At 44.3% G+C, this 57,671-nt stretch carries 49 protein-coding genes and 1 pseudogene (1 of these 50 running past the window's edge); 19 read left to right on the plus strand and 31 right to left on the minus strand.

Translation table 11 applies throughout. The features are described 5' to 3' along the window. Together AAFP11_RS17130 and AAFP11_RS17135 are read left to right on the plus strand one after the other, a co-directional pair. A partial coding sequence (locus tag AAFP11_RS17130; RefSeq protein WP_341738160.1) for a hypothetical protein occupies window positions 1-493 on the plus strand: 493 nt, incomplete at its 5' end. Window positions 494-510: 17 nt separating this feature from the next. Then, window positions 511-1,017: a M10 family metallopeptidase C-terminal domain-containing protein gene (locus tag AAFP11_RS17135; RefSeq protein ID WP_341738161.1), complete on the plus strand. Its 507-nt coding sequence runs from the start codon at window positions 511-513 to the stop codon at window positions 1,015-1,017. A gap of 668 nt (window positions 1,018-1,685) precedes the next feature. Here the strand turns inward: AAFP11_RS17135 and AAFP11_RS17140 are convergent. From AAFP11_RS17140 to AAFP11_RS17150, 3 genes are all read right to left on the minus strand, one after another. Beyond that, complete coding sequence (locus tag AAFP11_RS17140) at window positions 1,686-4,931, minus strand: DUF4347 domain-containing protein (RefSeq protein ID WP_341738162.1); 3,246 nt, start codon at window positions 4,929-4,931, stop codon at window positions 1,686-1,688. A gap of 279 nt (window positions 4,932-5,210) precedes the next feature. Then, a complete protein-coding gene (locus AAFP11_RS17145) occupies window positions 5,211-8,441 on the minus strand; it encodes a DUF4347 domain-containing protein (protein WP_341738163.1) in 3,231 nt (1,076 codons plus the stop codon). A 905-nt stretch (window positions 8,442-9,346) separates the two neighbouring features. Then, on the minus strand, window positions 9,347-10,840 hold the full coding sequence (locus AAFP11_RS17150; RefSeq protein WP_341738164.1) for a hypothetical protein: 1,494 nt from the start codon (window positions 10,838-10,840) through the stop codon (window positions 9,347-9,349). 191 nt (window positions 10,841-11,031) lie between these two features. On the opposite strand from AAFP11_RS17150, the gene AAFP11_RS17155 reads away from it, so the two are divergent. From AAFP11_RS17155 to AAFP11_RS17175, 5 genes are all read left to right on the plus strand, one after another. Next, the gene (locus AAFP11_RS17155) at window positions 11,032-12,693 is read left to right on the plus strand and encodes a glycosyltransferase family 39 protein (RefSeq protein ID WP_341738165.1); all 1,662 of its coding nucleotides are present in this window, start codon (window positions 11,032-11,034) and stop codon (window positions 12,691-12,693) included. A 270-nt stretch (window positions 12,694-12,963) separates the two neighbouring features. Next, window positions 12,964-13,221 (plus strand): hypothetical protein, encoded by a 258-nt coding sequence (locus AAFP11_RS17160; protein ID WP_340518827.1) that lies wholly within the window; start codon window positions 12,964-12,966, stop codon window positions 13,219-13,221. Beyond that, window positions 13,214-14,416, plus strand: coding sequence for a murein transglycosylase A (locus tag AAFP11_RS17165; protein ID WP_341738166.1), 1,203 nt, complete (start codon window positions 13,214-13,216; stop codon window positions 14,414-14,416). Before AAFP11_RS17160 ends, AAFP11_RS17165 begins: the two co-directional genes overlap by 8 nt. 23 nt (window positions 14,417-14,439) lie before the next feature. Further along, window positions 14,440-14,982 carry a hypothetical protein gene (locus tag AAFP11_RS17170; protein WP_341738167.1) on the plus strand — a complete coding sequence of 181 codons (543 nt, stop codon included), beginning with the start codon at window positions 14,440-14,442 and terminating at the stop codon, window positions 14,980-14,982. Between the two features lie 55 nt (window positions 14,983-15,037). Beyond that, window positions 15,038-15,916 (plus strand): ROK family protein, encoded by an 879-nt coding sequence (locus AAFP11_RS17175; RefSeq protein ID WP_341738168.1) that lies wholly within the window; start codon window positions 15,038-15,040, stop codon window positions 15,914-15,916. A gap of 43 nt (window positions 15,917-15,959) precedes the next feature. Here the strand turns inward: AAFP11_RS17175 and AAFP11_RS17180 are convergent, their stop codons facing one another. Both AAFP11_RS17180 and AAFP11_RS17185 read right to left on the minus strand, forming a co-directional pair. Next, window positions 15,960-16,382, minus strand: a complete 423-nt coding sequence (locus AAFP11_RS17180) for a hypothetical protein (RefSeq protein WP_341738169.1) — start codon at window positions 16,380-16,382, stop codon at window positions 15,960-15,962. Window positions 16,383-16,686: 304 nt separating this feature from the next. Next, on the minus strand, window positions 16,687-18,348 hold the full coding sequence (locus AAFP11_RS17185) for a CTP synthase (protein WP_341738170.1): 1,662 nt from the start codon (window positions 18,346-18,348) through the stop codon (window positions 16,687-16,689). Between the two features lie 273 nt (window positions 18,349-18,621). Between AAFP11_RS17185 and AAFP11_RS17190 the strand changes: the two genes are divergently transcribed. Continuing rightward, window positions 18,622-21,129, plus strand: coding sequence for a VIT domain-containing protein (locus tag AAFP11_RS17190; protein WP_341738171.1), 2,508 nt, complete (start codon window positions 18,622-18,624; stop codon window positions 21,127-21,129). A 74-nt stretch (window positions 21,130-21,203) separates the two neighbouring features. Here AAFP11_RS17190 and AAFP11_RS17195 read toward each other — a convergent pair whose 3' ends face one another. The 12 genes from AAFP11_RS17195 to AAFP11_RS17250 form a co-directional block, all read right to left on the minus strand. After that, window positions 21,204-22,358: a transposase gene (locus AAFP11_RS17195; protein ID WP_341738172.1), complete on the minus strand. Its 1,155-nt coding sequence runs from the start codon at window positions 22,356-22,358 to the stop codon at window positions 21,204-21,206. 216 nt (window positions 22,359-22,574) lie between these two features. Next, on the minus strand, window positions 22,575-23,114 hold the full coding sequence (locus tag AAFP11_RS17200; protein WP_341738173.1) for a DUF2231 domain-containing protein: 540 nt from the start codon (window positions 23,112-23,114) through the stop codon (window positions 22,575-22,577). Window positions 23,115-23,165: 51 nt separating this feature from the next. Continuing rightward, window positions 23,166-23,450 (minus strand): hypothetical protein, encoded by a 285-nt coding sequence (locus AAFP11_RS17205; protein ID WP_341738174.1) that lies wholly within the window; start codon window positions 23,448-23,450, stop codon window positions 23,166-23,168. A gap of 308 nt (window positions 23,451-23,758) precedes the next feature. Continuing rightward, window positions 23,759-24,868 carry an ATP-binding protein gene (locus AAFP11_RS17210; protein WP_341738175.1) on the minus strand — a complete coding sequence of 370 codons (1,110 nt, stop codon included), beginning with the start codon at window positions 24,866-24,868 and terminating at the stop codon, window positions 23,759-23,761. A 4-nt stretch (window positions 24,869-24,872) separates the two neighbouring features. Continuing rightward, the gene (locus AAFP11_RS17215; protein ID WP_341738176.1) at window positions 24,873-25,148 is read right to left on the minus strand and encodes an ATP-binding protein; all 276 of its coding nucleotides are present in this window, start codon (window positions 25,146-25,148) and stop codon (window positions 24,873-24,875) included. 4 nt (window positions 25,149-25,152) lie between these two features. Further along, window positions 25,153-25,320 carry a PAS domain S-box protein gene (locus AAFP11_RS17220; protein WP_341738177.1) on the minus strand — a complete coding sequence of 56 codons (168 nt, stop codon included), beginning with the start codon at window positions 25,318-25,320 and terminating at the stop codon, window positions 25,153-25,155. Further along, window positions 25,308-25,571 (minus strand): CBS domain-containing protein, encoded by a 264-nt coding sequence (locus tag AAFP11_RS17225; protein ID WP_341738178.1) that lies wholly within the window; start codon window positions 25,569-25,571, stop codon window positions 25,308-25,310. Before AAFP11_RS17225 ends, AAFP11_RS17220 begins: the two co-directional genes overlap by 13 nt. Window positions 25,572-25,744: 173 nt before the next feature. Beyond that, window positions 25,745-28,525 (minus strand): adenylate/guanylate cyclase domain-containing protein, encoded by a 2,781-nt coding sequence (locus tag AAFP11_RS17230; protein WP_341738179.1) that lies wholly within the window; start codon window positions 28,523-28,525, stop codon window positions 25,745-25,747. Between the two features lie 48 nt (window positions 28,526-28,573). Beyond that, window positions 28,574-30,154 (minus strand): PAS domain-containing sensor histidine kinase, encoded by a 1,581-nt coding sequence (locus tag AAFP11_RS17235; protein WP_341738180.1) that lies wholly within the window; start codon window positions 30,152-30,154, stop codon window positions 28,574-28,576. After that, on the minus strand, window positions 30,151-30,687 hold the full coding sequence (locus tag AAFP11_RS17240) for a Rab family GTPase (protein ID WP_341730988.1): 537 nt from the start codon (window positions 30,685-30,687) through the stop codon (window positions 30,151-30,153). Before AAFP11_RS17240 ends, AAFP11_RS17235 begins: the two co-directional genes overlap by 4 nt. 2 nt (window positions 30,688-30,689) lie before the next feature. After that, a complete protein-coding gene (locus AAFP11_RS17245) occupies window positions 30,690-33,362 on the minus strand; it encodes an OmpA family protein (RefSeq protein ID WP_341738181.1) in 2,673 nt (890 codons plus the stop codon). 10 nt (window positions 33,363-33,372) lie between these two features. Then, a complete protein-coding gene (locus AAFP11_RS17250) occupies window positions 33,373-33,981 on the minus strand; it encodes a hypothetical protein (RefSeq protein ID WP_341738182.1) in 609 nt (202 codons plus the stop codon). Between the two features lie 1,528 nt (window positions 33,982-35,509). On the opposite strand from AAFP11_RS17250, the gene alaS reads away from it, so the two are divergent. Then, window positions 35,510-38,218, plus strand: coding sequence for an alanine--tRNA ligase (alaS, locus tag AAFP11_RS17255; protein ID WP_341738183.1), 2,709 nt, complete (start codon window positions 35,510-35,512; stop codon window positions 38,216-38,218). Between the two features lies 1 nt (window position 38,219). Here alaS and AAFP11_RS17260 read toward each other — a convergent pair whose 3' ends face one another. The 4 genes from AAFP11_RS17260 to AAFP11_RS17275 form a co-directional block, all read right to left on the minus strand. Next, a complete protein-coding gene (locus tag AAFP11_RS17260; RefSeq protein WP_341738184.1) occupies window positions 38,220-39,182 on the minus strand; it encodes a DUF6282 family protein in 963 nt (320 codons plus the stop codon). Window positions 39,183-39,243: 61 nt separating this feature from the next. Next, a complete protein-coding gene (locus AAFP11_RS17265) occupies window positions 39,244-40,149 on the minus strand; it encodes an alpha/beta hydrolase (RefSeq protein ID WP_341738185.1) in 906 nt (301 codons plus the stop codon). Window positions 40,150-40,163: 14 nt separating this feature from the next. Next, the gene (locus tag AAFP11_RS17270; RefSeq protein WP_341738186.1) at window positions 40,164-40,610 is read right to left on the minus strand and encodes a SufE family protein; all 447 of its coding nucleotides are present in this window, start codon (window positions 40,608-40,610) and stop codon (window positions 40,164-40,166) included. A gap of 218 nt (window positions 40,611-40,828) precedes the next feature. Next, window positions 40,829-41,185, minus strand: a complete 357-nt coding sequence (locus tag AAFP11_RS17275; protein ID WP_341738187.1) for a hypothetical protein — start codon at window positions 41,183-41,185, stop codon at window positions 40,829-40,831. A 438-nt stretch (window positions 41,186-41,623) separates the two neighbouring features. Between AAFP11_RS17275 and AAFP11_RS17280 the strand changes: the two genes are divergently transcribed. The 3 genes from AAFP11_RS17280 to AAFP11_RS17290 all read left to right on the plus strand — a co-directional run bounded on the left by AAFP11_RS17280 (window position 41,624) and on the right by AAFP11_RS17290 (window position 44,075). Then, on the plus strand, window positions 41,624-42,352 hold the full coding sequence (locus tag AAFP11_RS17280) for a response regulator (RefSeq protein ID WP_341738188.1): 729 nt from the start codon (window positions 41,624-41,626) through the stop codon (window positions 42,350-42,352). Between the two features lie 5 nt (window positions 42,353-42,357). Continuing rightward, entirely contained in the window at window positions 42,358-42,957 is a 600-nt protein-coding gene (locus AAFP11_RS17285) for an adenylate/guanylate cyclase domain-containing protein (protein WP_341738189.1), read from the plus strand. A gap of 182 nt (window positions 42,958-43,139) precedes the next feature. Further along, entirely contained in the window at window positions 43,140-44,075 is a 936-nt protein-coding gene (locus AAFP11_RS17290) for a fused MFS/spermidine synthase (protein WP_341738190.1), read from the plus strand. Between the two features lie 95 nt (window positions 44,076-44,170). Here AAFP11_RS17290 and AAFP11_RS17295 read toward each other — a convergent pair whose 3' ends face one another. Together AAFP11_RS17295 and AAFP11_RS17300 are read right to left on the minus strand one after the other, a co-directional pair. Further along, window positions 44,171-44,518, minus strand: a complete 348-nt coding sequence (locus AAFP11_RS17295; RefSeq protein WP_341738191.1) for a rhodanese-like domain-containing protein — start codon at window positions 44,516-44,518, stop codon at window positions 44,171-44,173. Window positions 44,519-44,726: 208 nt separating this feature from the next. Beyond that, complete coding sequence (locus AAFP11_RS17300; protein ID WP_341738192.1) at window positions 44,727-45,356, minus strand: hypothetical protein; 630 nt, start codon at window positions 45,354-45,356, stop codon at window positions 44,727-44,729. Between the two features lie 299 nt (window positions 45,357-45,655). Between AAFP11_RS17300 and rpsD the strand changes: the two genes are divergently transcribed. The 3 genes from rpsD (at window position 45,656) to guaA (ending at window position 49,444) form a co-directional block, all read left to right on the plus strand. Continuing rightward, on the plus strand, window positions 45,656-46,264 hold the full coding sequence (rpsD, locus tag AAFP11_RS17305) for a 30S ribosomal protein S4 (RefSeq protein WP_341738193.1): 609 nt from the start codon (window positions 45,656-45,658) through the stop codon (window positions 46,262-46,264). A 262-nt stretch (window positions 46,265-46,526) separates the two neighbouring features. Beyond that, entirely contained in the window at window positions 46,527-47,666 is a 1,140-nt protein-coding gene (gene cbiD / locus AAFP11_RS17310; RefSeq protein WP_341738194.1) for a cobalt-precorrin-5B (C(1))-methyltransferase CbiD, read from the plus strand. Window positions 47,667-47,830: 164 nt separating this feature from the next. After that, entirely contained in the window at window positions 47,831-49,444 is a 1,614-nt protein-coding gene (guaA, locus tag AAFP11_RS17315; RefSeq protein ID WP_341738195.1) for a glutamine-hydrolyzing GMP synthase, read from the plus strand. Window positions 49,445-49,909: 465 nt separating this feature from the next. Here the strand turns inward: guaA and AAFP11_RS17320 are convergent, their stop codons facing one another. Then, window positions 49,910-50,527, minus strand: a complete 618-nt coding sequence (locus AAFP11_RS17320) for a hypothetical protein (protein ID WP_341738196.1) — start codon at window positions 50,525-50,527, stop codon at window positions 49,910-49,912. 78 nt (window positions 50,528-50,605) lie between these two features. Beyond that, complete coding sequence (locus tag AAFP11_RS17325; protein ID WP_341738197.1) at window positions 50,606-51,220, minus strand: hypothetical protein; 615 nt, start codon at window positions 51,218-51,220, stop codon at window positions 50,606-50,608. 27 nt (window positions 51,221-51,247) lie between these two features. Here AAFP11_RS17325 and AAFP11_RS17330 point away from each other — a divergent pair, with 27 nt between their 5' ends. Further along, window positions 51,248-51,385 carry a hypothetical protein gene (locus AAFP11_RS17330; RefSeq protein ID WP_341738198.1) on the plus strand — a complete coding sequence of 46 codons (138 nt, stop codon included), beginning with the start codon at window positions 51,248-51,250 and terminating at the stop codon, window positions 51,383-51,385. On the opposite strand, the gene AAFP11_RS17335 is transcribed toward AAFP11_RS17330, so the two are convergent. Together AAFP11_RS17335 and AAFP11_RS17340 are read right to left on the minus strand one after the other, a co-directional pair. Next, a complete protein-coding gene (locus AAFP11_RS17335; protein ID WP_341738199.1) occupies window positions 51,376-52,059 on the minus strand; it encodes a hypothetical protein in 684 nt (227 codons plus the stop codon). The two genes, AAFP11_RS17330 and AAFP11_RS17335, sit on opposite strands and share 10 nt — an antisense overlap. Window positions 52,060-52,294: 235 nt before the next feature. Then, on the minus strand, window positions 52,295-53,215 hold the full coding sequence (locus AAFP11_RS17340) for a cation diffusion facilitator family transporter (protein WP_341738200.1): 921 nt from the start codon (window positions 53,213-53,215) through the stop codon (window positions 52,295-52,297). Window positions 53,216-53,452: 237 nt separating this feature from the next. Between AAFP11_RS17340 and AAFP11_RS17345 the strand changes: the two genes are divergently transcribed. After that, entirely contained in the window at window positions 53,453-53,800 is a 348-nt protein-coding gene (locus AAFP11_RS17345) for a hypothetical protein (RefSeq protein ID WP_341738201.1), read from the plus strand. A gap of 117 nt (window positions 53,801-53,917) precedes the next feature. On the opposite strand, the pseudogene AAFP11_RS17350 reads toward AAFP11_RS17345, so the two are convergent. The 3 genes and pseudogenes from AAFP11_RS17350 to AAFP11_RS17360 all read right to left on the minus strand — a co-directional run. Then, window positions 53,918-54,019, minus strand: a pseudogene (locus tag AAFP11_RS17350) (DUF5615 family PIN-like protein); the annotation flags it as partial. Between the two features lie 3 nt (window positions 54,020-54,022). Beyond that, complete coding sequence (locus AAFP11_RS17355) at window positions 54,023-54,370, minus strand: DUF433 domain-containing protein (protein WP_341738202.1); 348 nt, start codon at window positions 54,368-54,370, stop codon at window positions 54,023-54,025. Between the two features lie 56 nt (window positions 54,371-54,426). Continuing rightward, on the minus strand, window positions 54,427-54,753 hold the full coding sequence (locus tag AAFP11_RS17360) for a DUF433 domain-containing protein (protein ID WP_341738203.1): 327 nt from the start codon (window positions 54,751-54,753) through the stop codon (window positions 54,427-54,429). 419 nt (window positions 54,754-55,172) lie between these two features. On the opposite strand from AAFP11_RS17360, the gene AAFP11_RS17365 reads away from it, so the two are divergent. Further along, window positions 55,173-56,054 carry a serine protease gene (locus tag AAFP11_RS17365; protein ID WP_341738204.1) on the plus strand — a complete coding sequence of 294 codons (882 nt, stop codon included), beginning with the start codon at window positions 55,173-55,175 and terminating at the stop codon, window positions 56,052-56,054. 359 nt (window positions 56,055-56,413) lie between these two features. Here AAFP11_RS17365 and AAFP11_RS17370 read toward each other — a convergent pair whose 3' ends face one another. Further along, on the minus strand, window positions 56,414-57,028 hold the full coding sequence (locus AAFP11_RS17370) for a COP23 domain-containing protein (RefSeq protein WP_341738205.1): 615 nt from the start codon (window positions 57,026-57,028) through the stop codon (window positions 56,414-56,416). Window positions 57,029-57,434: 406 nt separating this feature from the next. Between AAFP11_RS17370 and AAFP11_RS17375 the strand changes: the two genes are divergently transcribed. Beyond that, window positions 57,435-57,671: the 5' portion of a DUF433 domain-containing protein gene (locus AAFP11_RS17375; RefSeq protein WP_341738206.1), read on the plus strand. It continues 105 nt past the right edge of the window; only the first 237 of its 342 coding nucleotides appear in the window; its start codon is at window positions 57,435-57,437; its stop codon lies beyond the right edge, outside the window.

Consider the following 57,671-nt stretch of genomic DNA (forward strand, 5'->3'; position numbering starts at 1 on the left):
CTATCTACGGAACACCTTTATTAATGGAGTGAATACCTTTAGAGAGGAATGGCTCAGTGGTGGGAAGCAGATTGACACTGCCTTTAGAAATGGGACAACCTATCTACGGAACACCTTTATTAATGGAGTGAATACCTTTAGAGAGGAATGGCTCAGTGGTGGGAAGCAGATTGACACTGCCTTTAGAAATGGGACAACCTATCTACGGAACACCTTTATTAATGGAGTGAATACCTTTAGAGAGGAATGGCTCAGTGGTGGGAAGCAGATTGACACTGCCTTTAGAAATGGGACAACCTATCTACGGAACACCTTTATTAATGGGAAAAATGTTTTGCGTGAAACATGGGAAGCCAATCGTTATATAGAGGATGCTTGGGATTCTGCCGGTAAGTATCTGGGCCAAAATATTTGGGACTCCGCAGGAAATTTCATTAGTGGGGTGGGCAATAAGGTAAGTGGCTGGGTTAATGATGTCAAATCACGGCTTTAAATGATCTGAATTAAGGGATGACAAGCCGCTCAAAAAATCTGGTTCTAACTACCATTGCCCAACTTTTCCGGTTCAGCGTCACCATCAGGAGGTTCCACTTCAGTTACGCCATTCCACTCATGGGGCAAAACGCGATCGCCAAATTGAGCAACAACCAACTGCCTATCCTAATGCTAGACCAGTGCGATCGCAAGTTCACTGTAGGTTGGGTTGACGACCTTGGTAATGACACATTAATTGGCGGTCAAGGCAATGATTCTCTTATCGGTGGTGCTGGTAACGATTTGTTTGTTCTGGGTCTTGCTACCGGAGTAGACGCGATCGCTGATTTTCAGGTAGGTCAAGATCGGCTGGGATTATCCGGTGGTTTGAGATTTGAACAGTTAGCGATCGCTCAAGGTACTGGCATCTCTGCACGAGATACCTTCGTCCGCATCGCTGCTAATCAAGAATTACTGACCATTCTGTCTGATGTGCCAGCTAGTTCTATTACGGATGCTGCATTTGCCATTATGGGAACTTAAATAGCAGTGACTCCGTTACATCCCATCAACGCGAGTCAACTAATATCTCAGGGCTTAGGCAACAGTAATTCCAGACAGTGCAAAGCAAAAGTTTTTTATATGCCCGAAGTGATGAGCTTCGGGATACTCTGTCGCGGTTAACTGGGCAATTTTTTTATCTAAAATCGTCAGTCAAGTCCAAGGAAATAACTCGATCGCCCTGGATCTGTCGATCGCCCTGGATCTGTCGATCGTCCTCTAAGTCAAGTGGGTGCGATCCTGCAACGAGTGCTTCGCTAACGTAGTTGTCTGCACACTACATATAGTGTGTCTGCGTAAGTCCTGTGGTAATTGGTAATTGGTAATTGGTAATTGGTAATTGGTAATTGGTAATGGGGTACTTGTGCTGCCCTTCGACTACGCGAGCGGGTCGAAGTATGGGGTACTTGTGAGTTCGCAAAGTCGAAGTATAGGGCATTACTAATTACCAACTACCAATTACCTATTACCTATTGCCTATTATATCAATTCCGGTTGTATCGGAATGATTTAACCGCGAAGGCGCCAAGGACGCGAAGGAAGAGAAGAGAGAGTTTAATACAGGACGATGAAGAGAGGATTTTATATTACCAATTCTCGATCGTACCTCCGATCAGATCTCGATATAGTTTGTTTGGCAACTAGAATAACTACAGACTAATGAAATCACTAGCGGTAATAGTCTTAGCCGGTACACCATTCAAATTTGCCAGCAATTGACCAGTGGCACTCACACTAATCAACACTTGATTATTGCTAGAAATAATGCTGAGTTGACTCAAACTCAAACCAGGATTCAATCCAATTAAATCCTCACCCTTGCGGAAATCAGTAATCAACTCGCTTCCCCCATTCGGACTTAACACAAACACATCATTTCCCGAACCACCAGTCAAAGTATCGTCCCCAGCATCACCACTCAGGAAATCAGCACCACTACCGCCACTGAGAATATCGTTACCTTTGCCGCCATAAAGCGTATCATTGCCGGCACAACCATCTACAAGATCGCTATCATTACCACCAAAAATTAAATCATTACCATCGCCACCACAAAGACTGTCGTTTTCTTTACCACCGTAAAGCGTATCATTGCCAGCTTGACCAAAAATCAGGTCTGCACCTTCATTCTCAAACACAATATCATTGCCATTTCCAGCATTAATTGTGTCATTTCCTAAGTTCCCTAAAATATAGTCATCGCCATTTTCACCAAACAATATATCGTCATCTTTGCCACCAAAAATAGTATCATTGCCTATACTACCAGCCATCGTATCTTTACCAAAATCTCCCCTCAAAAAATCGTTGCCATCCCCACCCAAAACAGTGTCATTATCCTTCCCCGCATAGATAGTATCGTTACCATCGCCACCTTGAATCAAATCGGCACCATCATTGCCAAAAATTGAATCGTTATCGGCACCACCATCAATGTTGTCATTGCCGCCCATACCGTAGAGGGTGTCATTCCCAGACAGCCCATTAATCAAGTCGTTGAGGGAGGCACCCATAATGAAATCCGCAGTGCTACCGCCGCCCTGAGTTTGTTGAACGGGGTTAGGAATAATGCTGGCAGAGTTGAATTCAGGGGCGCTGACGCGATCGCACAAGCAATCATCAGTACCAGGAATGGGAGTTGGTGTGGGTGTGGGTGTGGGTGTGGGTGTGGGAGTTGGTGTGGGTGTGGGTGTGGGTGTGGGTGTGGGTGTGGGTGTGGGAGTTGGTGTGGGTGTGGGAGTCGGTGTGGGAGTCGGTGTGGGAGTCGGTGTGGGAGTCGGTGTGGGAGTGGGAGTGGGAGTCGGTGTGGGAGTAATACTAAATTCAAAAGCACCAATATCAACGATCGCACTTCCGTTACCATCACCATCCACAGGGCGAGTCACACCCCGCTGATCCGTAGCCGGTGCCCCCGCACCAGTACCAGTATCAATGGCGGGACTTCCTACTAGCAATGGCAGTACAAAAGCACCGTTGATATTTTGTAAAGGACCAAGTTTCGGATCGGCGATCGTCACATTGGCAGTCGCATTATTATCATTAGGATCTCCCGTCGTCAGTTTAGCAGGAAATTGCAGATTATTTCCCCCATCAATTAGTTCCCTTCCAGTTTGCTGCTTAACCTTAAAAGGATTACCAGCCGTATTGCTATCAAAAATTGTATTTTTGACAGTAATTGGCTGATTTCCAAAGGTGGCAATACCTCCCGAATATTCCCCAGCACTATTTTTGGCAAAAGTGGAATTAACGATATTAGTTGCAAAAGAATCTGTGTTACCCACAACTATTCCTCCGCCCTGATTGGCAGCAGTGTTCCCGGAGAAGGTACTATTAACAATACTGACATTTCCATCTTCGCCAAACCACAAGCCGCCACCATTATCATCGGCTGTGTTGTTAGCAAAGGTGCAGTTGGTAACAGTCAACTCGGCATTTCCATGACGAACACCGCCTCCAGACCCGCCAGAACCTGATGAATATTTGACTGCTTTGTTGTTAATAAAAGTGCTATTTTCTAAAACTACTTTATCTTGTAAATAGCCAAAGAGAAAGGCTGCACCTCCTTCTCCAGTCCCGATATTGCCATCAAAAACGCTGTTACGGATCGCAATAGTGCCAGCAACGGGGCCGGGGCTTGCATTGGGGCCAGAACCATTCGCACCATCGACATAAACTGCGCCACCAACACCTTTTTCTGTGCGGTTGCCGGTGAATTTAGAGTTTTCGATGGTCAAACTGCCCAACAGGTTATTGACAGCCCCACCGTAGCTACCTTTGTTGTTGGTAAATTCGCTACCTTTGATGGTGAGGGAACCGCCGCTTTTAGTGGCGATCGCCCCGCCGCCGCGTTCAGTGTCGTCGGCTAAAGAACCATCATTGCCACTAAACTTACTATTAATGACTGTTGTTGTACTGCGGAAACCTGTATAAATACCGCCACCGAAACCGGCAACGTTATTATTGACTTGGCAATTTTCTAAAGTTAAAGTGCTGTTACCGCCAGTTTGAATGCCACCGCCACTGCTAGTTGTTTCATCATTTGGATCGGTTCCTGGAACTTTGCCGTTGGCAATAATCAGGTTTTTGAGAGTAACATTGGTCGAACCTTCTGTGAAGATTACCCGCGAAGCGTTGTTACCACTAATGGTTAAATTGCTAGCACTAATTGCGTCAATTGTCAAGTTTTTGTTGATGACAAGTTGACCATTGGTGAGAGTAATTGTTTGATTGGCTAGACTGGATGCAAATTGAATGGTGTCGCCGGCGGCTGCGGAGGCGATCGCACTTCTCAAGGAGCCAGGCCCGCTATCATTAGTGTTGGTAACGGTAATAGTTGCTAAAGTCCCTTGATAATCTGCCATTACTTCTGGATTTAGGGCTAGGGGTGCTTGAATATCCCCTTTGTTAAATTCCAAATTCCAGTTACCACCGCGGCCTGTTTTATCGGTGGATGCTGCAATATCAGCACCGGTTAACTCCGAAAGGCGATCGACAAAATCACTCCCCGCACCCGCAGCAACATCGCAACCGTAAAGCATGATATCAGCTTTGTCGCTGAGGGCATTGCGCCACTCTTGCAACTGACTTTGATATTCTGATAAATTATCTGAGTTCAAAGTGGTAGAACCTAAGTGCAAGCTACCAGAATTGCCGTGAGAAAAGATGTGAACTTGGTCTACTGTTTCTCCAGCAGCAGCGATTTTTTGTAATTCGGCACTAATTTGTTCGACTCCATTGCCATTTTTATCTAATATAATTTTTTCTGCGCCACCCAGGATACCGTTGTCCAGAGTTTGATAGTCTTCTAAATCTGATTCAATGAAAACAATAGATTTAGAAGGAGGATTTTGGAGAACCAATTGGGGATTTATGCTGGTGGAAAAGTTGGAACCCATTTCGTATACCTATGATATTTTTTCCGGTTGGCTGGTAGATACAACAATGAGATTTTTTTTAATGAACCACAGAGAACACAGAGAACGCAGAGTTAGAGAGGAGTAGATGTTCCTATTTTCATGATTTATACAAAGTTTAGGACTGACGCACTCGTGACGAAAAATAAGCCTTGGCGATTACTTTGTGACCTTCTTAAGGACGTAAAATCTTAGTGAGTGCGTCAGTCCAGATGTTTTGCGTAGTTTGTTCACCAGTCAAAACTGGGACATCCAGCGCCGTTAGATTGTTATTTGAGTGAAATCGCTAGCGGTGAGAGTATTTGGTGCAATACCGTTCAACTTGGCTAACAATTGACCAGTGCCAGTTACACTAATCAAAGTTTGATTGTTGCTAGAAGTAATACTGAGTTGATTGAAACTCAGACTTGGATTCAACCCAATTAAATCCTCGCCTTTACGGAAATCAGTAATCGTATCAGTGCCGATACTTTGGGTTAGGAAAAACACGTCATTTCCCGAACCGCCGGTCAAAGTATCGTCCCCAACATCGCCGCTGAGGAAGTCGTTACCATCGCCGCCGATGAGGAAGTCGTTACCTTTACCGCCATACAGGGTATCATTGCCGACACCTCCATCGATGAAGTCATTTTCATTGTTGCCGAACAGCAAATCGTTGCCTTCACCGCCGTAGAGTGTGTCATTATCTTTGCCACCGTAAAGACTGTCATTTCCAGCTTGACCAAATATCAGGTCTGTGCCTTCATTGCCAAACACAATATCGTTGCCGTTTCCAGCATTAATTGTGTCGTTTCCTAAGTTGCCTAAAATGTAGTCGTCGCCATCTTCGCCGAACAAAAGATCGTCATCTTTGCCTCCGAAAATGGTATCGTTTCCTACACCGCCAGCCACAGTATCTTTGCCTAGATCTCCCTGCAAAAAGTCATTGCCCTCTCCGCCAACAACAGTGTCATTATCTTTGCCACCTGCGACAGTATCGTTACCAGCACCGCCTTGAAGGAAATCTGTGCCTTCATTGCCCAAGATTAAATCATTATCGGCACCGCCATCGATGTTGTCGTTGCCGCCCAGGCCATAAAGAGTATCGTTGCCGCCAAGTCCGTTGATGGCTTCGTTAATGCCTCGACCCACGATGAAGTCGGCAGTATTACCGCCGTTGAGAGTTTGGTCAACGGGGTTGGGAGTGACGCCACCAAGGTTGAATTCGGGTGCGCTGATAGGTGTGGGTGTGGGTGTCGGTGCCGGTGTGGGTGTGGGTGTCGGTGTGGGTGTGGGTGTGGGAGTCGGTGCCGGCGTGGGTGTGGGTGTGGGAGTTGGTGCCGGTGTGGGTGTGGGTGCTGGTGTGGGTGTCGGTGCCGGTGTAGGTGTGGGTGTGGGTGCTACATTAACGCTAAATTCAAAGGAACCGCTGTCCACGATCGCCCCTGGAATAGTATCACCATCTTGAGGGCGAGCCACACCCCGTTGATCTGTAGCTGGTGCCCCAGAAGGAACTCCTTTATCAATGGCCGGACTTCCTGTCAGCAGGGGCCGGACAAAGGCGCCGTTGATATTTTGCAGTGGGCCCAGGAGGGGGTCTGCGATCGTAATGCTTGCAGTCGCATTGTAATCGTTGAAGTTATTGGTTTTTTTGACAGGCCACTGAAAATTGCCACCTTGGTCAGTTAGTTCGCTGCTGGTGTTTTGCTGAATGCCAAACTCATTCCCCGCCGTGTTGTTGGCAAAGATCGTGTTTTTGACAGTGACAGACTTTCCTTCGGCTGCCGAGATTGCTCCACCCACCCAACGGGCGGAATTATCAGCAAAGGTGCTGTTGACGATGGTGGTGTCGGCATAAAGAGCCATTGCACCGCCGACATTGCCGTAAAAGTCAGTGGTTCCAGTAATTTGGTTCCCAGAAAAGGTGCTGTTGGTAATCGTGGTAGGCGCATCCATGATCCACATTGCGCCGCCTTGACCGGGGGCTTTGTTGCCAGCAAAGGTGGTGTTGGAGACTGTAAGTCCTTTGTTGAGCCCGTTGCTCAAGTTCACCAACCCGCCTCCAATGCCGTCGCTTCCACCGGGAAGCGACAAAGTTTCGTTGTTTTGGAAGGTGCTGTCTGCAATGCTTACGCTGTCTTGGGTGCCGGTAAACAGATATGCTGCTCCGCCTTCGCCCCGACCTTTGTTGTCTTGAAATACACTTTTGGTGATCTTAATTGTCCCGGAAGCTTCATTCGGATTGCTGGCGCGATCGGTATAAAGTGCGCCGCCGAAACCTCTTAAGAAATCATTGGGCTGACCTGCGGCGAAAGTGGCTGCGGTGGTATCGTTGCCGATGAATCGGGAGTTGTCAATTGTCAGCTTGCCTTGAAGGCTGTTAATTGCCCCACCGTTAATTCCTTTGTTGTTGGTGAAGTCGCTGTTGGTTACTGTAATTGCTTTGAAACTCAAAAAGCCGATCGCACCTGCACCCCGTTCATCATTACCTGCGGTGGCTACGTTACCGTTGAATTTACTGTTGCTGACTGTCAGGGTATTGTTGAAGTTACCAAAGATTGCACCACCGCCTTTGTCGGCGACGTTGTTGTTGAACTGAACATTGTCTACTGTGAGATTTACTTCGTCCGTTGTGCCGATCGCACCTCCTGTCTCGGTTGTTTTACCGTTAGTAATAATCAGGTTTTTGACGGTGAAATTGGTAGCGGTAACTACATTTGCATTGACAAAAAACGCGCGGGAGGCGTTGTTACCGCTGATGGTTAAACCAGTGGCTGCCGCGCCGTCAATCGTGATATTTTTGCCAACGGGAATGTCGAGTTGACCGCTAGTTAAGGTGATGGTTTGATTTGCTAAACCGGGAGCGAAGGTGATGGTATCGCCGGCCGCAGCAGAGGCGATCGCCGCTCTTAAGGACCCTGCTCCGCTATCGTTATTATTGGTAACGACGATGGTAGCTAAATTCCCTTGGTAACTTGCCATCACCTCAGCATTTAAGGCTAAGGGAGATTCAATATCGCCCTTGGCAAATTCTAAATTCCAGTCGCCGCCTATCCCGGTTAAGTTAGTGGATGCTGCTACATCGGCTCCGGTTAATTCCGAAATGCGATCGACGAAATTAGCGCCTGTACCGGAGGCTACATCGCAGCCGTAAAGCATGATGTCTGCTGTTTCTGACAGTCCGTTTTGCCAGTTTTGCAACTGACTGGCGTATTGTTCTATGTTATCTGAACTTAGAGAAGTGTTACCTAGTTCTAGATTCCCAGAATTACCGTGAGAAATGATGTGTACTGAATCGATCTCCCCATTGGTAGAGGCATATTTGGCAATTTCTGAAGTGATTTGTTCGATGCCGTTTTGGTTGCGATCGAGTATGATTACTTGCTGTCCTGGGAGCGCTCCGGCTGCAATGGACTCGTAGTCTGCCACGCCTGAGTCAATGAAAACTAAGGAACGTAGCGGCAGTTTTTCAACTGCTGATTGTGAGTTAACTTGAGCGAACATAGAATTCATATTTGATACTCCATCAATGGCATTACTGGTAAATACAGCCTGGGAGTAATGCGATCAGTCTTCTTTGATTACACCTTAACACCTATCTGAAATTAAATGCAATAGATATTTCATTTTTTTTAAGTTTTTTTTATCCTGATGCTTCATTTATTAGTAGTAGTAATAACTATTTATGGTGGCGAATATTGGCCATCATTTTTCGGTTCATTGGGTGAATAATTACCCTTCAAAATCCTACAATAAGTATCCAATATCGGCACAGATGGTGACAGCCACAGGGGGATTTACCCCACAATACTGTCTGATAGAGAGGCTATATGTAAATCTTGTCAATAAAGTGTGATCGCGCTCGGAGACCGCGATTCCGGCTCTATTGACATGACTTTTGACTATGAGTTCAAAAACTGAAACCCGACTTAGGACCATCCACCGGGCGGCTATAAGAAATCATTTTGTTTGCTTTTTCAAACAATCAGCTATGCCACTTTTTTAACTGGCTGACCTCTGGTTCTCTGTTATCTCAACTCAGAATTGTACGGCGCAGTTATAAGTGGCTAGAATTAGCTTGAAATCATTAATTAACAATCTCCTCAGCGTTTTGGGTGTTGCTATCTTTCACTAGAGACTTGCTGTGTGAGGTGAAATGTTCCTGGCAATGGGGAATTATTTTATAATAGGAAATCGGGTATCTGAATATTCTGTGTTTTACCCGTAGCTTAGTGATTACACCCAAATTTAATTTTGGCCTATTTTTCTTGGCCGTGCATCCGCGATCGCACGGAATTTATGTTGTCCGTGATTTCACTGAAACCTGAGACTGTCAACAGTCAAAAGTCAAGCGTTAACCGTCAACAGTCTTGAGGGACGCTAGTAATTGGCAAAATGCACAAGGGAAATATGCTAGATCAAGTATCTGTAGAAGGTGGTTTCTTACCTGCATTGCGAATATTGATAATCTTGCTCAGCACATCAAACCAAAAAACCGCTCCCATCGAAATAGCCACCCCACTCAATATCCAACCGAAAACTTTAGCCAAAAAAGCTGGCCACAATACATTTCCTGCGGGGTCTATTTCTAATCTATTGGGTTCACTCCAGCCGAAAGGTACTGCTAAATTATCCAAAGCTATACCGACTTCATTTTGAACTTTTGTGAGATTTGTTAAATTATCTAATTTCGCAGGAGTATTCTTTTCAACTAACTGCTGAGCGTACAAATTCACAGTCGAGCGCAGCATCGAATCCTTGGACAACCGATTAATAATATTCACAGTATCAGCATTGGCACCGATCGCGATCGCAGTGCCGAGCAAAATAGCTACCCCTCTAGCATTCCGCTTATAAACCCCCGAAGCCCGCTCCATACTGCGATCGAACCAAATTTCAATTTCCCGCTGAAACCGCTGCAACTGCTCCTGAGTATCTCCCCCATCTTTTTCAACGCGCTCTGCTAAAATATAAAGACTATTTTTCAGAGATTCTGGCATACTATCAACAGTTGCTTGAATTTGTTGATAAATCGGACTACCTTCTTTCTCCTCCATAATTTCTGTGACAGTCTGCTGAGTTTTCCTGACTTTCCTGATAGTATTTAAAACATTGCTTAAACTCGGTTGCAGTTGCTTTCGCAGTGTTTCTCGTTCAAATTCACTGTCAAAATTAGTTTTAATAAAGCCCATCTGCCGTTGAAATTCTCTCCCTTCCAGCTCAGATTCCGGCAAATAGACCTGAGAATCATTAATATAAAAACCCAGCTTTTCTGACATTCTATCCAAACTATTTTTTAAAGTGGCAACATTATTTTTATAATCTTGAACTACGCGATTAAATTCGCCAGTTAACCACAAAAATTCTTGCTCGATAATCGGTTTAGTAGACCCGGATAGATTGAGACCATCCACAATAACTTTAATTTGTGCCAACTGTAGGTCTTTAAATCTTTCCAATCTAGTCTCGGTGATAGATTGCATCAGCTCCTGAATTTTTAAAGTATCCAAAAGACTGCTCGAAAAACTTTCGGAGGGAATGTAAGAAGGCCCACTGGATTTATCTCCAAACACATTTGTGGTACCAGTGATGCGACGGTACAATGTACCTAAACTGCGAGTAAAAGACCGGAATCCTTGTGAGAGAGGGCCTTTCGCTCCCTGATTCAAATCGTTAATTATCGGATTGCTGTAAATCAAATTTGCTAACCGTCCGACTAGCTGAAATTGAGCCTCATCCCGAACACCTTCGTTACCGCCAGCAATCAACACTTCGATGGACTTTTTTAAATGTTCGGCTCGCCACTGCAAGACAGTAGCAATCAATTCCTGAATTTCTGAAGCTAGCAAGCTTAAACTCAGGTAGATAAAAACTAAGCCGATGATAATATCTATGATTACGGGTAAATTCATGGAAGATGCCTGATCGTAAATAACTATTGTCTAAGTTTACATTCAGTTTGGGACGCTAATATACCAAATTTTTCCGCATTTAGGAGGTATTTAAGTGCTGAAGCCATTGATTTTATTGCCTTTTCACATAGACTTCTTGCTGGTTTCGACTTCCATCCAACTTCCACATCTACAATAACTCTTTTAAACTTATGTCAGAAATGTTTCCTCCGGGGAATCACCAACCCAAAATTCGCTTAAATGACCACTATACAGACAAACTGTGGATGTTGGCTGCGATGTTGGCTGCTGCACTAATTTTCGGGCTGAATCTAGGGGGGGTGCCGTTGCGGGATTGGGATGAAGCTATTGCAGCCCAGGTGAGTCGCGAAATCTGGCGCGGTAACTTAAATTGGCTTTATCCCACCCTGGATGGAGTGCCTTATTTGAACAAGCCTCCTCTAGTACACTGGTTGATCGGGCTGTGTTTCGCCCTCGGCGGTGTTAGCGAATGGACAGCGAGGTTGATACCCGCAATGTTGACAGCCACTTCTGTACCCTTGCTTTACGCCATTGCTAGGGAGTTGTTTCCCCAGCGGGCGATCGCCATTTTTTCGACTTTAGTTTATCTGACGCTGTTACCAGTGGTGCGACACGGGCGTTTGGCGATGCTAGACGGTGCGGTTTTGTGTTTTTTGGTAGCGACAATCTGGTGTTTGCTGCGATCGCGCCGGGATTTGCGCTACGCTTTGGCGGTGGGTATGGGCTTCGGACTCATTTGTTTGACTAAGGGCGTGATGTTGGGGCTGCTACTGGGGGCGATCGCCCTTTGTTTCTTGGTTTGGGATACCCCGCGACTCCTGACTTCGGGGTATCTTTGGGGCGGATTGGCGATCGGAACTTTCCCAGTAGCTGCTTGGTATTTTGCCCAATGGCTGCACTACGGCCAAGACTTTATCAACACCAATTTAGTCAATCAATCATTCCGGCGCATTTGGGAACCTGTTAGTCATCAGCAAGGCCCGCCCTGGTATTATCTTTTAGAACTGTTGAAATCACCTTGGCCGTGGCAGTTGTTTTGGCTGCAAGGGCTGCGTTTGAGCTGGGAAAATCGCAATTTTCCTGGACCAAAATTAGTGTTAGTTTGGAGTGCTGTTTATCTGCTAGCTATTTCGGTGATGAATACTAAACTGCCTTGGTATATTTTACCAATTTATCCAGCTTTTGCCCTAGCAGTTGGCAGCTATTTAGCCGAAGTTTGGGAACAAATGTCGATGGGAGAAGCACCGGAAAAAGCACAAGTAGAGGAACGTTTTGATGCTGTATCTTTGTTGCCTCATCCTGTCATTTTTGGAGTGATGGCTGTAGTTGCGATTGTGGGTTGCATTTACTTCAGCGGTCTGGTAAAATTTGGCGATCGCCTGCCGCCACCAGAGGGAGATTTACAGTTAATGCTACTGTTTGTAGCTTTGACAACAATCCTATCCGCCTGGTTACAGCACCGTAAAGACCGACAGTTTCTATTAGTTTTAATTTGGGGAACTTACGTGACATTGTTAGTATTGTTCGCCTCAAATAACTGGGTTTGGGAACTGGCGGAGGATTATCCAGTCAAGCCGATCGCCGCAATGGTCCGCCAAGGAACCCCCGCTGGTAAAGAGGTATTCACATCTCACCGCCTCCCGCGTCCATCGCTGAATTTTTACAGCGAACACCAAGTGATTGTCGCCGACGCGCCCACACTACAACAGAAATGGCAAACTCTCCCTCAGCCTTATTTCCTGTTGGAAAAACCGGTGTTTCAACATCTAGATTTGGATCGTGCTGAAGTGGTGAGCACAGTTGATGATTGGGTTTTGGTAACTCGAAAATGATAGTTTCTGCACCTAGGCAACCCTAGATGGGGAGAAAAACGAGCTTTCTTGGCTGGCCGTGGGTCATTCCTGGAGTGCCCCAATCCCTGAAACACCTCCAAAATCGTCTGTGAGGGTGGTAGGGATAGTTCGACTTCGCCCTTGAGTCAGCGTTGGCGAATAGCTGTCAGTTTTAAGTGTCTGAAATTTCCGAAATTTTAGTGATGCCAGATGTCCAGTAAAAGATAGAATGGTTCCAAAAGCTTAAAATCCCAACTCTAAAATACAAATATGCCCAGAACTCCCAGTGAATATTCCGTGCATCTGTTGCTGAGCGGCGGCCACCGTGAAGAAGTCCGTTTCTCAACGCTGCAAGATTTTCAGAAGTGGTACAGCACTGTTTTGGTTCCCAAGCAGGAATCCAATGAATTTTTGAATGTCCCGATCAAAAATATTCAAGGCGAATACATGGTGGTTCGTCCTACCAGTGTTCAGGCAATTCGCGTAGAACCAATTTTTACTTCTAGCGTTGAAAGATACGATGAATAAGGGACGATGGAAATTGAGTAAAATTTTTAGGTATCAGTTATTGACGATCGCCTGTTGCGTTTTGGCGATCGCCTTTGCAGTCCCCGTGGTTGCAGTTCCTCCGCTACAACCCATGAGTTTGACTCAGCTATCACCGACTGAATCCGAGTCTATAGCCTTTGATGCTCAAATCTGGGGCGAAAATGGCACACCGGGAGACAAAGCATTGTTGTTAAAGTCGATCGACTACAGCCTAGGTTATCTCGATAGCGCAGCAGCAGCTAATGCTTACGGACGCTATCAAGTAGCAGGAATTACGCGCGATCGAGTCCGCCGTTCCCTCGATCGCTTTCGCCAATTAGTTGTCAACTCTACCACCCCATCACAACTTCAAGAATCTGTCAAGCGGGAATTTGTATTTTACAAATCCATCGGCAAAGACGGGCAAGGCACTGTAGCATTTACCGGTTATTTTCAGCCTATTTACGCCGCATCAAGAACCCAGACAGCCGAATATCGATATCCCCTTTATCGCGTGCCACCAAACATCGCGTCTTGGCCAAAACCTCACCCGACAAGATTGGAATTAGAAGGGGCAGATGCTTTACAGGGAAGCAAAGGATTGTTGCGCGGATTAGAATTAGTTTGGTTGCGCGATCGCTTCCAAGCATTTCTAATTCACGTCCAAGGTTCTGCGAAATTGCAGCTCCCAGATGGTGATGTCATGACAGTGGGTTTTGCCGGGAAAACAAGTCACAGTTATACAGGAGTTGGGCGAGAATTAGTTAAAGACGGAAAGTTTACTTTAGAACAGTTAAACTTGCCAAAATTAACAGAATATTTTGCCAACTTCCCCGAAGAAATGAACAAGTATTTGCCAAAAAATCAAAGCTTTGTATTCTTCCGGGACACTCAAGGATCTCCCGCCATAGGAAGCATTGGAGTGCCAGTAACTGCCGAAAGGTCGATCGCCACCGACAAATCCTTAATGCCACCGGGGGCCCTAGCACTCATTAGTACCAAACTTCCCTACCCCAATGCAGAAGGAAAACTCGAACAAAACAAAGTAAATCGGTACGTTTTAGATCAAGACACAGGCGGTGCAATTAAAGGTGCCGGTAGAGTAGATGTATTTATGGGAACAGGAAACTTGGCGGGCGATCGAGCCGGCTTCATCAACTCAACCGGAGAACTATATTATCCACTTTTAAAGTAGATCGAACTATCTGTACCCCACAAATGCTAAACAAAATTTGGCAATTCCTCAAACAACTAATTCAGCGACTCTTCAAAACCCAACCATCCAATCCCCCAACACCAGAAAAGCCCCAGCCACCAACCCTGACAGACACAGAATACGAGGCGAAATTCATGGAACTTCTAGAAGGAGTAAATCAAAGTTGGAGTAGAGGAGATGTCGCCGGATTTCTGATAGCAAAACGTCTGAAAGATGCAGAATTAGCAACTTGGCTGCGTCGATTTGGCGAAAATTTGTTAGCAAATGCCGAGTCAGTAGATTCCGAAAGGATGGAAATCGAGACTAGGAACATTGATGAAAACCTGAATCCAAATTCATCAGTTGCATCGCTTCAGGAATTGGCGTGCAGGCTACTGTTATTGAGTAGAATTCGTGACGGGGAATTAGGAAATGTTTCGAGGAAAATTAGTCAGGAGATATTAGCAAGATTTCCCCTACCACCCCAGGAGGATGATGGTGAGAAGGGGATGGTGATTGAAGCAGTGTTTATAGGAGATGGTTTGGGTTTTGACGGGGAAGAATAAGTTGCTGAAAATATCAATTGCTTGTTAGAATATCACATTAAAAATCACAAACTCCATGACACAAGTAATCGGCATTGACTTAGGCGGCACCGCCATCAAACTCGGCAGATTCAGCGCCGAGGGAATTTGCCATCAATCCTTAACAGTACCAACACCTCAACCCGCCATCCCAGAAGCAGTTTTAGCGGCAATGGTAGATGCAATTTCTGAGCTCAATCCAGTGGAAAATGCTGTAAAGGCGATCGGCATCGGCACCCCAGGCCCCGCAGACGTGACTGGGAGAATAGCCAGAGTCGCAATTAACCTCAAAAACTGGCAAAACGTCCCCCTAGCTGATTGGTTAGAAGCCAAAACCGGACTGCCAACCATATTAGCAAATGACGCTAACTGTGCTGGATTAGGAGAAGCTTGGTTAGGTGCGGGCCGCCACTGGAAAAACCTAATTTTGCTAACATTAGGCACTGGTGTCGGGGGTGCAGTTATCCTAGATGGCAAACTATTTTCAGGTCATCAAGGTGCCGCCGGCGAGTTAGGATTAATTACCATCAATCCCGATGGCCCGGAATGCAACAGCGGCAATCGTGGTTCCTTAGAACAGTATGTTTCAGTGCAAGCAATTCGTCGCGAAACAGGTTTAGAACCGCTAGAATTAGCAAATTTAGCAAAATCGGGAGATGCCAAAGCTGTAGAGTATTGGCAAAATTATGGTCGTTATCTCGGTATAGGTTTGGCAAGTCTCATTTATGTTTTAACGCCGGAAGCTATTATTATAGGTGGCGGAATTAGTGCAGGTGCAGAGTTTTTTTTCCCGGCGGTTATGGCAGAAATAGAGCGACGGGTTCTCCCTAGTTCTAGGGAAGATTTGCAGTTATTAGTAGCTGAATTGGGAAATCAAGCAGGGATGGTAGGGGCTGCCAAACTAGCTTGGAGGTAATTTAATTATTATTAGTTATTAGTTATTTGTTATTTGTTATTGGTTATGGCCCCGAAAGTCCCGTTGTATTTTTGATATATTCCTGTAATTTTTGATAATCATGGGGATTAGTATGGGGAGCGAGCACAATATTAAGTGCACTGTCTGGTAAACAAAAAGTTAACCGACCATTAGGTTCCCAAGCAAAAAAGCTAATTCGACTCAAATCGATGGAAAATTCTTTGCGATCGTAATTAATTTTGACCCAGGATTTATGAGAATTGCGATCGATGGTTTTTTTGAGATAATCTATAACTTGCTTGTAAGCATCAGAATTGCCGTGGGGATTGAGGATAATCGGCTGACTGCTATGAGGCAGCCAAAACGCGATCCTGTTATTATCCAGTTCCTTAGAAAAAGCACTAATAGTATCCAGGTCGATTATGTAGGAATTTTGCTCATAAATTAATTTAATCCAGTAAGTCACAACACCTCCTGAAACCTCCGTTTCCTGGTATGTTACAAGAGTTAAAAAAATCTATTTTGAAATCTAACCCCATAGAGCTTGACTCAACATTAGAGAATATTAGCATTTTCACATCCTTATGGTTAACCCCGATCCCTACTAGGGTTGGGAGTGGGGTTAGTTTTTTCGCTGAGAATCTATTAATAATGTGTCACATCAGCCGCGACGCATCTAAATATTGCTTGATTCTGCTTGGGAGTTGCTCAGAACAACCCTCCCACAAAAATCTTATCAAACTTGAGGGTCAAATTAGATGCGTAGCAGCTCATGTGGTTCCTGCAACTTTTTCGGGAACCCAATCTAGGGCCTGTGCTTCGGGAAAATCATGCTTTCCCTGGATGCTCGCAGCCTCCATGAATCCATGAAATAATGGATGAGGGGAGCTGGGTCGAGATTGGAATTCTGGGTGAAATTGGCTGGCGATGAAAAATGGATGGCTTGGTAATTCGATCATTTCTACCAAGCGGCCGTCGGGAGATGTTCCCGAAATAGCATAACCTGATTCTAAGAAAAGATTGCGATAGGCGTTGTTAAATTCGTAGCGATGCCGATGTCTCTCGTAAATCACTTGTTGCTGGTAAAGTTTGAATGCTAGGGTGTCTGGGTTGACGCGACACGGATATAAACCCAGTCGCATTGTTCCGCCCAAATCTATCACATCTTGCTGTTCTGGCAATAAGTTAATCACCGGATTTGTGGTATTGGGGTCAAACTCGGCACTGTTGGCATTTTCTAGTCTGGCGGTGTTGCGAGCCCACTCAATCACAGCACACTGCATTCCCAAACACAATCCCAAAAAGGGAATTTTGTGCTGTTTGGCGTATTGGATGGCTGCTATTTTGCCGTCTACTCCGCGAATTCCAAAACCTCCGGGTACAACAATGCCGTTGATACCGGTGAGATAATTTTCGATATTTCCCGATTCTAAATCTTCTGAGTTAATCCAGCGTAAATTGAGGTCACTACCGATGGAGATTGCTGCGTGCCGCAAAGCTTCTACGACGGAAAGATAAGCGTCGTTCAACCGCACGTATTTGCCGACTAAAGCAATATCAATTTTGTGGCTGGGGCTGTAGAGTCGCTTGACTAAAGTTTCCCACTGAGTCAAATCGGGTTGGCGATGTTCCAGTTGCAGGAGATTGATGGTTTGTTCTGCCAAACCTTCGTTTTCCATCATCAGTGGCACTTCGTAGATACTTTTGGCATCTTGAGCCGTGATGACGCATTCTTCGGGTACGTTGCAGAATTCCGATAGTTTTTCTTTCATGCCCAAGGACAGGGGACGATCGCACCTACAGACCAAAATATCAGGTTGAATGCCGATCGAGCGCAATTCCTTCACCGAATGCTGAGTCGGTTTAGTTTTCATCTCCCCAGCCGAAGGAATCCAAGGTATCAAAGTCACGTGCATATACACAACATTTTGGCGGCGGACATCCTTGCGAAACTGGCGAATTGCCTCCAAAAACGGCAGGGATTCAATATCTCCCACCGTGCCGCCAATTTCGGTAATTACCACATCGGGATTGGTATTTTTTGCAACTCGGTGAATGCGCTCTTTAATCTCGTTAGTGATGTGCGGAATCACCTGCACCGTACTCCCGTGATACTCGCCACGGCGTTCTTTATTAATCACCGCTTGATAAATGGACCCCGTGGTGACACTGTTGAGCCGTGACATGGATGTATCGGTAAAACGCTCGTAATGGCCCAAATCCAGATCGGTTTCTGCACCGTCTTGAGTCACGAACACCTCCCCGTGCTGAAATGGGCTGAGAGTGCCGGGGTCAACGTTAATATAGGGGTCTAGCTTCAGAATGGAGACAGAATAGCCGCGGGACTTCAACAAGCGTCCCAAGGAAGCAGCGACTATTCCCTTACCGATGCTGGAAACGACGCCGCCGGTCACAAACACAAATTTGCTCATAAGACTTTTGACTTTAGATGTTTTTGCTTAAGGTAACACTCAAATCTAAAAGCTAAAAACCAAATTGTCCAGCATTCCTGGAGCATTTTTTGAATCTGCGGTGGGTACAGCTATTTAATTGTCTTTTTGATGAAAGATACAATTTTGTAGCTTTGACTCGATCGCCCCATGAGCCATAGTCGGTAATTTTTGGCACATCCCTGACTCAGGAACGTTTCGCGAAGGTTAAGGTCATGGTATGTAGAGCATTTCCAGTCTGCTAAAAAAATTGCTATGAAGTTTGTCTGCGTTTTATCTGCCCAACGGTTGCTTTCTGCTGGTATAACACTCCTGGCTGCGATCGAGTGTAGCGCGTGGCTGGCTCCCCATAGAGCAAGGGCGATCGCTCTTGGAGGACATTCTGCTGCATCACCACAACTCCTGGCTAGAAATGAGGTTAACTGCCGTAGCGATGGATACCCGCCCCAAAGTCGCTGTCCCGTCGGCGGTTTGTTCGTCCCAAGTCAAAATCCGGGCCAGGAACAAGTCTTTGGGCTCAAACAAACTCAAGTTAAAGCCAAAATTGCCGGCAATATCTCCCGCGTCGAAGTTGTTCAGAAGTTTGAAAATTCTTTCACCGAACCTTTGGAAGCTGTTTATGTGTTTCCTTTACCTGACGAAGCGGCGGTGGATGATATGGAAATTAAAATCGGCTCACGAACTATCAAATCTGATATCAAACGACGAGACGAAGCTTTGGAAATTTACGAAAAAGCTCGAACCCAAGGCAGAACAGCGGGTTTGTTGGAACAAGAACGGGATAATATTTTTACTCAGTCTCTGGCAAATATCAAACCCGGAGAGCAAATAGAAGTTACCATTCGCTACACCGAAAGTCTCAAGTTTGAGGGAGGCGATTATGAATTTGTGTTTCCCATGGTGGTGGGGCCTCGCTATATTCCCAGAAATCTGACCACCCCCAACCCCCCCTTAACCAGGCCGGGGGCGGTTAATACCGATGCCGATCGCATTAACCCGCCTGTAGTGCCTCCGGGAACGCGATCGGGTCACGATATCGCTGTGAATGTAGAAATAGATAGCGGAATTCCGATTAGCGATGTCCGCTCTACTTCTCATCAAATTACGACATCTCGCAGCGGCAATATTGTGCAAGTCCAATTAGCCAATTCTGATACAATCCCCAATAAAGATTTAATTTTGCGCTATCGAGTAGCTGGAGAAAATACCCAGGCAGCAGTCCTGACTCAAGCTGACAAGCGAGGCGGTCATTTTGCAGCTTATCTGATTCCGGCCTTAAATTACAAATCCAATCAAATTGTACCCAAAGATGTCGTGTTTCTGATGGATACTTCCGGTTCTCAACAGGGAGAACCGCTAGCCAAATCCCAGGAATTGATGCGCCGTTTTATTCAAGGTTTAAATCCCCAGGATACTTTTACAATTATTGATTTTGCCAATACTGCCAAAGCACTTTCACCAACTCCTTTAGCCAATACTCATATCAATCGAGAAAAAGCTATTGATTATATCGCTAAATTGCAAGCTAACGGCGGTACGGAATTGCTCAATGGCATCCGAACAGTGATGAATCTTCCGGCTCCAGAAACCGGAAGGTTGCGGAGTATTGTACTAATTACTGATGGTTATATTGGCAATGAAAAAGAAGTAATTGACCAGGTGCAACGGAGTCTCAAACCGGGAAATAGAATCTATAGTTTTGGTGTGGGCGGTTCTGTAAATCGGTTTTTGCTTAACCGTTTGGCCCAAGTGGGAAGAGGCACATCTCAAGTAGTTCGTCAAGATGAACCCACGGCGGCGGCAGCAGAAAAGTTTTTTCGCCAAATTAACAGTCCGGTATTGACGAATATTCAAATCAGTTGGGAAGGAATGGGGGAAAAAGCGGAGATTTATCCCCAGGTGGTGCCAGATTTGTTTGCTAGTGCGCCGCTAGTTTTGTTTGGCCGGCAGAACGATCGCACCAGTGGCAAAATTCGTATCCGCGGCACTCAAGCTGACGGCAAAGTTTACGAGCAGATGTTACCCGTGAATTTTGCTCCTTCTGTCAATGTTCGCCAACGGGAGTCAAATTCAGTTGTCACGACTAATCTGGATTTTGGCAATTTGGCGATCGCTCAACTTTGGGGTCGATCGCGGATTCAGGATTTGATGAATCAAATGTTTGGTGGCGAGACTAAATCTCTGGTGGAATCAGTGACTAATACTGCTTTGACCTATGGCTTGCTGTCGGAATACACCGCGTTTGTGGCTGTCAGCGAAGAAGTCCGGGTGGAACCAGATGGATCGCGTCGGCGAGTGCAAGTGCCTGTAGAACTGCCACAGGGGATGAGCTATGAAGGTATTTTTGAGTCGGATGAGGCGATCGGGCAAACTAGAGGCGGTGGTTCCCGTGTCAACCCAACTCGCCGGGAAGCACCATCGGCACCACTTCAGGAAGTGGCGAAACCCACTTACCGGGAGTTGAAACCCCAGCAGCCAAGCACTTCTCCGTTGCAAATAGCTAGTGTCGAAGGGTTGGATGTGTCGGCTATTGCTGCTTTGACTCAATACCTGCAATCTGTGATGTTACCGACTGGGGTTACTGGGGAGACGGTTTGGGAATTGTGGGTACAAGATGGCCGGGTGGTTCGAGTGGCGATCGACTATGGAGCCTCCACGCTACAAGCCACTGAGCCAATTAAGCATCTCCAGGAAGCTTTAACTTCCTGGAAACCACCCGCAGGAGTAGGCGGCAAAGTGCGCCTGAAGTTAAAAATTAATTAATCCAAACCAGGTTAAGCAATAAGTTGATATTTGAAATACTCACCGGCCTCTCATGAGCGGTGATTCTTGACGCTTCATCGGGTTCTGCTACCTTTCATAGTCTGACAATCCCTCTGCGCCCATTTATAGTCGTGGCGATTCCCCATCCCGACTTTCTCTATATTCTTAGCAGCATTTTCATCTCTATCTTGCTTGGTACCACAACTTAGGCAAAGCACTGAGCGGATAGACAAATCGACTTTGCCCCACCTAAAGCCACAGTCCGAACAGACTTGGCTGGTGGGTTCCCATCTGCTAATCACATTGAATTCCCTGCCCAACTTTTCAGACTTGGCCTCGCAAAGTGTCCTAAATTCTCTCCATCCTTGCTGACTAATCGCTCTTGAAAGTTTCCGATTCTTGACCATGCCCGACACGTTCAAATCTTCCAAAATAATAACTTGGTTTTCGTTGACTATTTTAGTTGACAATTTGTGGAGGAAATCCTTGCGAGTATCGGTAATCTGATTGTGCAGTTTCGCAATCTTAATGCGGATTACATTCCTTCTTCTAGAATCATGAGGTTGACGAGCTAATTTGCGTTGCAGTTTGCGAACTTTCCGGTCTAACTTTTTATAGCTAGGGCTTTCGGCTTTTTCACCATTGCTCATTACCGCAAAGGTTTTAATTCCTAAATCAATCCCGATACTTGGATTTTTAGCTTCAGATGCAATTGGTTGAATTTCTACAACAAAGCTCAGAAAGTAGCGATTCGCACAGTCCTTGATTACCGTGACCGAGCTAGGTTCTGATGGCAACTCTCTAGACCATATTGGATTGACAATCCCAATCTTGGCTAAATAAATCCCATCACCTTTGAGAGAAAATCCTCCAACCCTAAAACGTGCTGACTGACTACTGGTTCTTTTCTTGAACTTAGGATATCCAACTTTACGTCCCTTTCTCTTTCCTTTGCAGGAGTTGAAAAAGTTCTTAAAAGCGACATCTAGGTCGGCAACCGATTGCTGCAAAGGAACGCACGACACATCTCCTAGCCAAGCCCTTTCTTCGGTATTCTTAGCCCCAGTTATGACGATTTTCTGCAAATCTGCCGAACTTGGCTTTTTGTCTGACCGCTTGCAGAGCGCAAGTGCATCGTTCCAGACTACGCGAACGCAACCGAACAACTGAGCGAGGCTCTGCTGCTGTTGGCTGGTTGGGTAAAATCTGTAGCGAAATCTTGCTTTCATAACCGTTTTAAAGTTGGTCTGTTGCTAAATAATATCTTGGTTTGCCAAAAATGACAACTGTGTTAGCGGGGGCGATTTTGCCGGAATCTACTAGGCGCTATTTTTCCTTGCTTGGGGCTGGCCAAGTTAACTCTTGGGAAGTTCAAGAAATTGATACCTCAAAAATTGAGTCCTCCTCAATTTGATAATTGAGAAGGAGTAAATTTTGGACAAAACCTACTGATTGCGGCTGGTAGGGCCGATGACACCGACTTTGTGACGAAAACTGAGTTCGCCACCAAACCAGCCTGTAGCGCCCAGTAAGGCTGCAACGACAATGGAAATTGCTAAACCTGTTGGTACAATCGCTGTTTCTGGGTTTCCTTGTCGCAAAACCAGGTTAATCAAGGAAAGTACCAAAACCGTCACGTTGCCGCCCATGTGCAACCAGCCAGCACTACGCTCGCGCACTCTTTTTATTTTAAAAAAGTCTAAAAAACCGGTGATCCCAGCCAAAATGCCCGCACCGAAACCGGCACCGATGAGCCAAACTGAGGCTCTTGCCCAAAATGGATCGCTTGTGAGCCAGTAGCCGATGTCAGTACCGGCAGCTCCTACCAGAAAGGCTACGGGAAATACTATCAGCACTGGGTGAAGCGGATGGCCTGCGACTGCAACTGTACTCACTATGCCACCATCGAGATATTCTCCATCGTCAGTTTCCAGAATTGGGGGAATATTGGGGAAAGGGGCAGTGTTTCTCTGATTTGTTTCCATGATTTCTACAGATAACTTTGGTTAAAAAACTCGTCTTTAATTTGATTGAATTTAATCCCAAATTCGCTCACCATTTTCGTCAACTCTGGCCTGCCGAATTACGTCGGAGATTTCTTCAGCGTCTTTGACGTGGTGCAGGGCTTTCTTTTCCCCATCCGGTTCTTCGACGATCACATAAGTGGGAACTGTAACTATATCTCCAGTTATGTCTGGAACGTGGTCTACTGCGAGTTGCTGGGCTTTTTCTTCGATGGTTTGTGGTTCGTCGGAAATGCGATCTCCAGGATTGGCAGTGCGGAAAATATCTTTAGTTTCCTTGGGTTTGTCGATGCTCATAGATCCTCTCTGGTGTTTCTTAATTGGGTGCTGGTAACAGTAATTGTTAATATTGAACGAAAAATATCCCTGCTGCTACATCTCTCAAGGGGTGGAAGTTTCATTTATGCCGATCGCAGCTAGTCTCTATCTATAGGTAGAGCCTTGATTCCAGGTTGAAAGCAGAAAGCTACATTAAATAAAATATTTTATTTAATTGGTAATTTTTATTTTTTTGTGCATCAACAACAGCTCAAATAACATTAATAACAAGATTTTTTTATTGCTAAAACAGGCCGGGGGCAGGCCTATTGTTCTTTAATCAACACTCAACTATCAAAAGGCAGTGCCACAGTAATTGTAGTACCTTTACCGATCGCACTTTCCACACTTATGGTACCGCCGTGGAGGTCAACAATGTGTTTGACAATACAAAGTCCCAAACCGGAACCTTTAATATTGCTGACATTACCACCCCGTTCAAACTTCTGAAATAATTTACCTATATCTGCCGCTGTCATACCAATTCCTTCATCGCGAATGCAAAAAATGACTTCCTGGCATTGGCTGCTTAATTCTAGAGACACATCACCGCCGTTGGGAGAATATTTAATCGCGTTTGACAGCAAATTTGTGAGCAGATGGTGCAGTAGTTTGGCATCGACATTAGCGTACAACAAATTTTGTTGATGACGAAAGTTTATGAAGTGTTTTTGAGTAGCGATCGGCTGCATATCATCTAATATAAGATAGCACAAATCAACCAGATTTACCGACTTTAAGTTCAGCAAAATTTTCCCCGAATCTGCTTTGGCTATCATTAAAATATCTTCGAGCAATTCGCTCATATTGCTCGCTGCTTTTTTAATGCGTTCTACGGTCTTATTTACTGTTAATATACGACTAGAAAAATCGCAATCTTCCAGCATTTCAGCCGATAGTTGTATGGTAGTCAATGGAGTATTTAAATCATGGTAAACCATTGCCAAAAAACGCGATTCATTTTCACTCTTTGTAGCAAAAAATGCAAGTTCTTGTTGCATTTTAACGGTTTCTTGATGTTTGCTCAATGCAATCTTGATGGTGGCGTGTAGCTCTCTTTCTTTAAAAGGTTTGAGGAGGTAGCCGTAGGAACCAGTATTTTCTGCTCGCTCCAAAGTTTCTTCGTCTGCATAGGCAGTTGTATAGATAATTGGTATATCTAATTTTTGATTGATGATTGTTGCTGTTTCTATGCCGTCTATTTGACCTTTAATGACTATATCCATCAAAATTAAATCTGGCTTCATTTCGTCAGCACGCTCGATGGCATCGGCTCCTGAACAAACAATACCTACTATTTTATAACCCAAATTCTCCAATTTATTGGATAAGTTTTTCGCTATGAAAAGTTCGTCTTCTACAATCAAAATATTAATGTTTTTTTCGGAAATTTTCATGATACTAAAGCCTTTTAAAATATTTTAACTCAGTGAACTTTAAGTGAAAAGTAGAGCCTATTTCTCCTGATATTTCAATATTTCCTTCTAGCTGTTCGGTTAAAGTGCAGACAACTTGAAAGCCCATAGAATTAGTTTTTTTAAAATTAAAATTTTTGGGAAAACCTTTGCCGTTATCTTTGACGATGAGGTGGATTTCCCGATCGCCTGTTTGATAGCATTCTACACTAACCGTACCATTTGTGCGATCGGGAAAAGCGTGCTTCAAGGTATTTGACACTAATTCATTTTTCCATTTGAAAACGAGGAATATCCTCATCTATAAGCTGCTTAACCAGCTCTAAATCTGCTTCTAAATCTTCCGGGTGAGTGAGATCAGCAAAACTCATTTCCACCAACTCTTCGTCACTGTAGCCGAACATCTGGCGGTGAGCATCATTCACTTTAACCATGCGAAATCTCCTTGATTGAGGATTCCAACGAGCTGATTTCCGTCCATCACTAAGACACAACCGCTCGATGGTTTTGCCGTTTTACTGGAATTGACAATGGGTTGTGAATTCGTTAGCTCATTACTATTTATCGCCTGACTCATCAGGGCGATCGCATCCATAAAGCTAGTTTCTGGTGCAACTGTTAGAGGATGGCGATCGATCGTTTCTAGATGTGATGATAAAAATATCGGTACATTGGCAAGTTCCATGAATCTTGACCTGTTTGGGTTTCTCCACTAATTTTAGCAATAGTTTTACTCAGTAGTTAGTAGTTAGTGGCGATGCCCTGAGCGACGAAGCGTCATCCAAGAGTTAGTTGTTAGCTAACCCATGAGTAATAACCACTAACTAATAACCACTAACTAATAACCAATAACTAATTTTATTTACTCCCAATAAGCAAATAAGTTGTCATCTCCCCTTTCCCTTTAACATGAATAGTTTCCCGCCGCTCGAATAAGTATTTGTGTTGCAATAAATTATAAGTAGCTTCACTCACTTGAATTCGCCAAGGCAAACCGTGAGATTCCATGCGAGAAGCAATATTAACCGTGTCGCCCCACAAATCGTAAATAAATTTTTTGATGCCAATTACTCCCGCCACCACAGGGCCACTATGGATACCGATGCGGATGCTAAAATATTTGTTATTTTGAGCATTAAATCGGGCTATTTCTGTTTGCATATCCAGGGCCATTTGGGCGATCGCTTCGGCATGGTCTGCCCTAGGCTCAGGTAATCCTCCTACTACCATGTATGCGTCCCCAATAGTCTTAATTTTTTCTAACCCAAGCCGTTCGCAAATCAGGTCAAAGCTGGAAAAAATTTGGTTGAGCAACTCCACCAGATCGATGGGATTCATCAGGGTAGACAAGTGTGTAAAACCCACAATATCTGCAAACAAAACAGTCACTTCAGGAAAGTATTCTGCAATAGTAGTTTCATTTCGTTTAAGCCTTTCTGCTATGGCTTTCGGCAAAATATTTAAAAGGAGTTTTTCAGATTTTTCTTGTTCTTCCCGGAGGGCATCTTCTGCTTGCTTGCGTTCGGTGATGTCATGGTAACTCCAAACTCTGCCGATAATTTCATCTCCCAGTCGCTGCGGTTCAGAATAGCGTTCAAAAAATCTGCCGTCTTGAAATTCTAACAAGTCGTAACTTTCCGCTTCTGGCTGCTCGTAAAGTGATTCTATTCTTTCTTGAAATGCTTGGGGATCTTTCAGTTGGTTGAGGACAAACGCCACCATTTTTGCATCGGATCGCAGTGCCATCACTTCTTCGGGAATGCCCCACATTTCTATAAATTCTCGGTTGAAACTGACTATTTTTCCAGTGCGATCGATCGCTAAAATCCCGTCAGCAGTGGAATCAAAAGTTGCTTGGAGTAGGGAGACAGATTGGGCTAAAGCATCTTCAGCTTGTTTGCGAGCAGTAATGTCTCGCAAAATCGCGCGAATAGCCACTAGCTGACCATCAGCAAATTTACAGCTTATACTCCCTTCCAACAAAATTTGTTGGTATTTTTTGGTCACAAAAATCGCTTCTACAGAATCTGGATAAAAAGTATTTTCATCTATTTCTTTGTCGCGAATCGCCCGGTCGAATATGTGAAGAGAATCCGGGGAACTGTTGGGATGAATGATATCAAATACTGTCATTTTAGCAATTTCTGCTTCGCTGTACCCAAGAGTTTCTCGCCAAGCCCGATTCACGTACAAAAAATGACCGTCTGCTCCAATACTTTGAATCAAGTCGCTAGCATTTTCAAATAAGTCTCGCAGTTGTTCTTCACTTTCTCGCAAAGCTGCTTCTGCTTGTTTGCGCTTAATAAATTGACCAATTTGGCTGCCAATTGTTGCCATTGTCTGGAGCAATTCTTCGTCGTAGCACTGCACCTCGCAACTAAAAAAAGCGATGACACCCAAAATTGACCGGGTAGAATTTTCCTGTTCGTAGTCGCCCAAAATTGGGAAGCAAAAAGCTCCATGCAATCCCGATCTACCCGCAATTTCTCGGCGATAAAACTTGTCACTTTCAGTTATATCTCTAATCAACTCAGGGGAACCGGTGGCCCAAACGCGCCCCGGTAATCCTTCCCCCATTGCAAAGGTAGTTTGTTCGGCAACTTCTACAAATTCTGGAATAGAGATTGAACGTTTTGTCCAATTGGCCACACACCGGAGCAAATTTGGATCGGAAATCGGAAATTTTCTCTTAGTTACTGACAGTAGCTTTTCACCTATTTCTGGCATCCATAGCTCGGCGTTATCCCATCCCAAACTGTCGCAAATTACGGGGAGAATTGCGGAGATCGCCTTTTTGATTGTTTCCGATGCCGAGAGTATGCGCGTGGTGACATATTGGGCTACTTTTCGCTTGCTAGCCCGCTTTCTATCTGTAACATCTCTACCGATATACAGGAAATCTTTGAGGTCTGTCGTTCCATCAGAAATACTCTTAATATCACTGGGAATAGGGGTACAGGAAAAAGCCAATGTGAGCTTTTCACCTGTTTTTGCTGTGCAAATTACTTCCCCCTTAGTTTGGACTAATTCACGTTGTTTACTGAGATCGTGTAAAGATTGACCTATGGGAGCGATCGCATTTATTTGTCGTCCTACTAATTCCGAGTCGCTGTAACCAAACAAATTTTGAGCAGCTTGATTAACTTTTTTAATTTTTCCACTGGCGGTGGTCACTAACAAAACTTCTGCCATGGAAGTAATGATTTTTTCCACATAATTGTTAGTAGCTGCTAAGGTACTCAATAAAATATTCATTTCATTGGTCGCCTGAACAAGAGTTTGTTCTAAACCCATCCTGTCTGTTACATCTTCAAAAAATATAATTAATCTTTGATGACTTTCATCATTTCTGAATGCGACGATATACATATCAAAATACAGTCGCGAGTTATCCTCTAAAACCCGCGTCATCGCTTTTAAATCAAAATTTGGTAAACTCCCTTCAAAGATATCGATTAAAATTTCTTCAGTTCCTACCAATTCTGGAAAGTGAAGGCGAACATCATTTCCCGATACTATTTCGTCACAGTAGGCAAAACGCTGTACATTGGCAGATGTCTCTTGAATTAAAAAGTCTCTATCTAGTGCGAGGTACTCCAGGTGGTGAGGAACCAATAGTTTTTGTAACAGGGTTTTCATTGGGGATCTTTAGTAGTAAATGCGCCCTTGGTATCCAGAAATCTGAGATTAATCTATTTGCTTTGATTTGTAATATGGAATGGTCACTATAAAAGTAGTACCTAACCCTGTTTCGCTGGAAAATTCAATTTGACCGCCGTGCAAGTCTACACACTGCTTGACTATGGATAAACCTAGTCCAGTACCGGGTATTTTACCTACATTTTGAGCCCGGTAATAAGATTCAAACAGTTGTTCTTGGTCTTCTATAGGAATGCCAATTCCTTCATCTTTAATTTTAAAGATAGCTTCTTCATCATAACAATGCAACTCAAAATAAACATTGCTATCGATTGGCGAATACTTAATACCATTTGACAGCAAGTTTGTCAATATGTGTCGCAGCAATTTTTTATCCATTGCGGGTAATTTTTTGCTCTCATCATAAGAGTTATTAATTAATCTCACCCGCGACATTACTCGCCTGTAAATAAAACAAACTGCATGATTTTTGCCGAAGCTAATTTTGATAGATTCTACTAAATCGTTGCAAAAACTTTTCAAGTCAACTGGTGTGGGATTGAATTTCAATTTCCCTGCTTCTGCACTACTAAGCAACCGAACATCATCTAATAGCTGAGCCATGTGTTTAGATGCTGATTGAATGTGTTCTAGGTATTCTTTTTTCTCCTGGATTGTAATTTCATCGCCGTATTCTTTGAGAATTTGAGTAGAAAACAATACTGTATTTAAAGGATTGCCAAATTCGTGAGCAAGCATCGAAAAAAAGCGAGATTTTACGTCTCTGAGTTCCTGTTCTCTTGCCAAAGACCGACGAATTTCGATTTCTTGTTGCTTGCGTTCTGTAACATCTCTACCTATGTACACAAAATCATATAGCCCCTTCAGTTCCGTCTGAATAGCCGCACAGGAAAATTCTACCCAAATTTCTGCTCCTGTTTTTGTCGTGCAGACTACCTCCAATTCTCTCACTAATTCTTCTTGAGACAAAATATAGTGGTGCCGAGCTTGGTAAAGCAATGTTTCTTCCACGACAATCATGGACAAAGGCTGTTCGACAATTTCTGATTCGGTGTACCCAAACAACAATTGAGCGGATTGATTTACTGTTTTGATGATGCCCAAGGTGGTTGTGACTAACAAAGCATCGCCCATAGATATAATTACTTTATCTATGTAATCTCTAGAAGCTTCTAAGGCTCTCACTAAAAGATTTGCCTCATTAGCTCTTTGGATTAATGATTGCTTCATTACCATTTTTTCGGTGGAATCTTCAATCAAAATTAGTAATTTACTTGGTCGTCGTTCTGCTGCTTCTTCTTGTGCTTCGTTGTTTTCATGTTCAATTACTAACAGATCGAAATATAAAGGATGATTATTGTCGGTAAACCTAGCGATCCCCTTGACTTGAAAACTTGACCTCTGTCCGATAATTATAGATGTGAGGATATTTTCAACTCCAATTAATTCAGGAAAACAGATGCGGGCATCCACACCGGGTAAAGCCTCGCCGGCTGTATCTGCAAACCGCTGCACGGCTGAGGAGGTTTCCTCAATAATGAAATTGTGATTAACCACAAAATATTCGGTTTCTTGGGGGACTAACAGCTTTCTAAAAATATCGCTCATACTTGTTCTACCATTGTGTAAGCTAGTTTGTGAAAAATTTCATCGACATCTTTGCCCGTTTTAGCAGATGTTGTGTAAACTGCTACTACTTTATCTTGACCTATGGAATGGGCAATTTCCACTAGCAGTGCTAATTTTTCTTCGTCTATCAAGTCTACTTTGTTCAAAGCGATGATTATTGAGCCTTTTGGGTTGACTGAAGAAAAAAGCTTAATGTGTTCGGAAATTCGCTCAACGGTTTCTGAGCGGCTGACATCGGCAACAATTAAAACGCCGCCTGCTCCCTGCAAATAAGTCGGGGCGATACCTTTGAATTTTGTATGCCCCTCTAAATCCCAAATCAGCAACTGTGCTGTGACAATTTCCTGTTTTGTGCTGTTTTCTAATACAATACTTTTGCGAGAAATTTTTACTCCTACCGTGGACAGGTACTGGTCGCTGAATTGCCGATCGACAAAACGGCGGATCATGCTGGTTTTACCCACGCCAAAATCGCCGATCATGCACATTTTTTTAGAGATAGTAACTGACATAATTATTTGCTGTTGATGCTCTTAGTTATTGGTTCAAATAGCACGCACCTGCTTAAAAGTAGCGGTTGATTTTGTGCTACATCCACAGGAGGACTGTTGCTGGCGATCACTTGGAGGCGCTGCGGGTCAGCACCTTGCAAGACCAGGGCATCTCGCACGGTGGCTGCACGCCGGAGCGACAACTGTTGATTTAGAACAAATTCTCCAGTGCGATCGCTGTGCCCAATTATCTTAATACTTTTTTGAGGATGCTGTCTCAAAAAATCTCTGATATTGACAATTGTCTCTTGATATGTTGAGTCTAATTTTGCTGTTCCTGGCTCAAAGTAAATGCGACTTGTAATTTTCAGTGGATCTAATTTAACTGTGCTAATCACTGATTGAACTCCGGGAATTTGCTTAAAAGACTGAGTAATTTTCTGCACATCTCCCTGTTCCATCACTGTTCCTTCTACTGTAACTCTGCGCTCGTCATACCGACTAGAAATAGAAACACCCCAGAGTTGGTTCAAAACAGCAGTGATTCGCTGCACCTCTGCCTTTGTCAACACTGGATCGGGAGGTAAATCGACCGCGACAATTTGATTGTCCAATTTCAAATTTGGTGCCGTTGATGCAGCTATTTGGCCAGCTTTTACCCGTAATTCGGGGTTGGGCAACTTTCCGGTTAACTTCAGAGTTTTGCCTTCAACACTCACATTTAAGCGATAAATCGCTAATTCTGGAGTCGATCCTAAAGCGAAAGTGGCATTATCGGCAAGGCGACGGTCAAGGTTACTGCGGTACTGATAAATTCCCCAAGGTACTACGATTAAGCTTAGCAATGCTAAGCTCAGTCCCGCAAGGGCTAGGGGGGGTTTTGCTAGTGTTTGCTGTTCTGTTGTAAATTTTGCTAATAAACCCAGTAACAGTGGATGCAGGTCATCAGATATGGTACGGGGGTTGCCGTTAAATTGATTGATAGATTTTCCATAATTGATAATAATTGTGCTGACAGTTTCCCGCATTTTTTTGATAAAATTTCGCGGTGGTTCTCCTTTGATTACTGCTGCTAGGTAACAGTATCCGGCTACTTCTAGCATAATCTTGGATTCACCGTATTCAATTTGATTTAGTTCGGAAATTTGTCCTGGTCTCACAATACAATCATTCACAAAGCTGCTAATAGCTGTGAGCATTCCTGCGACCATTTCTGATTCTAGTTGGTAATCTCCTAATTGTTGAGCTTCGGAAATCACTAACCCTGATGCCTTGTGAATTAAGAATACTGCTTGGACGGTAAAAGGTATGGATTCTTGAAGGATTAATTCGGCTTCGGAGACTCCTTGGACTTTGGAGCGAATTTTCCGCTTAACTCCTTCGACGCTGAGGGTATTTGACACTTTTTCATTGATGGTCTTGATCGCTTCTGCCATGTATTTAGAGATGGTACTGCCAATTACCGGATAGAGCGCATCTACCATTGAATCTCGTTCAAACTCAATTTGGGCTGTAATCGCTTTGCCCATTTCCGGCCCTAGGGCTTGAGCGATCGACTCTTGGTCGAGGCGAATTTGTTCTTTAATTGCCATGCCGATTTCCGGGGCGATCGCCTTGGCAATATCTGCGGGTGAATTATGGATTTGTTGAGCAAGTGCGTCGGGAAGTAATTCAGCGATCGCCGAACTCATGGCTTGCTTATTTGCTTGAGTTTTTGCCCTAATCACTTCGTCAATAATCGGTACGATCGCGTTTACAACTTCTTCCTTAGACTCTGTTATTTTACGGCTGAGAATTTCTGCAATCCAAGGTAGCATCAGAGCAATCAACTCTTGGGGATCGTAAAGTTGGTGCTCCAATTTTCCTAATTTTTCATCGATGGTGGTCATCAGACGGCGCACTGCGGGCAAATCGTTTTCAGCCAACAGATTTTTCACTTGCTCGATATCTGATATTTGCGAGCCGAAAATCAAATTTTGCAGCCTTTTCATCGCGCTGTCGGCTTCATTGAAATCCTGTTTTATTTGTCCCAATATTTCTATCGGCTGCGATATCTGCGTGGGTTCCCCAGCATCTAAATAGGCGATTTCTGGTGCTTCTGAGGTGGCTTGAACAACCGGACGAGCGCCTATTGCTAAGGGTTGTACCTCAGTTTGGGGAGTAGCCCCAGGCTCTAAATTACGATCGCTCTCCTGAGATGTGTGAGCTGGTTGTGCAGCATTTTGAATCGGCGAGGTAGACAAGTCTTGAATCTGGTGCGCTCTCTGCTCTAGCTCCACCTCGCCGATCGCCAAAACATCTATAGTATTAACTGATGAATAGTCTTTTTCTAGTTCTGAAGTATTCAGTTTTTGAGTAACAAATAGCAATTTTTTAAAGTCTTCCAAAAAAGCCAGTGCATCACCAGAATCCGCTTCACCCTCGAAGGTTTCTGGCTTTGCACTTGCTTCAACTTCCTCAGACATACCTAACAAATCTTTCAACCCACCGAGTAGCTGCGTGCGATCTTCTTCATCACTGCTGTCTGGTTCCGACTCTGGATTTTGTCGGTTTAAACCTGCAATAATTTTGAGTTCTACCAACAGATCCACTAACGGTTCAAGCTGAGCTGTTTCATCGTCAGCAGATTCATCAGGTTTAGAAATCCAACCCTGCAACTCATGTTCGTCAGCCGGATTTTCTTTCTGTGAGGTCATGGGTTGTTAATTATCCGTGATGGTGACGCTCTGGTAACAAAAATTCGTTATTTAGCTTATTATCCGTCACTCCCTTGAGTTCCGGTACAAATTCAGTGCCTTTGAGCCTCATGCCTAGTTCAAACAAAATTTCCGCCATGTCATCTCTGGAAACTTTGACTTCTCTGAGCATGGAAAAACGCCGATCGAGTTCTTCAAAAACTTGTGTTTTGAGAGTGCGAGTTTCTTCCGAGAGTCGCTCTCTAGTTTGGGATAGTTCGTCACGAATGGAAGTGGTTTGATTATCTATCGCCTCGTCCAGCGCTTCTATGCTGCTGGAAAATTTTCGGTTAACGCGATCGATTTGCTGACGGAGGTCTGCGCTTTCTTCTTGGGTATTCAAGGTGATTGATTTGATTTTCTTTTCAAATGAATCAACCGCCGCCCTCATTTCTCCGGAAAGAACAGTTTTTACTTGTTCGATGCGAGCTTGCATATCTTGCTGCATCATCGACAAATCAGAATCTATTTTATCGAAGCGATTATCGTATTCTCTAAGCTGAGCTCCGAAAATTATATCGCGAATCTGGTCAATATTGCCCAGGCGTTCGCGCATTTCTTCTTTAGTTATTTCGGCCATGATTTTACCTCGAATCTCCGAAAAATGTGAATTTGAGAACTGTGCTAGATTTTTTTGCGAAACTGCCAGTCGAGCCATGGAAACTGACTCCAGAGGCTTGTCACCCACTTTAACCCTCATTTGCGACAGTTGTTTGGGACAGTTGCCTGTTTGGCATCGGCCCTAGGGTTTGAGACTGTTTCCCCTGAGTCGGGGATAAGTTTCTTTAGAGAATTCACTCTAAATATCCTGAGATTCAGATTGTTGGGCGCAATCCTGTTACTAAAAATGGCTATTTGCCATCCTTACCTTGCAGCAAGCTAGTCAAGGGTAGACTTTCCTGAGACAGCCAGGTAGATTTTAATGTCTTTTATTGACATTTTCCATGATATCGCATCTTGACTGTAGCTTTAGCGACAGCACCAGATCCGCCACTAAAAAACAGCGATCGCGAACACACATCTAATTATTTATCACGTTTAGGCAGAATTATTCAGTACCAATAGCCACTATCTTGACCTATGTCACCATCTCCCCATCTCACCGTCTCCCCCTCTACCTCACTCCCCCTCTACCCCTCTACCCCACCTCAAAACTCCCAGACTCAGTACATGGGGATGGTAGGCACACACCATCCACTACCCCTACAAAATCATCATTTTCTTGATAAATGTACAACCCTGCCCTCTCCCCCTATCTAGCAATCAAGAAGTTTTTCAACCTGGATTTAGTATGAGTGCTACGGCTCAATTTGTACATAAAACTTAACTATTACTTGCCAGTCAATAGCCCTCTCAACAAACTTAGGGTCCGATCGACCACGACCAGACCCAATATGAGAACCTTTGATTGTTTAACAAACGAGGTATATTTCCGATTAAGAACAATTACTTACTAGGGGTTTACAACTTTGGCAGCTTTACTTTTAATCCGAAACCACAATTAGTCAAACTCGACTTTCGTTTAGCTTTACTGCTCGATCGACAGTGTTGCTACATTATGTGTTGTGTTCGGTTAATTTCTGCCACCTTGGGAATTTAGACCGGAGACACCATGTCTATATCCTCGAACTGTGTTTCTAAATATAGCGACCTCCTTTTCCTTTCTGTCCGGTGTCTATTATTAAGTTAGCATGACTTTTCTGGAGGGCCAAGCACAATTTGCAAAACTTGATATGTCTTTACATTACTCATTATAATGATCGTAATATCCATATAGATTTGACACTCCCCGGCATAAATGCGCGGGGATTCTTGGTTCAACCAGTCGGCTTGCCTGTAAACTGCGCTGTGCGGATCATTTCGTCGATGACCCGGTATTGCTGTGCTTTGCCTTTTAACTTGAACTCTAGTACAATCATGAGATGATTCTATGATGCTTACAAGCAATTGTAGCTATAAACTTGTAGCTTGCAAGACATCTTTACACTTGAATTAAAGCCCTCCTATAAGGCGATGTGCTGAGCGTAGTCGAAGTAACGGGGCTTTAAACCCAAGTATTTGGTAAGTTCTATTGTTGCTACATCTTTACATACTTAAGTGTTTTTGTCATGTCTATTTCTCCTCAGTTTCTGTCCGGTAGCCAAATTCGTCAAACATTCCTAGAATTTTATGCCCAGCGAGGACATCAAATCTTACCCAGCGCCTCCTTAGTGCCAGAAGATCCGACAGTATTGCTGACGATCGCCGGAATGCTACCATTTAAGCCAATATTTCTGGGACAGCGCACTGCCGAATCTCCTCGCGCCACCACATCCCAAAAATGTATCCGCACCAACGACATCGAAAACGTCGGCCGCACCGCCCGTCACCACACATTTTTTGAAATGTTGGGAAACTTCAGCTTCGGCGACTACTTCAAAAAACAAGCCATTGCTTGGGCTTGGGAACTTTCCACCGAAGTCTTCGGTTTAAGCCCAGAAAACTTAGTAGTTAGCGTCTTCCGAGAAGATGACGAAGCCTTTGGGATTTGGCGCGACGAAATCGGCATTCCAGCAGAACGCATTCAACGCATGGGAGAAGCCGACAATTTCTGGCAATCAGGCCCCACCGGCCCCTGCGGTCCCTGTTCCGAAATATACTACGATTTCCACCCAGAAAGAGGCGACCAGATCGACCTAGAAGACGATACCAGATTTATCGAATTTTATAACCTGGTATTCATGCAGTACAATAAAGATGCAGAAGGAAATTTAACACCGCTGCAAAATCAAAATATTGATACGGGCATGGGATTAGAACGGATGGCGCAAATCCTCCAAAAAGTCCCCAATAATTACGAAACAGATTTGATTTTACCCATCATTCAATCCGCCGCCGAAATTGCCGGAATTGAATACGCAAATAGCGACGAAAAAACCAAAGTTTCGCTGAAAGTAATTGGCGACCACATTCGAGCTGTGGTACACATGATTGCCGATGAAATTCGTGCCTCAAATGTAGGTAGAGGTTACATTTTGCGTCGATTAATTCGCCGGGTAGTACGCCACGGGCGGCTGATTGGGATTGCAGAAGAATTTACGGTGCGAGTGGCAGAAAGTGCGATCGCCCTGAACGAAGCAGCTTATCCCAACGTCCGTCAGCGAGAAGCAGCAATTAAAGCAGAACTAGCAAGGGAAGAAGCTCAGTTTCTCAAGACTTTAGAACGGGGAGAGAAACTGTTATCAGAAATTGTCAAAAAAGCTCTTCTAGAAAAGGCATCTAACCTGGTGGTTGCTGAGGGCGGGCAAGATGCCGAACCCACCATACAGATTTCTGGTCAAGATGCTTTCACCCTTTATGATACCTACGGTTTTCCCTTAGAATTGACCCAAGAAATAGCAGAAGAATATGGCATATCTGTCGATTTAGATGGCTTTGAAGCAGCCATGAAGGAACAGCAAACTCGCGCCAAAGATGCCCATCAAACCATTGATTTAACCGTCCAAGGTTCCCTGGATAAATTAGCGGAAACCATCCACAGCACAGAGTTTGTTGGCTATGGGGAATTGTCGAGTTTAGCTAAGGTGGAAGTTATCTTAGTCAACGGCAAATCTGTGACAGAAGCAGTGGCGGGAACCGAGGTACAAGTGGTGTTGAATCGGACACCATTTTATGCTGAATCTGGGGGACAAATTGGGGATAAGGGTTATTTAAACCGCCCCGGCGCAGAGGGAGAAAATTCAGAGAGTTTGTTGGTGAGGATTGAGGATGTCAAAAAAGAGTCTGATTTCTTCGTACATTTCGGGATTGTGGAACGAGGAACCCTGAGAGTTGAGGATAGTGTAACTGCCAAAATTGATAATAGTAGTCGTCGCCGAGTGCAGGCAAATCACACAGCAACTCACTTATTGCAAGCAGCTTTACGGCAAATTGTGGATGATTCTATTTCCCAAGCCGGTTCCTTGGTATCCTTTGATAGATTGCGATTTGATTTCAATTCTCCACGGGCGGTGACTGTGGCAGAGTTGGAGCAAATTGAGGATAAAATTAATGGTTGGATTGCAGAGGCGCATATTGCCGAAGTTGCAGAAATGCCGATCGCCCAAGCCAGAGAAAAAGGTGCGATCGCCATGTTTGGCGAGAAGTACGGCGATGTCGTGCGAGTGATTGATTTCCCTGGTGTTTCAATGGAATTGTGCGGCGGCACCCACGTCAGCAACACCGCAGAAATTGGGTTATTCAAGATAATTTCCGAGGCTGGTGTAGCATCGGGAGTTCGCAGGATAGAGGCGGTTTCTGGCCAAGCTGTGTTGGACTATTTGAATGTGCGGGATAAGGTAGTGCGCGATTTGGGCGATCGATTTAAGGCCAAACCCGAAGAATTGCCAAATCGCATCACTAATTTGCAGAATGAATTGAAGGATACTCAGAAACAATTGGCTGCTTTGAAGTCAGAATTAGCCATTGCTAAATCTGACCAATTGTTAGCCCAGGCTGAATCCATTGGCGAATTCAAAATCATTGTGGCGCAATTGGGAGATGTGGATACAGAAGCCTTAAAAACTGCCGCAGAAAGGTTACAGCAAAAACTAGGAAATAGTGCAGTAGTTTTGGCCTCTATTCCTGAACCAGACAAAGTGAGTTTGGTAGCAGCTTTTAGTCCAGAAGTCAACAAAAAAGGATTGCAAGCCGGGAAATTTATTGGGGGAATTGCTCAAATTTGTGGTGGAAAAGGTGGCGGGCGGCCGAATTTAGCCCAGGCTGGAGGACGCGATGCAAGCAAGTTAGATTCTGCCTTGCAAAGTGCCCGAAATTTGTTGATTGAAGGGTTAAGTTAAATCAGGTAATTCCTAACAAAACAGCGGGATTTTGGGTCATCATTAAATCTATTTCCCGCTGAGAAATGCCTTCACTCCTTAACTTTTTGACAAACATTTTGTAACCTTCCGTAGGTAAAGGATCGGGTTTTCTCCCCAAATCGGTGCTGAGCACAAAATGCTCCGCACCGATGAGCTTAATCGCGGCCGCCATCTTGGTAATTGAAACATGATGCCAGTTTTTATGTCCGTCATCCGCCGCATTTTCTCCCATCAAATCGTTGACAAATGCGAGTTCTAAGAAAGCTCCCATCTGGGCGGCTGTTTGCATATTTTCTAGGGACAAACCGGGTACATCAGCCATGGCGTGGGTAATCAGGATGTTCTTAATGTTGAGCAAGTGCGATCGCTCCACAACAGCCATCACCTCTTCCGGGCAAATATGACCAGTTTCCAACACCAAATTCTCTCTAACTACCATCTGCAATACCGCTTCTGTCTCCGGTAAAACCTTGCCATTTTCTGCAACTTTAATCCCCCTTCCCGGCTGGTGAAAAGCCCTCAAATGACAATCAGCATCAACCGTTGGTAGCCATACTACTTTACCATATTTGCCACCGATGCGGTGCATAGCTTCCACCGCTTGAGGATTCATCCCACCGACAGAATGATTGAGAACAACACCTCCGAAAACTTGGATTTCTGGTACTATCTTATTAACCAAAACTGCGCGGGCTGCTGTACTCCCAAAATGATTTTTCAATACCACCGCTTTCATCTTCGCCCTAGCAGCTAATTTAGCGACTTCAAAATCATCAATTCGGCGGGGAATCACATCAGGAGAAGAATGGATGTGAAAGTCGATCGCACCTTCAATTATGCTCTTTTGTGAATCAGGAAACTGCGGATATCCCACAGCATAGACTGGGAGACAAAACCCATAGCAAAAAATCCAAACTAACATCAAAAAACAGCTTACATTCATCCCCTCATCTCTTCTCTCTGCGTTCTCTGCGCCCTCTGTGGTTCAATCCCTCTTAATCCTCTCAAATAAAAGATTTAATCACCTTCGCCAAATCTACGGCATTCTCTTCGTGAGTCCCCAAAGAACCAGGAATCACCCGCGATTCAACACCAGATAATTCCGCTAAAACTTCCATTTCAGCCTTAGATTTGGGAGGCGCATTTTCAGCAATTACAACCATTACCGGCATTGCTAATTGTTGAAACTTATCCGTAAATTCCGATCGCACTTTTGCCGGATCTAAACCACCAGTCACAAAAGCCGCCGAACCATACCTAGCACCCGGTTTCTGCGTAACTTGCCATTTACCGTGAATAAAATCCGCTGTGACTTTAGCCGCATCCGCGTAGACGTGGCGCTGGTACATGAAACTGAGGAAAGACGGCGCAGTATTCAGTTTATATAGGAATTGTCCGAGAATGGGCGATCGGACTAATTCTCTCACAATAGAGTGCCAGCCACTCTGCTGTTTGCTCATCGTCGGCAAAGGCCCGCGCCAAGTTGGTGCCACCAACACAATCTTTGACCAAACATGAGGTTTAGATTGCGCTAATGCCATCACATAACCCGCAGCATGACCCGCTGCAATTACCGCCACAGGACTATTAAAAATTGCCCCCACAAAATCTGTCAAAAATTGATGATATAATGACGGTTCATAGTCCGTCCGCGGGCGAGATGAATCGCCAAAACCAGGCCAATCGACAGTCACAACTTGAAAATGGGGAGACAATAATTCTGCTAAAGGACGCATTTCTCCCCGCGTCGAAACCGTACTGAATGCCGGCAATAACAAGACAGGAGTTCCCTCTCCTGTGCTTTCGTAAACAACTTTAATTGAGGTTTCTTTCCACGGCCAGAGATATTCTTTAACAGTGCCGGGGTAGTTAGCAGAATTAGTTTTTGTTAAATCTGTAGTTTGAGTCATGGCTGTTTAGGTTTTTAATTGGCGGCGACTTGCTGGCTCAATTCACAAGCAAGTGCTTTATTTCTCATCATTTGAAATATGTTGTAAAATCCATTGGCGCGGGAAGGTGTCAGACTCACATTCAATCCCGTATCTTGAATAAAATCTGGGGTAACGTTAACAATTTCAGCGGGAGTTAAGCCACTCAAACCTTCCACGAGTAAGCCGACTAATCCTTTGACTAATTGAGCGTCAGAATCCCCTTGAAACAGAACTTTTCCGTCGGTCAAATTTGCCGTAATATAAACTTGCGACACGCAGCCAGAAACTTTGTTTTCCGGCAATTTGTCGCCTTCGGGAAATGCTGGTAGTCGCTTAGCATACCACAGCAGTTGTTCGTAGCGCTGTTTTGGGTCGGCGTGTCGCTGAAAGCGCTGGACGATTTTGGCTAGGGCTGGGGGTAGCGCGGTGTTTGCGGACATGATTCACTTGTAGCGGTTTACTTCCTTGATATTATATATTGGTAGTATGGGCGATCGCACGGAAGTAATACTATTTTCATAAAATCATACTACAGATGTAGTTCTTAGCCCCCCCTTACTAAGGGGGGGTTGGGGGGGTAGATATGTAGCGCTACTTTATGAAATTGGTATAACTTCGGGCGATCGCGCTTTATGGCTAAAATTAAGTGCGATCGGCTTTAACTTGCTAGTGGCGGCAAACCCCGCAACTGGCGCAGCGAATTGAGACACAGCGGGCAGTCGCAACCAAATAATGCCACCGCTGCATCGCTTTCTTCTTCACTAAAGTCCAGCATCGCGATCGGTTCGTCACCCTGGCGCTGCCAACGAATGGCTACTTTAGAATTGGAAGCCGCAGTTTTGGCGGGAAGCCGCAGGCAAGTCAAGCGCTGAGTGTGGGGTGATTTGACGCAGTTGGGTGCATTAGTCTGCCCGTCTGGAGTTTCGGCGCGAACGGGATTTACCATCACGTTCAAAGACATCAGAAACCCTAGCAGGGTCGGATTTACCAGTAAAGTGAGGAGCAATCTATTCATTTGTTGTCAAGAGATGACTTTCCAGTAATACAGTAGCCCATTATCTCTTTCAATACAACCAACTTTTCCTCCGAATTCTCAGTGTTGCTTCGTTTGTTACAACTTCCATTAAATAGGGATTAATCGCGGTTTCTGCAACAACACTCCTGGATGCGAAGCCTCTGCACCAGCGGGTAAAAGTAGGGGCAATCCCCCCTGCTTGCCCCCATCGGTGGTGATGTTGGGTCCCCCACTAAAAAAAATCGCTTCTCATGAAACTCTTCTATCTTTGACTAATAGACATCTCCCATAATTATTGGGGACAGGCTTTTGAGGAGAGGTCGAATGTATCAACTTATGAATATCTGAAACTTTTGCTTCCTTTTTGGGTAAACTAATTTCAGCAAGGGCGAGTCGAAGCGGTGGAAAGTTTGACCTCAAACACAAAAGGAGGGAGAGATGAGCACAGTTTTAGTTGTAGAAGATTCCCGCAGCCAGCGGGAGTGTATTTCACATCAATTGAGTTGCAGCGGATTGAATATAATGCAGGCATCTGACGGTGTGGAAGCTCTGGCTCAAATCGAGAAAAAGTACCCCGATTTAATATTATTAGATATCGTGATGCCTCGCATGGACGGCTACGGTGTTTGTAGTTTAATTAAAGCTAACCCTGATACTCGGAATATACCGATCGTATTTTTAACAGGGAAGGGACAGCGGTTAGATTTATTTTCGATGGCGATTGAAGGAGCGGATGCTTATGTTACCAAACCTTGGCAGCCGAGGGAACTTTTAGCAACTATCAAAAAAGTGTTGCTCAATGCTAATATTAAGTTCGATCGAGCTTCAGCAGATGCTTGGACGGAATATGGTATTTTAAACTTAAGTACGATCGAACTGTATCAAAGCCGCGCCGATGCTTGGACAAAATACAGCCCCCAAATCCTGAAATTGTACGATGCCAGTTTAGCAGCTTTCGATCAAGCTTTGGCAATTCAACCAAGTCACTTGAAGGCGAACAAGTATCGCAACAAAGTGCAGATGATACGCACAATCTTGCTCAAAAAGTTTCAGCAAACCAGACCTTGCAAAATCTGCTATTATTATCATGGCAAGGATGGTATAAATTGTGCATTGCATCCGGGTTGCCGCCCTCAAGAAGTGTGTCGCGATTGGAAATTTAATTAAAAAAAATGAAAACAAATAACCGTGTTTACCTGCGAAAATTACTGCAAGAAAGAAACGAACGCCCTGAAAAAATGGCAGAAATTGATGCTGAAATCAATGCAACTTTTCGCCAAACTCATGCGATTATGGTCATCGATATGTCGGGATTTTCTCGGACAACTGTGCGTTACGGAATTATTCATTTTTTGTCAATGATTCACCGGATGCACGCAATTGTCTATCCTGTAATTGCTGAATATGGCGGCACTGTAGTGAAGGAGGAAGCTGACAATATTTTTGCAGTGTTTCCTGATGTAAAATCGGCTGTGGATGCTGCGATCGATTCTCTGAAGCATACGGGGGCTGTGAATACTACTCTACCGCCTGAAATGGATATTTATCTGTGCATCGGGATAGGCTACGGTGATGTTTTGATGCTGGAAGGAGAGGATATGTACGGTTCGGAATTTAATCTGGCATCGAAGCTGGGAGAGGATTTGGCGGAACAGGGAGAGATTTTGCTGACTGATTGTGCGTTTGAAAATTTTGAGGGTAAAAAGGAAGATTGGAAAAGGGTGGAATTTTCGATTTCTGGTTTGGAATTGGTGGCCTATCAGCGGGCTTAATTGTTCTAGCTAGGTTCTAGATGACCAGGCGGTTGAAACCGCGTCTATACAAACGAAGCAGGAGACCAGGCGGTTGAAACCGCGTCTATACAAACGAAACAGATGACCGGGCGGTTGAAACCGCGTCTATACAAACGAAGTCCGCCTGCGCGGACTAAGAAATAAGGCAGATTTAATATTAGATGATTAACGATCGCAAAAACTGGCAAACTCTTAATTTAGTGGCCATTCAGCAGCGGCTGGCTTGGGTGCAACAACAGCCTGATGGCATGATTTTTTGTAAAGATTCTGGAGTTCATTATGTTGCAGTTAAAAAAGAGCGATCGCGCATTAAGCTATCTTTAGTAGAAAAGGTAAATTTGTATACAGATTTATTGCAATCTGTGTTTGATTTAAATAATCCTTTACATCTTGTTTCTGAATATACTCAGGCGATGATGTTAGCTTTGGTGTGGCAAAGTCAACCTCAAAGAATTTACATTGCTGGTTTTGGTGGCGGCAGAATTCCCTTAGTTTTGCACCACTATTTGCGAGAAACTCTCATTGAATGTGCGGATGTAGACCCGATCGCAGTTGAAGCAGCTACACAGTGTTTTGGGGTAAAATTAGACTCACGACTGACTGTAGCAATTCAAGATGGCAGAGAGTATCTCGAACAGCAAAAACCAGATGTTCTCTACGATATAATCATGACTGATGTGTTTTTTGGCAATGGCTACTTTCCCCATCGCTTAGCAACTAAGGAATTTTATGAACTTTGCCAAAAACATTTGTCTAGTGCAGGAGTTGTGCTAGTCAATCTGCTGCAAAGAGATGAGTTTTATGCAGAAAAAATCAAAACTTTTCAAAGTGCTTTTTCCCAGGTATATGTCTGCCCTTGGAAGAACATTAACAGTGTTTTAATTGGCAGTAATAGTCCGATTTTAGATAACAATGAGATTGTTTCTAGGGCTGCTTCTTTGCAAAATTACCATCAATTTTCCTTTGCTTTAACAGACAGAGCGCTGGAAGTCAAGTTAGGTAAAGCATTAGCTGAATCTGTACCTAATTTAGACCAAGCTCAAGTTTTGTTTGATGATGCACCACCGGCTGGTTATTTTGATTGTTGGTTGTTTTGATTGCTGGTTATTTTCTGTGGTTTATGATGAATTATTTAACCACAGAGGGCGCAGAGGGCGCAGAGGAAGAGAACTCCTAGGTACATAATTTGCTATTAGTACCGGGGGATGGTCCGATCGACTACCATGGCATAAGCATCGATACCGCCAATGATGTTTTTAACGTTGGTGAAGCCTCGATCGCTCAACCAGTGGCACATTTGAGCCGATCGCACTCCATGATGACACAGAACTAGGGTTTCGGTGTCGCGATCGAGGCGATCGTCTATTTCCGTTGACCAGGTGGCAAATTCGCTGAGGGAAAAAATTGCAAATCCTGGGAGTGAGGCGAGTTCCACTTCGTGAGGTTCTCGCACATCTACAAGCTGCAATCGCTCCGTAGTTGCTTCTGCTAAACGCTGGCTTAATTCTTCGACAGTAATTTGACCAAAAATTTGTGACATTAAATCAAAGAGGGAAGAAGGAAGAAGGAAGAAGGAAGAGTAATGCCCGATTTGACTCGTTCCCAGGCTCTGCCTGGGAACGGATGTCACTCTTGCTCTGCCTCGCAAGCTTTGAGGAGAATTGGAGGCAGAGCCTCCGGATCTACGTTACCAGGCAGAGCCTGGGAACGAGTAACAAAATGCCCAATGCCCAATGTCCAATGATCAATTAATTTAGCCGAGAAGGTGGTGCAATTAAATCCACAGGAAGTTTTGGTATGGGACGATCGTCTACTTGACTTACTTTCTCCCTAGTGTCGAGACAAGTATTCATTAGGCGATCGAGCGAAAAGTCTACCTGACGGCTCAATCCTACTACGCATTCGGAAAATTGTTCTGGTAATAAACTGCGGCGACACTGATCCAGCACCAACAGCGGCGTTGTGGTTGTAGTCCGAGATTTGGTGTTAATGTCCACTACGCAAGTTGCCAACTGTAGGGGGCGACGCACTCGCTGACAGCTACCAAGGGCCTCCACCGCGGCAATATTCGTTTTGCGGTTGATTTGAACCACGCACTTAGAGATGTCGCGGGGGTGGAGCGCGTCGGCGCAAGCGCTGGCCGCTGCATCTGCGGTAAGTCCGGCTCCCATTAGTTCCACAGAGCAGGCGCGATAGGCATTTTTAGTGCGAGGGAATCTAATCGTGATGGCTGATGCGGGCATGGGAGGCAGTATGGTGGCCAGCAAACCGATGGTTGCTAGTTGTGTTCCCAGGGCTAAAATCCAGCGCCCACTAGGCGGTGAGCCTTTGGCTGCTGGGAGTGTGGCCGAACTTTGGGAAAATTTGGGGTGGTGCATGGGGGATTTAATTTATGAATTTTTGTCACTAATTTGGTGCGATCGGGCGATCGGCTTTCAATTCAGATTTTGTGTGATACGATAAGCAACGGGTCAAAAATTGAGTACGGTAGGGCATACCGAAACTTTCGGACACCGCTCCGAACAACGTTTGGGGAGAGATGACTACTACTGATATTAGAGTAATTCTGCGTCGGGAAGTCGTCTCGCAGAACCAAAAATCTCAGCGTTTTACACCTGAGAGTGCCAAAATATAAAGCCTGTATAAAATTTTATACAGACATTACAGAGGAAAATCAATGTCTCGATATCGGGGTCCCCGATTAAGAATCGTCCGTCGCCTCAAGGATTTGCCTGGGCTGACTCGAAAAACACCCAGACGGGATTATCCACCTGGGCAACATGGTCAAGACCGCAAAAAGCTCTCTGAGTATGCGGTTCGCTTGCAAGAAAAGCAAAAACTCCGTTTCAATTACGGTGTGACAGAACGTCAACTGCTTCGTTACGTTCGGAAAGCCCGCCGAGTTACCGGCTCCACAGGTCAAGTGTTACTGCAATTCTTGGAAATGCGCTTGGACAACACTGTGTTTCGGATGGGAATGGCTCCTACCATTCCGTCTGCTAGACAATTGGTAAATCACGGTCATGTGACTGTGAACGATCGCGAAGTTAATATCGCCAGCTATCAGTGCAAGCCTGGAGATGTCATTTCGGTAAAAAATCGGGAACGTTCGCGCCAAATGGTGGAAGCGAATCTCAAAGATCCAGGGTTGGCTCACTTGCCAAGTCACTTGGAATTTGATAAGCAAAAACTCGTTGGTAAAGTTAATGGCATTGTGGAACGCGAGTGGATTGCGCTTCAGGTTAACGAACTGCTAGTTGTGGAATACTATTCACGTCAAGCTTAAGTTATTGGTCAAACGCACTTTTTCTATAACTTAAAAAAATCCCAGCCCTTTTTAGAGGCTGGGATTTTTTTAAATTTTGGCTTTTTTTGAGTTAGTTTACCAAAAAAAGGGTCTAAAGCCCCGTCAAAAACAATTGACAAAAATGACGCTAACTGCGATTGACAGCCAACTCGATCGCTAACTAGGCTTAAATATTTGAGCGGTGTCACTCCTGCTCTGTGATGCTTCTCATCAGTAAATTTACAGATATCAACAATCCATCATGACAAAAACTCAACCTCGTTCCGGGTACACACTCCCAGTATTTGCCTGTGCTGCCGCACTAGCCGCCCTGCGCTGTTTGCGTAGAGGTATTCAATCTGTAGATAGCGTCTCAGTAGATTTACTAGAACCCATAATAACCGCATCAGTACCCATCGAACAAGTATCTGTAATAAAAACTGACACAGCTTTAGCTGTGACTCGCTCTGACCCTGGTGACAACCTAGATCTGACTCGCCATACCCCAGTTTGGGCAATGGTGGAATTACGGAGAGTGTCCGAGGGAGAAATTGAGGAAGCACAAGAACAAATACTGATTGTTGGGGGCGAGGGAATTGGACATCACAAAACCGGTGGAGGAGCGGCAATCTACGATTATGCCCAGCGGCTGTTGCGTGTGAATCTCAGCCGAGAACTCCAAACCGGAGAAAAAATTACTGTCACCTTGATTCTGCCATCAGGTCGCCAACTGGCAACCCGTACTTCCAACGAAGCTTTCGGTGTGGTAGAAGGACTGTCGCTGCTGGGTACAACGGGCATTTCTCAACCCTTGAGCGCCCCCGGACAGTTGGAAATTTACCGCGAACAACTACAACAAAAAGCCCAGCTATTTGACTGTTTGGTGTTTTGCATCGGCGAAAATGGCTTGGATTTGGCTAGACAACTGGGCATCGATCCGCAGCGGCTGGTCAAAACCGCTAATTGGCTAGGCCCTTTACTCGCAGAGGCTGGATTTCAGGGTGTGAAATCCATTCTGCTGTTTGGCTATCACGGAAAGTTAATGAAATTGGCGGCGGGGATTTTTCACACTCATCACCACCTCGCCGATGGGCGGCGCGAAATTCTGACAGCTTTTTGTGCGCGGGCCGGAATGCCGTCTGATTTGTGTTCCTCGATTTTTGAGGCTGCTAGCGCGGAAGATGCTCTGGAGCAACTGCGGGTTTTTGATGCGGAGAATCACAGCAATTGGGTCGATCGCATTTACGGCGACATCGCTCAACAGATAGACTTGCGCTCATCGGATTGCGTGTTTACTCACAGCGGGCAGCGTGTGCCCGTGGGTTCAGTGATGTTCGGGCGCGATCGCAAAATTATTGTTAAAAGTGAACTAGGAGATACATTTTTGACACAAATTTGTTAATGTGGTGTGAATATCCCGTAACTCTTGCTCCAAGATCGATCGGGGATAATACTTAATTAAGTCTTAATTCCAACTCCCTAGACCTTAATTACCTAGGTTTATTTCAGACGAATAATCTCGGTTCTAGGTTCTACCCATTAGCAATTAGCAATTACCCACTAACCGTGACTACTCAAATAGAAACTGAATCCGCCCTAAGCAACTCTTCTCTAGGGCAGATCGATCGCCAGAAGATCGTGATTCTCGACTTCGGTTCGCAATATTCCGAACTGATTGCTCGCCGCATTCGCGAAACTCAAGTATATTCAGAAGTTATTTCTTACCGCACTACTGCCCAACAGTTAGCAGCGATCGCTCCTAAAGGAATTATTCTTTCAGGTGGGCCGAGTTCTGTATATGACGAAAGAGCTCCTCAATGTGACCCGGAAATTTGGCATTTAGGAATACCCGTGTTGGGTGTTTGCTACGGGATGCAGTTGATGGTCAAGCAACTCGGAGGGGTAGTCGATCGCGCTAAGTTAGCCGAATATGGCAAGGCATCCCTATCCATTGACGACCCTACGGATTTGTTGACTAATGTCGAAGATGGTAGCACCATGTGGATGAGCCATGGAGATTCTTGTACCCAATTGCCAGAAGGTTTTGCGATTCTAGCTCACACGGAAAATACTTCCTGTGCGGCAATTGCTAATCACGACAAAAATTTGTACGGAGTTCAGTTTCATCCAGAAGTAGTTCATTCCATCGGTGGACAGGCTTTAATTCGTAATTTTGTTTATCATATTTGCGAGTGCGAACCGACTTGGACGACAGCTACTTTTGTCGAGGAATCGATTCGTGAAATTAGAGCCAGAGTCGGAGACAAACGAGTATTATTGGCTCTATCCGGCGGGGTTGATTCTTCAACTTTGGCTTTTTTGCTGCATAGGGCGATCGGCGATAAACTTACCTGTATGTTTATCGACCAAGGGTTTATGCGGAAGTATGAACCGGAACGGTTGGTGAAATTATTTAAAGAGCAATTCCACATTGATGTTGAGTATGTTAATGCTCGCGAACGCTTTTTAGCTCAGCTTGAAGGTGTTACCGATCCGGAAGTAAAACGCAAGCGGATTGGTCACGAATTTATCAGCGTATTTGAAGCAGAATCGAAACGTCTTGGACCCTTCGATTACCTCGCCCAAGGTACTCTTTACCCAGATGTAATTGAATCTGCTGACACTAATGTAGATCCCAAAAGTGGTGAAAGAGTTGCTGTTAAAATTAAAAGCCATCACAACGTCGGCGGTTTACCTAAAGATTTGTGCTTTAAGCTGATCGAACCGCTGCGAAAATTGTTCAAGGATGAAGTGCGAAAAGTCGGCCGGTCGATCGGGCTTCCAGAAGAAATAGTCAACCGACAACCTTTCCCTGGGCCGGGATTAGCGATTCGGATTCTGGGAGAAGTTACCGCCGAAAGATTAAATATTTTGCGGGATGCTGACTTGGTGGTGCGCCAAGAAATTAATCGACACGGATTGTACAACGAACTTTGGCAAGCTTTTGCAGTTTTGCTTCCCATTCGCAGTGTAGGGGTGATGGGAGACCAACGCACCTATGCTTACCCAATTGTCTTGCGGTTTATTACCAGTGAAGATGGGATGACGGCCGATTGGGCGCGAGTTCCTTACGATTTGTTGGAATTAATCTCAAATCGGATTGTGAATGAAGTTAAAGGGGTGAACCGCGTGGTTTACGACATTACTTCTAAGCCGCCTGGAACGATCGAGTGGGAATGATAGATCGAAGATTATTTTAACACAGATAAACGCAGATAAAATCCCATCTGCGTTCATCTGCGTTCATCTGCGTTCATCGGCTGACATCTGCGGTTGAAAAATCCAATTAATGAGATACACCTGTAAAATTCAAAACAATCACACCCATAATGATTAGGAAAATAGCCATAACTTTAAAAATTGTGAATAGTTATTTTGGTAATAACCCGATTGTGAAAAATCGCTTTTAATACAAAATGTAAGGAACTTTTATTGCGGTCGCTAAAATCATTCAACCATTCATCTGCAAAAGATGCAAGTGCTATGACAATAAAAACAAACAACCAAGTAAATAGTGATGAGAAGTCGATTACAACTGGAGAAAATAATAGTCTCAATAAAGCAGAAATAAGGATCGACAAGGGCGATGGGGATCGATCCTGATGAACTGTAGGCAAAAAGAGTGTTTAATTGCGATCGCCCATTTCAGCTTTTTTCAGCATCCAGGAGCAATTCACACTGCTGAAACACATAATTTATCGCAGCAAAAAGTTTGTCTAATTCTTGAATTGTATAAAACGTTTGATTGCGAGTAAAAACATTCCCTTTAAGTTTACCAAATTCCCATAATTTTCCATTAGAAGCAATTCCAATTACCTCTTGTTCTGGTTTTTGATTCAGCTTTTGCGCTGCAATCATTTCAGCCATACACTGCGCCCATCCCCACTCAAAATTATCCTGTTTTGCTTCAATTAACAAAAAGTAAGGTTTGTCAAACACAACATTTCCCAACGGAGACTTTTTCGCTAATATATACTCAGGAAATCCTGATAGATTTTCGTCATAGGTTAAGGATTTGTGACTCCACAATATAAATTTTTGGCGATATTGCTTCCAAACTTCCTTCAAAACTGGATAAATCAGATTTTCGCAAATGGCAAATTCCGAACAGTCTGCCGCGCCGTCTTGCATAACGATTTCCAAGTCTTCTCGAAAGTAGTCGGGGATAGGGAATTCAGTTTCAATAATAAAGTTAGATTGGGTGTAGGTAATCTGAAATTCTTTGACAACGGTATCGATGGTTTTGTAAGCACTAAATGGCATAATAAATTCCTAACTAAGTTTAGGTTAGTTATGTTATTGGGCTGATTTTAGCATACTATTAAAGGGCTATCGCACTGTTTAATCATCAGGTTCCAGAAGCAATTCACATTGTTTAAACACGTAATTGATCGTAGCAAATAGTAGATTCAAGTCATCAATCAAGTAAGATTGTTTGTTCTTAGTAAAATTATTAGACTTTAGCTTACCAAATTGCCATACTCCGCCATTTGAGACAATTCCAAATACTTCTTGATCGGGGTTTTTATTCAGTCGCTGTGCAGCAATCATTTCAGCCAAACACTGAGCCCATCCGTTTTCAAAGTTATCTTGTTTCGCTTCCACTAATAGAAAGTAAGGTTGTTCAAAGACAACTTTTCCTAAAATAGAACGTTTAGCCAAGATATATTCAGGAAATCCAGAAAGATATTGGTCGTAGGTGAGAGATTGATGACTCCACAAAACGAACCCAGTGTAATAGTGCTTCCAAACTTCTTTGAGCAGTGGATAAATCAAATTTTCGCAAATGGCAAATTCCGAATTATCAACCACTCCTTCTCGCATAGTAAATTCTAAATCTTCTCGAAAATAGTCAGGTATCTGAAACTCTGTTTCTACTACGAAATTAGATTCGGTGTAGGTAATCTGAAATTCTTTGAGAACTGAACTGACTGTTTTGTAAGCGCTGAAAGGCATACTAACCTCCCAAATTTATGTTGGCTAATGTATGTAGGTTATTTTAGCATAGAGAAAGGGCGATCGCCTTTTGCTTTGTGCTATTTTGATTATAATATTTTAAATGTGCGATCGAGGCGATCGCATGGTAAGTCAGAGAAATCGATCGTCGTGCTTCAAGATTGAGACTTAGGTGCTTTTGGCGGTCTTTGAGTCGCCATATTGAAACCACCTCCGCTTTCCGCTCCATCCCTGGAAGGACTTCTCTGAGATGGTGATTTAGACACTCCTCCAATTATTTTCTTCGCTTTTGGAGTAGACTGGCTTGCTTCTGGTGCGGATTCTGTGGGAGCATCTGATTGAGGTTCTGAGACAGCAGGCAAGTCACCTTTTTTGATTGGCTTCGGAGTAGGCTTGCTGTCGCTTTCTACTTTTGCTTCAGGAGCATCTTGTTGAGGTTTTGACTGGTGGGCTAAGTCAGATTTCTTGATTGGCTTTGGAGTAGGCTTGCCTACTTTTTCTGCTTGAATTTCTGGAGAATCTGGCTGAGATTCTGGCTGAATTTCTGGAGAATCTGTCTGAGGTTCTGGCTGAATTTCTGGAGATTCTGGCTGAGATTCTGGCTGAATTTCTAACTGAGCATCTGGCTGAGATTCTGGCTGAGATTCTGGCTGAAGTTCTGCCTGAAGTTCTGGCTGGGGTGATTCAGGATTATGTTCAGGAGACTGGCTGTCTGCTGCACTTGTAGACAAGGAATCTACATCAGTGGATACGTCGTGTAAGGTATTCTCAGGACTCATTACTGGCAATGGATTTGATAGTACAGGGCGACTCTGATATTTTTTAGCCTCGATGGTCATTTATCGAGTCTGTTCTGCATCTGGAGTTTTATCACATCGTAGCATAGCTTGTGGCATTTCCATGCGGCGCAATTCTCTGAGACGATTTTTCTGTATGTCTTGAGGCTGGTTTTTTTAGGTCCGATCGCTAAAAAAACAGAATACCTTTGGTAATTGGTAATTGGGAATTGGGCATCGGGCATCGGGCATCGGGCATCGGGCATTACTAATAACTAATAACTAATAACTAATAAATTCATTTTTCATAATCATAGCTGATTTGATCGGACTTATAAGCGGGTGGCTCAACGTGAATTAAGATGCGTACAGGACTGAAACGTTCTTCCAAATGGGCTTCTACTTCTTCTGTAATCCGGTGAGCAGTTTCTACATCAGCCGCATCCACAATCATGTGCATATCAATAAACACCTGACGCCCGACTACGCCACGAGAGGCGATCGAGTGACAGTTGACAACTCCGGGTACATCCATCGCGATCTCGTGAATAATCTCCGGTGCGATCGCCATTTCATCCACCAACCAAGGTAGATTTTCTGTTAGCACCTTCCAACCGCTGTGAAACACCAACAAAGCCACAGGAAAAGACAAAAATACATCTAGGGATTGCAATTGAGGTATATTCCAAACCTGTCCTTGCCAAACACCAATCAACCCAGCAATTACCATGATTGTTACCCAAACATCACTCATCGTATGTTGAGCATCCGCCACTAGAATAGCACTACCAAGGCGTTTCCCAACCCTGCGCTCGTAAAAAGTAACAAAAATATTGATTCCTAGTACAATCAGCAATATCCATAGTTCATTCGGGGATATTTTGACAATTTTGCCACCATGTAGCAACCTTTCAACAGCGCCGCTGAGAATTTCAAAACAGGCAATTCCCAAAAAAACAGCAATTCCCAGAGCTCCGATCGCGTCAAATTTCTGATGTCCGTAGGGATGATCGCGATCGGGTTGGGGATTGGCATAATGATTAGTCACCAGTCCTAAAATATTATTAGCACTGTCTGTGACACTGTGCAAGGCATCTGCTAACAAACTAAGAGAACCTGTCAACCAACCCACGACGGCTTTAATTGCCATCACCAGTATATTTAGCAATAACGTAATGATTAATACCTTACGGATTTCGGAACGGTTATCGGCTAGCATAGAGTCTCCTGAATCAGAAATCAAAATTTCTAATTTCTAGTTTAAAGCCGATCGAGTAACAAAAGGTTAAAAGTCTTGCGTCATCTAGCTTACGGCTAGATCGATCTTCATTAATACTGCCTAGCTTCTTGAGATTATTTTTAATTAATCGCCCGATCGCAGCCCAATTTAGCTGTAATGTACTTGCTTTGGGTTACTGTATCTTTTAGCATTAACGTCTGTTAAATTTGATTGCTTATGTCTGTTGCTCAATTTACGCTGAATTTAGTTGAAGGTTCTGTCTCCTTTAGCTTTTCCCCCCAAGCTGCGCGGGATTTGCAAAGTGCGATCGCCACTTTGATGGAAAGTCTCAAAGCAGTCGCAGCCAAAACTGCGGGCGGCAAAGCTTCTCCCCAGAAGCCGATGGAATACCGCTATGCAGGGGAGGTATTTTTTGAGGTGTTCTGCAATCCGAATATCTGGCCGACTCCCTTTGCTGCGAAAGTGCTGATTACGGTTCGGGACGATCGGGTGCGCGTGACCACTGAAGCCGAACTGAGCCGCCTGCGAGATGATTTGGCTCAATATCTAGAACAAGTAGGTTGAGAATTTAAAGCTCGATCGTTTGTATAGTGTTTTTTTTAAGTGAGGTGCGTTCTTTGTCGGGTGTGTCGCTGCTATATGTTAGATGAAACTTGCAGATGGTAGAAGGCGACGCACCTTACTATTTCCAGCTTCCTGGAATGTCAAAACATCGTGACCAAAAGTTCGCAGTAATTCCACGATTACCAGTGGAAAATTTTCATCTGTGTAAAAACGTGCCAACTTTTAATAAACCTCGCTTTCTTCCATAACTTCCTCATTTTCTTTAATTGTTTGTTCAATTTCTTCTGGGTAAGCATCAGCATAAGCCCACGCATTTACCAAGTCAGCGGCGGTTAGATCGGGAAATGATTCTAGGATGATACCATCGGAAGCACCCAAACGGCGATCGCACACCAGCGACCAAACTGGTATCCGAGTATTGCCGATACAAGCATCGCCTCCGCACACACCGGGAGTTTTTTTAATGCCTAGAGAACCGTTGGTTAAAGTTTGAGTTAGGATGCTGATGAGTTTAGCTTTATCAACGGGATTTAAGGTTAAGACTTGAGTTTCTAATTCTTGTATGGTCATAAGTGCGATCGTTCGGATTTGATATTAGTTAGATTATAGCAAATTCGCGCCAGGTTTTAGGCTTCCTCATTTTCTTTAATTGCTTGTTCAATTTCTTCTGGGTAAGCATCAGCATAAGCCCAAGTATTTACTAAGTCAGCCGCAGTCAAATGGGGATAGCACTTAAAAAGTTCAGCATCGCTGCATCCGAGACGGCGATAACCCACAAGTACCCAAACTTGTATGCGAGTATTGCCAACGCAGGCATCGCCGCCACACACGCCAGGAGTCTTTTTAATGCCTATAGCACCAGTGCTTAAGGTTTGAAGTAAAATTTCTATAGCCGCTGCTTTGTCGGCTGAATTTAAGGATGCTAGATCGATTTTTAATTCGGTGAGTGTCATTATTTACTATCCCATTTTTACAGATAGAATATCCTAGCTAAATTATAACGGAATAGGACTTACGCATGGGCCCAGAAACCGGGTTTTTACGAAAAGACTTCGTTGCTGTCGATAGATTAAGTGAGTCCACAAAATCTAGATCCCCCCTAGCCCCCCTTAAGAAGGGGGGGACAGGAGTGCAGTCAAAGTCCCCCTTCTTAAGGGGGATTTAGGGGGATCTAGACTTGGCTACAAGCGAGATATCGAGAGGCTTTAAATCTTCACTTCTCACCTCCGATCGCTCCAATCTCCTTACCCGTAGCTACGATCGCAAAAAAATGGTATACTTTCATATTAATCTCCTACCTAGAAAACAACAGATCACTGTTGTAGAAATCATTCATTTACTCCCTTATTCTCTAAAACTATCAGCAAAATTCATGAAATTCCGCTCTTGCTGGCTAATTTTTACCCTCATCGGACTCTCCTTAACAAGTTGCTCCCAGCCGAAGTCATCTCAAGAAATTGCTGAAACAGTTAAAAATAGTCTCGTGCTGATTTCCTACCAAAATGAAGGCGGACACGGTACGGGCTTTATTGTGCCAGGGCCGACGGGAGTTTGTACGGTTCTCACGGCACGTCATGTGGTGGAAGGGCGTAGTTTGAACCTGCAAACTAATGACCAAAAACTTCATAAAACTAACAGCATCCAAGCAAATCCTAATCTGGATTTAGCAGTGGTAACGTTTCCGTCAGCCGGGGAAACTTGTCCTTACCCGAATCTCAATCTTGGCGATTCCGATAGCGTGAAACAAACAGATCAAATCTACATTTCTGGGTTTCCTGACAGGGCTGGTGGTGGCAAATTGGTGAGACAATTTGTGCGAGGTTCGGTATCGGGATTAGATGTGTTGGAACAGGGTTATGGGATTTCCTATGATGCTTCTACTTATGGCGGTATGAGTGGCGGGCCTGTTTTAGATACTAGCGGGAAAGTGGTGGCAGTTCACGGGAAGACGGACGCTCAAATTGTTGCTGATTTGCAGAGTCAGCAAGCAAGTTTGTCTCCGCAGCAGCAAGCGGCGCTGCAACAAGCGGCGGCAAGAGTTGCTGGTGGAGGGGTACAAGTTAATACTTTTCGGTGGGGAATTCCGATTAAAACTTATCTGGCAAATCTAGTTTTAGTTCCAACTTTTAGAAAATCACACGAGATCTGGGAATCTCCGTACCATAGGCAAACTCCGGTAGATGATCCACCAACTCCGGGTCCGACACCAACTCCAATGGATCCACCAACTCCTATTCAAACTCCGGGGAATTAAAACTTTCCGAGCGTGCTTAAACTTTCCGAGCGTCGGGGTGCGGTGGGGCTTTTTTTTGGAATTTTGTAGAGCGTAACCTATAAAGGCTTCAAGTTTTTATTAAGAATTGTGAAGGAGGTAAAATCCACGAAGTCCTGCGGTGTCTGGGTTTCCGATACCTGGCACTGTGACTTACCAGCCAGGATGTTGCCAGCAAATTGAGGGTTATAACAATTAGCCAAAACGAACTTTTCAATGAATCAGGACTTACGCACTCCGACCAAAGAAATCGGGTTTTTTCCGAATCTGTCGGCTGAAACCAAGTATTTTCGCAAAAACCCGGTTTCTGAACCCCATGCGTAATTCCTATAAATTTAACATCACTTAGCAGAATTAGATCCAGCAATCCGATCCTCCTCTGCCAAAAAAGGAGTTAAATCAATCACTGGCGAAGCCGGAGAAAAATTAGAATTTGCCAACTTACCCTCGCTACCTTGATAAACCCCAGTACCGTTACGCAAATCTTCAGTAATATCTTGCAATGATTTATAAGCCGACCTTTGCGTACCAGGCTTCAATGTCACCAACAGCGGACAATTATCGCCACTCAACTTAGTTTTAGCACAAATCACATATTGATCCGGTGTATTAGAATCACCTCTATAACCTAACTGAGTCAAACCATCTTTACGATAAGTTTCCAAGCGTTCAGAAATTATTTCGCAGCGTCTTATCGGTGTATAACCACCGCCTAAAGTTGTCACCATTTTCAGCCAAGGTTGCACACCTTTATCGTGACGGTACATCACAGTCCAAACCTCACCTCCCCGCTGAGTATCTGGGCGAAGTTCGCAGAAAAAATGGTCTTTTTTCCCAAAAAGTACAGGCGGCCAACCTTGAACAAAAGCAATTCCCGCACCGACAACAGCCGCTAACAAACCCAGTACACCGATAGTCAGATTTGTGACGTTAAAGAATTTTCCACTATTACTCACGGTACTGAATCCTCGATAAAATTTTGATAGACAACAAGAGCGATAATAGTCTTAGATGCACCGGTCAGAAACCGGGTTTTTTTCGACAATACTTCGTTAAAGACGGCAAAAATTCCTAAAAACCCGGTTTCTTTGGTCTTGATGCACAAGTCCTAAATAACTTGAAGATTTCTACATCAGCTAACTAACGTATTCCCGAAAACCGCCAGGGGTTCAAACCCCTGGCTAATAGCGAAAGTCCTCTAAAGAGGACTGAGAAGATGACTGATAATTTCTTTAGTCCTCTTCAGAGGACTTTCGCTTTGAGGCAGGGGTTTCAACCCCTGCCGGACTGCGGGGAGTTGAAGTAGCCAATGTGCTACACTCAGCATACACTCAAAACTCACAGTAAAAATGATAAACAATCATGCAATTAGAAGATTACTTTGAATTTTTAACACCAGAAGATATCCGCATCAAAGGAACCCGCGTCGGTATCGAACACATTCTCTACGAATACATCCACCGCGGCCAAACTCCAGAATCCATAGCTCAAAAATTTCGGACAGTGACTATGGCTCAAGTTTATGCTACGATTTTGTACTATCTGGAAAATACAAAGACTGTAGGTAAATATGTAGGAGATTGGTTAGAATATTGCCTC

This window comes from Microcoleus sp. CAWBG640 (assembly GCF_020883015.1).
GTDB classification, from domain to species: Bacteria; Cyanobacteriota; Cyanobacteriia; order Cyanobacteriales; family Microcoleaceae; genus Microcoleus; species Microcoleus anatoxicus.

Coding starts and splice junctions, on each gene's coding strand:
- AAFP11_RS17135 (WP_341738161.1), top strand. CDS start 511: ATGACAAGCCGCTCAAAAAATCTGGTTCTAACTACCATTGCCCAACTT.
- AAFP11_RS17140 (WP_341738162.1), bottom strand. CDS start 4,931: ATGGGTTCCAACTTTTCCACCAGCATAAATCCCCAATTGGTTCTCCAA.
- AAFP11_RS17145 (WP_341738163.1), bottom strand. CDS start 8,441: ATGAATTCTATGTTCGCTCAAGTTAACTCACAATCAGCAGTTGAAAAA.
- AAFP11_RS17150 (WP_341738164.1), bottom strand. CDS start 10,840: ATGAATTTACCCGTAATCATAGATATTATCATCGGCTTAGTTTTTATC.
- AAFP11_RS17155 (WP_341738165.1), top strand. CDS start 11,032: ATGTCAGAAATGTTTCCTCCGGGGAATCACCAACCCAAAATTCGCTTA.
- AAFP11_RS17160 (WP_340518827.1), top strand. CDS start 12,964: ATGCCCAGAACTCCCAGTGAATATTCCGTGCATCTGTTGCTGAGCGGC.
- AAFP11_RS17165 (WP_341738166.1), top strand. CDS start 13,214: ATGAATAAGGGACGATGGAAATTGAGTAAAATTTTTAGGTATCAGTTA.
- AAFP11_RS17170 (WP_341738167.1), top strand. CDS start 14,440: ATGCTAAACAAAATTTGGCAATTCCTCAAACAACTAATTCAGCGACTC.
- AAFP11_RS17175 (WP_341738168.1), top strand. CDS start 15,038: ATGACACAAGTAATCGGCATTGACTTAGGCGGCACCGCCATCAAACTC.
- AAFP11_RS17185 (WP_341738170.1), bottom strand. CDS start 18,348: ATGAGCAAATTTGTGTTTGTGACCGGCGGCGTCGTTTCCAGCATCGGT.
- AAFP11_RS17190 (WP_341738171.1), top strand. CDS start 18,622: ATGAAGTTTGTCTGCGTTTTATCTGCCCAACGGTTGCTTTCTGCTGGT.
- AAFP11_RS17195 (WP_341738172.1), bottom strand. CDS start 22,358: ATGAAAGCAAGATTTCGCTACAGATTTTACCCAACCAGCCAACAGCAG.
- AAFP11_RS17200 (WP_341738173.1), bottom strand. CDS start 23,114: ATGGAAACAAATCAGAGAAACACTGCCCCTTTCCCCAATATTCCCCCA.
- AAFP11_RS17205 (WP_341738174.1), bottom strand. CDS start 23,450: ATGAGCATCGACAAACCCAAGGAAACTAAAGATATTTTCCGCACTGCC.
- AAFP11_RS17210 (WP_341738175.1), bottom strand. CDS start 24,868: ATGAAAATTTCCGAAAAAAACATTAATATTTTGATTGTAGAAGACGAA.
- AAFP11_RS17220 (WP_341738177.1), bottom strand. CDS start 25,320: ATGGTTAAAGTGAATGATGCTCACCGCCAGATGTTCGGCTACAGTGAC.
- AAFP11_RS17225 (WP_341738178.1), bottom strand. CDS start 25,571: ATGGAACTTGCCAATGTACCGATATTTTTATCATCACATCTAGAAACG.
- AAFP11_RS17230 (WP_341738179.1), bottom strand. CDS start 28,525: ATGAAAACCCTGTTACAAAAACTATTGGTTCCTCACCACCTGGAGTAC.
- AAFP11_RS17235 (WP_341738180.1), bottom strand. CDS start 30,154: ATGAGCGATATTTTTAGAAAGCTGTTAGTCCCCCAAGAAACCGAATAT.
- AAFP11_RS17240 (WP_341730988.1), bottom strand. CDS start 30,687: ATGTCAGTTACTATCTCTAAAAAAATGTGCATGATCGGCGATTTTGGC.
- AAFP11_RS17245 (WP_341738181.1), bottom strand. CDS start 33,362: ATGACCTCACAGAAAGAAAATCCGGCTGACGAACATGAGTTGCAGGGT.
- AAFP11_RS17250 (WP_341738182.1), bottom strand. CDS start 33,981: ATGGCCGAAATAACTAAAGAAGAAATGCGCGAACGCCTGGGCAATATT.
- alaS (WP_341738183.1), top strand. CDS start 35,510: ATGTCTATTTCTCCTCAGTTTCTGTCCGGTAGCCAAATTCGTCAAACA.
- AAFP11_RS17260 (WP_341738184.1), bottom strand. CDS start 39,182: ATGAATGTAAGCTGTTTTTTGATGTTAGTTTGGATTTTTTGCTATGGG.
- AAFP11_RS17265 (WP_341738185.1), bottom strand. CDS start 40,149: ATGACTCAAACTACAGATTTAACAAAAACTAATTCTGCTAACTACCCC.
- AAFP11_RS17270 (WP_341738186.1), bottom strand. CDS start 40,610: ATGTCCGCAAACACCGCGCTACCCCCAGCCCTAGCCAAAATCGTCCAG.
- AAFP11_RS17275 (WP_341738187.1), bottom strand. CDS start 41,185: ATGAATAGATTGCTCCTCACTTTACTGGTAAATCCGACCCTGCTAGGG.
- AAFP11_RS17280 (WP_341738188.1), top strand. CDS start 41,624: ATGAGCACAGTTTTAGTTGTAGAAGATTCCCGCAGCCAGCGGGAGTGT.
- AAFP11_RS17285 (WP_341738189.1), top strand. CDS start 42,358: ATGAAAACAAATAACCGTGTTTACCTGCGAAAATTACTGCAAGAAAGA.
- AAFP11_RS17290 (WP_341738190.1), top strand. CDS start 43,140: ATGATTAACGATCGCAAAAACTGGCAAACTCTTAATTTAGTGGCCATT.
- AAFP11_RS17295 (WP_341738191.1), bottom strand. CDS start 44,518: ATGTCACAAATTTTTGGTCAAATTACTGTCGAAGAATTAAGCCAGCGT.
- AAFP11_RS17300 (WP_341738192.1), bottom strand. CDS start 45,356: ATGCACCACCCCAAATTTTCCCAAAGTTCGGCCACACTCCCAGCAGCC.
- rpsD (WP_341738193.1), top strand. CDS start 45,656: ATGTCTCGATATCGGGGTCCCCGATTAAGAATCGTCCGTCGCCTCAAG.
- cbiD (WP_341738194.1), top strand. CDS start 46,527: ATGACAAAAACTCAACCTCGTTCCGGGTACACACTCCCAGTATTTGCC.
- AAFP11_RS17320 (WP_341738196.1), bottom strand. CDS start 50,527: ATGCCATTTAGTGCTTACAAAACCATCGATACCGTTGTCAAAGAATTT.
- AAFP11_RS17325 (WP_341738197.1), bottom strand. CDS start 51,220: ATGCCTTTCAGCGCTTACAAAACAGTCAGTTCAGTTCTCAAAGAATTT.
- AAFP11_RS17330 (WP_341738198.1), top strand. CDS start 51,248: ATGTATGTAGGTTATTTTAGCATAGAGAAAGGGCGATCGCCTTTTGCT.
- AAFP11_RS17335 (WP_341738199.1), bottom strand. CDS start 52,059: ATGACCATCGAGGCTAAAAAATATCAGAGTCGCCCTGTACTATCAAAT.
- AAFP11_RS17340 (WP_341738200.1), bottom strand. CDS start 53,215: ATGCTAGCCGATAACCGTTCCGAAATCCGTAAGGTATTAATCATTACG.
- AAFP11_RS17345 (WP_341738201.1), top strand. CDS start 53,453: ATGTCTGTTGCTCAATTTACGCTGAATTTAGTTGAAGGTTCTGTCTCC.
- AAFP11_RS17355 (WP_341738202.1), bottom strand. CDS start 54,370: ATGACCATACAAGAATTAGAAACTCAAGTCTTAACCTTAAATCCCGTT.
- AAFP11_RS17360 (WP_341738203.1), bottom strand. CDS start 54,753: ATGACACTCACCGAATTAAAAATCGATCTAGCATCCTTAAATTCAGCC.
- AAFP11_RS17365 (WP_341738204.1), top strand. CDS start 55,173: ATGAAATTCCGCTCTTGCTGGCTAATTTTTACCCTCATCGGACTCTCC.